At 65.0% G+C, this 56,554-nt stretch carries 59 protein-coding genes and 1 pseudogene (1 of these 60 running past the window's edge); 28 read left to right on the top strand and 32 right to left on the bottom strand.

What is annotated here, in order from left to right:
- The first annotated feature begins 52 nt into the window (after window positions 1-52).
- The gene (locus A5784_RS32345; RefSeq protein ID WP_232006334.1) at window positions 53-523 is read left to right on the top strand and encodes a hypothetical protein; all 471 of its coding nucleotides are present in this window, start codon (window positions 53-55) and stop codon (window positions 521-523) included.
- Between the two features lie 2 nt (window positions 524-525).
- Window positions 526-942: an Rv2576c family protein gene (locus A5784_RS32340; RefSeq protein ID WP_064948947.1), complete on the top strand. Its 417-nt coding sequence runs from the start codon at window positions 526-528 to the stop codon at window positions 940-942.
- A gap of 10 nt (window positions 943-952) precedes the next feature.
- Here A5784_RS32340 and A5784_RS32335 read toward each other — a convergent pair whose 3' ends face one another.
- Window positions 953-1,339, bottom strand: a complete 387-nt coding sequence (locus A5784_RS32335) for a hypothetical protein (RefSeq protein ID WP_502687557.1) — start codon at window positions 1,337-1,339, stop codon at window positions 953-955.
- Between the two features lie 149 nt (window positions 1,340-1,488).
- Here A5784_RS32335 and A5784_RS32330 point away from each other — a divergent pair, with 149 nt between their 5' ends.
- Window positions 1,489-1,998, top strand: coding sequence for an Rv2253/PknI dimerization domain-containing protein (locus tag A5784_RS32330; protein ID WP_064948946.1), 510 nt, complete (start codon window positions 1,489-1,491; stop codon window positions 1,996-1,998).
- Between the two features lie 24 nt (window positions 1,999-2,022).
- Here the strand turns inward: A5784_RS32330 and A5784_RS32325 are convergent, their stop codons facing one another.
- Genes A5784_RS32325 through A5784_RS32280 form a run of 10 tightly spaced genes read right to left on the bottom strand, consistent with a single transcriptional unit; the run spans window position 2,023 to window position 14,334 of the window.
- The gene (locus A5784_RS32325) at window positions 2,023-3,750 is read right to left on the bottom strand and encodes an MCE family protein (RefSeq protein WP_064948945.1); all 1,728 of its coding nucleotides are present in this window, start codon (window positions 3,748-3,750) and stop codon (window positions 2,023-2,025) included.
- Entirely contained in the window at window positions 3,750-5,075 is a 1,326-nt protein-coding gene (locus A5784_RS32320; protein ID WP_064948944.1) for an MCE family protein, read from the bottom strand. Before A5784_RS32320 ends, A5784_RS32325 begins: the two co-directional genes overlap by 1 nt.
- On the bottom strand, window positions 5,072-6,547 hold the full coding sequence (locus tag A5784_RS32315; RefSeq protein WP_064948943.1) for an MCE family protein: 1,476 nt from the start codon (window positions 6,545-6,547) through the stop codon (window positions 5,072-5,074). The genes A5784_RS32320 and A5784_RS32315 overlap by 4 nt, the downstream gene beginning before the upstream one ends.
- Window positions 6,547-7,629 carry an MCE family protein gene (locus tag A5784_RS32310; RefSeq protein WP_064948942.1) on the bottom strand — a complete coding sequence of 361 codons (1,083 nt, stop codon included), beginning with the start codon at window positions 7,627-7,629 and terminating at the stop codon, window positions 6,547-6,549. Before A5784_RS32310 ends, A5784_RS32315 begins: the two co-directional genes overlap by 1 nt.
- On the bottom strand, window positions 7,629-8,654 hold the full coding sequence (locus A5784_RS32305) for an MCE family protein (RefSeq protein WP_064948941.1): 1,026 nt from the start codon (window positions 8,652-8,654) through the stop codon (window positions 7,629-7,631). The genes A5784_RS32310 and A5784_RS32305 overlap by 1 nt, the downstream gene beginning before the upstream one ends.
- The gene (locus A5784_RS32300) at window positions 8,651-9,928 is read right to left on the bottom strand and encodes an MCE family protein (protein WP_064948940.1); all 1,278 of its coding nucleotides are present in this window, start codon (window positions 9,926-9,928) and stop codon (window positions 8,651-8,653) included. Before A5784_RS32300 ends, A5784_RS32305 begins: the two co-directional genes overlap by 4 nt.
- Before the next feature lie 9 nt (window positions 9,929-9,937).
- The gene (locus A5784_RS32295; RefSeq protein ID WP_064948939.1) at window positions 9,938-10,795 is read right to left on the bottom strand and encodes an MlaE family ABC transporter permease; all 858 of its coding nucleotides are present in this window, start codon (window positions 10,793-10,795) and stop codon (window positions 9,938-9,940) included.
- Between the two features lie 16 nt (window positions 10,796-10,811).
- A complete protein-coding gene (locus A5784_RS32290; protein WP_064948938.1) occupies window positions 10,812-11,609 on the bottom strand; it encodes an MlaE family ABC transporter permease in 798 nt (265 codons plus the stop codon).
- A gap of 35 nt (window positions 11,610-11,644) precedes the next feature.
- A complete protein-coding gene (locus A5784_RS32285; protein WP_082945222.1) occupies window positions 11,645-12,862 on the bottom strand; it encodes a CaiB/BaiF CoA transferase family protein in 1,218 nt (405 codons plus the stop codon).
- Complete coding sequence (locus A5784_RS32280; RefSeq protein WP_064949001.1) at window positions 12,862-14,334, bottom strand: aldehyde dehydrogenase family protein; 1,473 nt, start codon at window positions 14,332-14,334, stop codon at window positions 12,862-12,864. The genes A5784_RS32285 and A5784_RS32280 overlap by 1 nt, the downstream gene beginning before the upstream one ends.
- 267 nt (window positions 14,335-14,601) lie before the next feature.
- On the opposite strand from A5784_RS32280, the gene A5784_RS32275 reads away from it, so the two are divergent.
- The 5 genes from A5784_RS32275 (at window position 14,602) to A5784_RS32255 (ending at window position 18,303) form a co-directional block, all read left to right on the top strand.
- Window positions 14,602-15,303: an SDR family NAD(P)-dependent oxidoreductase gene (locus A5784_RS32275; RefSeq protein ID WP_064948937.1), complete on the top strand. Its 702-nt coding sequence runs from the start codon at window positions 14,602-14,604 to the stop codon at window positions 15,301-15,303.
- A 17-nt stretch (window positions 15,304-15,320) separates the two neighbouring features.
- Complete coding sequence (locus A5784_RS32270; protein WP_064948936.1) at window positions 15,321-16,193, top strand: mycofactocin-coupled SDR family oxidoreductase; 873 nt, start codon at window positions 15,321-15,323, stop codon at window positions 16,191-16,193.
- Between the two features lie 28 nt (window positions 16,194-16,221).
- A complete protein-coding gene (locus A5784_RS32265) occupies window positions 16,222-16,416 on the top strand; it encodes a ferredoxin (RefSeq protein WP_064948935.1) in 195 nt (64 codons plus the stop codon).
- Between the two features lie 24 nt (window positions 16,417-16,440).
- Entirely contained in the window at window positions 16,441-17,835 is a 1,395-nt protein-coding gene (locus A5784_RS32260; RefSeq protein WP_064948934.1) for a cytochrome P450, read from the top strand.
- 132 nt (window positions 17,836-17,967) lie between these two features.
- On the top strand, window positions 17,968-18,303 hold the full coding sequence (locus tag A5784_RS32255; protein ID WP_064948933.1) for a hemophore-related protein: 336 nt from the start codon (window positions 17,968-17,970) through the stop codon (window positions 18,301-18,303).
- A gap of 152 nt (window positions 18,304-18,455) precedes the next feature.
- Here the strand turns inward: A5784_RS32255 and A5784_RS32250 are convergent, their stop codons facing one another.
- Together A5784_RS32250 and A5784_RS32245 are read right to left on the bottom strand one after the other, a co-directional pair.
- Window positions 18,456-19,631: an acyl-CoA dehydrogenase family protein gene (locus A5784_RS32250; protein WP_064948932.1), complete on the bottom strand. Its 1,176-nt coding sequence runs from the start codon at window positions 19,629-19,631 to the stop codon at window positions 18,456-18,458.
- The gene (locus tag A5784_RS32245) at window positions 19,632-20,636 is read right to left on the bottom strand and encodes an acyl-CoA dehydrogenase family protein (protein WP_064948931.1); all 1,005 of its coding nucleotides are present in this window, start codon (window positions 20,634-20,636) and stop codon (window positions 19,632-19,634) included. It abuts the gene before it with no gap.
- Window positions 20,637-20,900: 264 nt separating this feature from the next.
- Here A5784_RS32245 and A5784_RS32240 point away from each other — a divergent pair, with 264 nt between their 5' ends.
- The 4 genes from A5784_RS32240 to A5784_RS32225 are packed head-to-tail and all read left to right on the top strand — an operon-like array spanning window position 20,901 to window position 24,446.
- Window positions 20,901-22,004 carry an amidohydrolase family protein gene (locus tag A5784_RS32240; RefSeq protein WP_064948930.1) on the top strand — a complete coding sequence of 368 codons (1,104 nt, stop codon included), beginning with the start codon at window positions 20,901-20,903 and terminating at the stop codon, window positions 22,002-22,004.
- A 20-nt stretch (window positions 22,005-22,024) separates the two neighbouring features.
- The gene (locus A5784_RS32235; protein ID WP_064948929.1) at window positions 22,025-23,167 is read left to right on the top strand and encodes an amidohydrolase family protein; all 1,143 of its coding nucleotides are present in this window, start codon (window positions 22,025-22,027) and stop codon (window positions 23,165-23,167) included.
- Window positions 23,167-23,559: a Rieske (2Fe-2S) protein gene (locus A5784_RS32230; RefSeq protein WP_064948928.1), complete on the top strand. Its 393-nt coding sequence runs from the start codon at window positions 23,167-23,169 to the stop codon at window positions 23,557-23,559. Before A5784_RS32235 ends, A5784_RS32230 begins: the two co-directional genes overlap by 1 nt.
- Entirely contained in the window at window positions 23,556-24,446 is an 891-nt protein-coding gene (locus A5784_RS32225) for an alpha/beta fold hydrolase (RefSeq protein WP_064948927.1), read from the top strand. Before A5784_RS32230 ends, A5784_RS32225 begins: the two co-directional genes overlap by 4 nt.
- 5 nt (window positions 24,447-24,451) lie before the next feature.
- Here the strand turns inward: A5784_RS32225 and A5784_RS32220 are convergent, their stop codons facing one another.
- Window positions 24,452-24,925: a hypothetical protein gene (locus A5784_RS32220; protein ID WP_064948926.1), complete on the bottom strand. Its 474-nt coding sequence runs from the start codon at window positions 24,923-24,925 to the stop codon at window positions 24,452-24,454.
- A gap of 32 nt (window positions 24,926-24,957) precedes the next feature.
- Between A5784_RS32220 and A5784_RS32215 the strand changes: the two genes are divergently transcribed.
- The 8 genes and pseudogenes from A5784_RS32215 to A5784_RS32180 all read left to right on the top strand — a co-directional run bounded on the left by A5784_RS32215 (window position 24,958) and on the right by A5784_RS32180 (window position 32,114).
- Complete coding sequence (locus tag A5784_RS32215) at window positions 24,958-26,241, top strand: NADH-ubiquinone oxidoreductase-F iron-sulfur binding region domain-containing protein (RefSeq protein WP_064948925.1); 1,284 nt, start codon at window positions 24,958-24,960, stop codon at window positions 26,239-26,241.
- A pseudogene (locus A5784_RS32210) lies at window positions 26,238-26,432 on the top strand (ferredoxin); the annotation flags it as partial. The gene A5784_RS32215 and the pseudogene A5784_RS32210, both read left to right, overlap by 4 nt.
- 36 nt (window positions 26,433-26,468) lie before the next feature.
- Entirely contained in the window at window positions 26,469-28,124 is a 1,656-nt protein-coding gene (locus tag A5784_RS32205; RefSeq protein ID WP_064948923.1) for a thiolase C-terminal domain-containing protein, read from the top strand.
- A gap of 5 nt (window positions 28,125-28,129) precedes the next feature.
- Window positions 28,130-28,996, top strand: coding sequence for an alpha/beta fold hydrolase (locus A5784_RS32200; protein WP_064949000.1), 867 nt, complete (start codon window positions 28,130-28,132; stop codon window positions 28,994-28,996).
- Window positions 28,996-29,814, top strand: a complete 819-nt coding sequence (locus A5784_RS32195; RefSeq protein ID WP_064948922.1) for an NAD(P)-dependent oxidoreductase — start codon at window positions 28,996-28,998, stop codon at window positions 29,812-29,814. The genes A5784_RS32200 and A5784_RS32195 overlap by 1 nt, the downstream gene beginning before the upstream one ends.
- Window positions 29,814-30,608: an NAD(P)-dependent oxidoreductase gene (locus A5784_RS32190; RefSeq protein WP_064948921.1), complete on the top strand. Its 795-nt coding sequence runs from the start codon at window positions 29,814-29,816 to the stop codon at window positions 30,606-30,608. The genes A5784_RS32195 and A5784_RS32190 overlap by 1 nt, the downstream gene beginning before the upstream one ends.
- A gap of 115 nt (window positions 30,609-30,723) precedes the next feature.
- Window positions 30,724-31,926, top strand: coding sequence for a cytochrome P450 (locus A5784_RS32185; RefSeq protein WP_064948920.1), 1,203 nt, complete (start codon window positions 30,724-30,726; stop codon window positions 31,924-31,926).
- Window positions 31,923-32,114, top strand: a complete 192-nt coding sequence (locus A5784_RS32180; RefSeq protein WP_064948919.1) for a ferredoxin — start codon at window positions 31,923-31,925, stop codon at window positions 32,112-32,114. The genes A5784_RS32185 and A5784_RS32180 overlap by 4 nt, the downstream gene beginning before the upstream one ends.
- 67 nt (window positions 32,115-32,181) lie before the next feature.
- Here A5784_RS32180 and A5784_RS32175 read toward each other — a convergent pair whose 3' ends face one another.
- The 3 genes from A5784_RS32175 to A5784_RS32165 are packed head-to-tail and all read right to left on the bottom strand — an operon-like array spanning window position 32,182 to window position 33,972.
- On the bottom strand, window positions 32,182-32,481 hold the full coding sequence (locus A5784_RS32175; RefSeq protein ID WP_064948918.1) for a DUF1330 domain-containing protein: 300 nt from the start codon (window positions 32,479-32,481) through the stop codon (window positions 32,182-32,184).
- Between the two features lie 16 nt (window positions 32,482-32,497).
- A complete protein-coding gene (locus A5784_RS32170) occupies window positions 32,498-32,692 on the bottom strand; it encodes a ferredoxin (RefSeq protein WP_064948917.1) in 195 nt (64 codons plus the stop codon).
- Complete coding sequence (locus A5784_RS32165; protein ID WP_064948999.1) at window positions 32,689-33,972, bottom strand: cytochrome P450; 1,284 nt, start codon at window positions 33,970-33,972, stop codon at window positions 32,689-32,691. Before A5784_RS32165 ends, A5784_RS32170 begins: the two co-directional genes overlap by 4 nt.
- A 188-nt stretch (window positions 33,973-34,160) precedes the next feature.
- Here A5784_RS32165 and A5784_RS32160 point away from each other — a divergent pair, with 188 nt between their 5' ends.
- The 5 genes from A5784_RS32160 to A5784_RS32140 all read left to right on the top strand — a co-directional run bounded on the left by A5784_RS32160 (window position 34,161) and on the right by A5784_RS32140 (window position 39,413).
- Window positions 34,161-34,811 carry a TetR/AcrR family transcriptional regulator gene (locus A5784_RS32160; RefSeq protein ID WP_082945221.1) on the top strand — a complete coding sequence of 217 codons (651 nt, stop codon included), beginning with the start codon at window positions 34,161-34,163 and terminating at the stop codon, window positions 34,809-34,811.
- Window positions 34,812-34,827: 16 nt separating this feature from the next.
- The gene (locus A5784_RS32155) at window positions 34,828-36,129 is read left to right on the top strand and encodes an acyl-CoA dehydrogenase family protein (protein WP_064948915.1); all 1,302 of its coding nucleotides are present in this window, start codon (window positions 34,828-34,830) and stop codon (window positions 36,127-36,129) included.
- 32 nt (window positions 36,130-36,161) lie between these two features.
- Window positions 36,162-37,145, top strand: a complete 984-nt coding sequence (locus tag A5784_RS32150; RefSeq protein ID WP_064948914.1) for a phosphotransferase family protein — start codon at window positions 36,162-36,164, stop codon at window positions 37,143-37,145.
- Entirely contained in the window at window positions 37,142-38,134 is a 993-nt protein-coding gene (locus A5784_RS32145; RefSeq protein WP_064948913.1) for an NADPH:quinone oxidoreductase family protein, read from the top strand. Before A5784_RS32150 ends, A5784_RS32145 begins: the two co-directional genes overlap by 4 nt.
- Before the next feature lie 154 nt (window positions 38,135-38,288).
- Window positions 38,289-39,413: a cytochrome P450 gene (locus tag A5784_RS32140; RefSeq protein ID WP_082945229.1), complete on the top strand. Its 1,125-nt coding sequence runs from the start codon at window positions 38,289-38,291 to the stop codon at window positions 39,411-39,413.
- Between the two features lie 79 nt (window positions 39,414-39,492).
- On the opposite strand, the gene A5784_RS38925 is transcribed toward A5784_RS32140, so the two are convergent.
- The 6 genes from A5784_RS38925 to A5784_RS32110 all read right to left on the bottom strand — a co-directional run bounded on the left by A5784_RS38925 (window position 39,493) and on the right by A5784_RS32110 (window position 45,028).
- Window positions 39,493-39,663, bottom strand: a complete 171-nt coding sequence (locus A5784_RS38925; protein WP_197514954.1) for a hypothetical protein — start codon at window positions 39,661-39,663, stop codon at window positions 39,493-39,495.
- A gap of 374 nt (window positions 39,664-40,037) precedes the next feature.
- The gene (locus A5784_RS32130; RefSeq protein ID WP_064948910.1) at window positions 40,038-40,922 is read right to left on the bottom strand and encodes a polysaccharide deacetylase family protein; all 885 of its coding nucleotides are present in this window, start codon (window positions 40,920-40,922) and stop codon (window positions 40,038-40,040) included.
- A gap of 16 nt (window positions 40,923-40,938) precedes the next feature.
- Window positions 40,939-41,583: a fumarylacetoacetate hydrolase family protein gene (locus A5784_RS32125; RefSeq protein WP_197514953.1), complete on the bottom strand. Its 645-nt coding sequence runs from the start codon at window positions 41,581-41,583 to the stop codon at window positions 40,939-40,941.
- Between the two features lie 38 nt (window positions 41,584-41,621).
- Window positions 41,622-42,854, bottom strand: a complete 1,233-nt coding sequence (locus tag A5784_RS32120) for an MFS transporter (RefSeq protein ID WP_197514952.1) — start codon at window positions 42,852-42,854, stop codon at window positions 41,622-41,624.
- 51 nt (window positions 42,855-42,905) lie between these two features.
- Window positions 42,906-44,246, bottom strand: coding sequence for an amidohydrolase family protein (locus A5784_RS32115; RefSeq protein ID WP_156750903.1), 1,341 nt, complete (start codon window positions 44,244-44,246; stop codon window positions 42,906-42,908).
- Between the two features lie 5 nt (window positions 44,247-44,251).
- Window positions 44,252-45,028 (bottom strand): sulfite exporter TauE/SafE family protein, encoded by a 777-nt coding sequence (locus A5784_RS32110; RefSeq protein WP_064948997.1) that lies wholly within the window; start codon window positions 45,026-45,028, stop codon window positions 44,252-44,254.
- An 86-nt stretch (window positions 45,029-45,114) separates the two neighbouring features.
- On the opposite strand from A5784_RS32110, the gene A5784_RS32105 reads away from it, so the two are divergent.
- Window positions 45,115-45,777 (top strand): GntR family transcriptional regulator, encoded by a 663-nt coding sequence (locus A5784_RS32105; protein WP_064948907.1) that lies wholly within the window; start codon window positions 45,115-45,117, stop codon window positions 45,775-45,777.
- 186 nt (window positions 45,778-45,963) lie between these two features.
- Here A5784_RS32105 and A5784_RS37975 read toward each other — a convergent pair whose 3' ends face one another.
- The 9 genes from A5784_RS37975 to A5784_RS32065 form a co-directional block, all read right to left on the bottom strand.
- Window positions 45,964-46,338, bottom strand: coding sequence for an Mtp family mycobacterial-type pilin (locus tag A5784_RS37975; RefSeq protein ID WP_156750902.1), 375 nt, complete (start codon window positions 46,336-46,338; stop codon window positions 45,964-45,966).
- 132 nt (window positions 46,339-46,470) lie between these two features.
- Complete coding sequence (locus tag A5784_RS32100) at window positions 46,471-46,971, bottom strand: hypothetical protein (protein WP_064948996.1); 501 nt, start codon at window positions 46,969-46,971, stop codon at window positions 46,471-46,473.
- 14 nt (window positions 46,972-46,985) lie between these two features.
- A complete protein-coding gene (locus A5784_RS32095) occupies window positions 46,986-47,618 on the bottom strand; it encodes a TetR/AcrR family transcriptional regulator (protein WP_064948906.1) in 633 nt (210 codons plus the stop codon).
- Window positions 47,619-47,756: 138 nt separating this feature from the next.
- Window positions 47,757-48,905, bottom strand: coding sequence for an acyl-CoA dehydrogenase family protein (locus A5784_RS32090; RefSeq protein ID WP_064948905.1), 1,149 nt, complete (start codon window positions 48,903-48,905; stop codon window positions 47,757-47,759).
- A gap of 9 nt (window positions 48,906-48,914) precedes the next feature.
- Complete coding sequence (locus A5784_RS32085; RefSeq protein WP_064948904.1) at window positions 48,915-50,063, bottom strand: thiolase family protein; 1,149 nt, start codon at window positions 50,061-50,063, stop codon at window positions 48,915-48,917.
- Window position 50,064: 1 nt separating this feature from the next.
- A complete protein-coding gene (locus tag A5784_RS32080; protein WP_064948903.1) occupies window positions 50,065-51,303 on the bottom strand; it encodes a CaiB/BaiF CoA transferase family protein in 1,239 nt (412 codons plus the stop codon).
- Between the two features lie 34 nt (window positions 51,304-51,337).
- Window positions 51,338-52,099, bottom strand: coding sequence for an SDR family oxidoreductase (locus A5784_RS32075; RefSeq protein WP_064948902.1), 762 nt, complete (start codon window positions 52,097-52,099; stop codon window positions 51,338-51,340).
- Complete coding sequence (locus A5784_RS32070; RefSeq protein ID WP_064948901.1) at window positions 52,099-53,265, bottom strand: acyl-CoA dehydrogenase family protein; 1,167 nt, start codon at window positions 53,263-53,265, stop codon at window positions 52,099-52,101. The genes A5784_RS32075 and A5784_RS32070 overlap by 1 nt, the downstream gene beginning before the upstream one ends.
- Window positions 53,266-53,292: 27 nt before the next feature.
- Window positions 53,293-54,588: an amidohydrolase family protein gene (locus A5784_RS32065; protein WP_064948900.1), complete on the bottom strand. Its 1,296-nt coding sequence runs from the start codon at window positions 54,586-54,588 to the stop codon at window positions 53,293-53,295.
- 220 nt (window positions 54,589-54,808) lie between these two features.
- Here A5784_RS32065 and A5784_RS32060 point away from each other — a divergent pair, with 220 nt between their 5' ends.
- Entirely contained in the window at window positions 54,809-55,357 is a 549-nt protein-coding gene (locus A5784_RS32060; protein ID WP_064948899.1) for a carboxymuconolactone decarboxylase family protein, read from the top strand.
- Between the two features lie 4 nt (window positions 55,358-55,361).
- On the top strand, window positions 55,362-56,554 hold the 5' portion of the coding sequence (locus A5784_RS32055) for an SRPBCC family protein (RefSeq protein ID WP_064948898.1). 121 nt of this gene lie beyond the right edge of the window; 1,193 of the gene's 1,314 nt are visible here — the first part of the coding sequence; the start codon lies at window positions 55,362-55,364; the stop codon falls past the right edge of the window.

Below are 56,554 nucleotides of genomic sequence, written 5' to 3'. Positions count from 1 at the left end.
CCGGGTCTCGTTTTATAGTCACCCGAGCAGTGCCGGACGCGTGGAGGAGCCTGTGAAGTCCCGTTCGTTGACCACCGCGACGACGGCCGCGCTGGGCGTGGCGGTGGCCATCACCCTGGCTCCCCCGGCCTCGGCCATGTACTACGGCAACTACATGCTCAACATTCCGGACCGGCGAGACTTCCACACCTGGATCTGGTCGGCGTTGGCGCCGTGCGAGACAACGGGCGGCCCGGAGAGACTCAACTGCCTCAGCGTCCTCTCCATCCCTCAGCCGGTCGCCAAGGCCGCGAATTCACACTCAAGAGCGAACCTGGCGGACGGCCGATACACGATGGTCATCGACGATCCGTTCGGACTGCGTTGCGGCGACATCTATTACGGGCCGACCATCCCAACTCATGACGTATACACCTGGGATGCCAACACCCTCGCCGGCGAGATGGTGTCGACCTTCGATGCCGGTTGCGACGGCGCGCCGGGTGGCACGCTCACCTACCCGTTCACCCTGACCAGGATGTGACGATGCGCGCGATATGGGCAGTGACAACAGCACTCGCGTTCGCCGTGGGAGCCACCGCAGCGCCGGCATCGGCCGACGACAATCCGGTGCTGCACCATGTCCGCTACACCGTGACGGCGAATGCTCCGTTCTATGCCCACATCTACTATCGCGACACCGATCCGCCGACGTGGTCGGACTACAGCCATGATCCCTACGAATTCAGCCCAAGGGCCGAGGCCGATCTCGCGCCGAGCAAGCCCTGGGTGTTCGACGCGATGCTTGCCGATCCGGATCTGTGGGCGATGGTGCTTGTGCAAAGTGGCGAGTCGCCGAACACTCCCACGCCCGGCTTCACCTGCGAACTGGCCGTGGACGGTACCGTCGTCAAGACCAACAGCGGCCCCAAAGGCGTGCTCTGCTCGATTCGCAACTGGTGACCGGGCGCGACTACGCGTCCCCGCGCCGCCAACGCGAATCACCGTTCATCGGAACACAAGTCAGGAACAGACCGTCAGGGGCCTGCGCCACCTGATCCATCTCGGTCGTGCAGAGGCTGCCCTCGTCACGAATACCGGCCATCGGCGGCGAGCGGAACCACCGCGGGTCGTACCGCCGCGGCGAGCCGCAGAACAGCAACCTTCCCCACCCGTTGCGACCGTCGACGCCGAAAACGTAGTACGACGTGTTTCCGCACGGCGCGCCGAGCTCGGCAGTGCCGTCGATACCCGGCACGCAGTAGGCGTCATTACACGTCTGCGGCCCCGCATTCGCCTGCGGCGCAAGCATTGTCGCGGCGACTATTGCCGGAGCGGCCGCGATCACGGTCACACGCACGTCACTACCCTCACACAGGTGAAAATTGGACTCTCGATTTCCGAGAATATTACTACGGATCGCCTCAAGAAATCGTCGAATGCCACAGCATTGGTAGTGTTATTCTCGCTGATTGAGAACGTGACTTCCACTGCCTAAGGAGTGGCTCCATGTCGGCGTCGAAGGTAAGCGCGTCCGCGGCGGTGGTCGCCGTGACAGTATGGGTCGGCCTGAGCGGGGCCGCACCGGCGGGCGCATCGGACGGATGGGGCATCAACGGCACATTCGCCACGTCGGCCAACGGTGACTGGGCCAAGATCAACGAGCGTTACGAGAACCAGCCTTCGGTACGGAGCACCTGGACCGTGAGCACGTCATGCACGTCGCCCACCGACTGCGCGGGCACCGTCACCAGCGACGAAGGCTGGACCGCACCGATCTACACCACCAACGGCCTGTGGTATGTCAAACACGTTGTGCCCCAATGGCGATTCTGCGCTGACGGCACACCTATCGAGGGTCTGCAGACTCACAAGCTCTATCCCGTCGGGGCCGACGCCCACGTGGACCTGGCATCCACCGAGTACACCGGCGAGAGCATCACCGTGGGCGCCAGCGGCTCGTGCGGCCGCAACCAGTGGCCGACGATCCGGATGCCGTTCTACATGAAGAAAATCTGACGCCGAAAGCACATGGGCCACTGCTCAATTGGGCATGAGGTCCTGCCACGTCTTCGGCGTCGTCGCGAGGTTCGCCTGCTGGTAGAGCTTGCCGTCGCTGCCCATGTACTGTCCGGTGCGCGGGTCGTACTTGGCGATCGCCACCGAAGGCCCTGACGAGCCGTCGCTGTGGAATGCGCTCGGCGCGGCGGCCGGTGCGCCGGCGTCGGGTTCCGGGGGCAGCGCGGGACCATGCGGCACCGGAACCTCGGAGGCCTCGGGCCGCTGTGCGGGAGGAAGCGGAACCGCGTTCGGGTCAGGCGCAGGCGGTGCCGGCTGCCCGGACACGGGGGGCTCGGTATAGATCGGCTGCCCGGGCAACAACGGACCCGGAGGCATGCCCGGGAAGCTGGCAGGCGGCTGCGGCTCGGGCGCCGCGCCGGGTGGCGGAGCGGACACTCCCGGCGGCAGTGGAGTGCCTCCGAGTGGCCCGAAGATGTTGTTGTCGGGCAGCACTCGCTGATCGGTCGGGACACCCTGCGAAATCAGGTTCGGGTCGAGCGGATACGGGCCGAGCGCGTGCTGTCGCTGCGCCAGAGGCTGGAATCCCCTGGGGTCATCACACAATTCGACGGTGGGCGCCCGTTTGCCCGGGTGCCCCATGCACGGGTAGTTACGCGCACCGCGGACCCCGATCGGCGAATCCTGCGGCAACTTGCAGTAGATGTTGTCTGGCGTGTCGATGACCGACGTGTCCGATGGTGACCGCCACGCCGAGGGCGGGAGGAAGCCGACGGTGCAGGCCGGCGGGTCACCGAGGCCCAGCGAGAAGTCGCCATTGGGCAGACCGGTCGGACTGGTGGTCGGCGCGTAGGTCTGTATCTGAGCGACGTACGGCGGCAGCAGCACCAGGATCTGCTCGAGCGACGGGTTGTAGGTCACCGCGATCTGACCGAAGGTGGACAGGTTCGCCAACAGCACCGGCAACGTCGGCTTGATCTGCTGCAGCAATTGCGATGTCTCATTGGCGAATCCGGGGCCGTTGCGCAGTATCGACCGGAACTGAGGGTCGTTCGTGGCCACCTGGTCGGTGACGCCCGCCAGGCTCGCCGCCCACGTCCGGATCGAATCGGTAGTCTGCGCCTGCGCATCGAGGAACGGACCCGAGTCGTCGATCAGCGTGCGCGTGTGATCCGACACCGCGTTGGAGTCCCGGGTGATGGTCGCCGCCGAGTCCAGGAGCGAGCCGAAATCGTAGCCCGTTCCGTTGAAGGCGTTGAAGGACTCGTCGAGCAACTGGCTGAGCTTGTCCTTGGGAATGGTGCCCACCAGCGCACTGAGCTGATCCAGCATCGGGCCGACCTGTTGCGGAATGGTGGTGTCGGACATCGCGACAACCGATCCGTCCTGAAGGTAGGGCGGCGAGTCGGTGCGCGGCAGCAGATCGATGTACTGCTCCCCCACCGCCGACATGCTGCGGACCTGCGCCTGCAGATCGGCGGGCACCTTCGGTGACCGGTCGAGCGACAACGTGGCCAACGCGCCCTTGTCGGTCAGATCGACCGACGTGACCTTGCCGATCTGGGAACCGCGGTAGGTGACATTGCTGAACTGGTAGAGCCCCCCGGTGGCAGGCAGTTCCACCTTGACGGTGATCCGGCCCAGCCCCACCAGCGTGGGCACCTGCATGTAGGCGAACAGCATCACCGCGACGCCAACGATCGAGGCGACCGCGAAGAGAACCAGTTGGGTGCGGACGAAACGTGTGAGCATCAGTGCCCCCCATACGGTCCGGCGAATATGGGCGGCGGTGCACCCGGTGCACCCGGGGCGGGCGCCGCGTCCGGAGCCGGGCCTCCCGGAATCGCCAGCGGAGCAGGCGGGGACACCGGCAGGATCGGTCCCGTCGCGGCAGGCGGTGGCGGCGGCGACGACGCTTCACCGGGCGGCGGTGCGTCGGGTGCCGGCGGGAAGGCCCCCGGTGGTGGCGGATTCACGCCGGTCTTGAGCGGATCGTAGGTGTAGTTCAGATACGGCGGATCACCGGGCGCCGGAACAATAGTCGTGTCCTCCTGCGCCCAGCGGGTACCGAGCATCAAACTGTGCTTCAACCGCGGGATGGTGAGATCGATGGTGGCGAACAGGTTGTAGTAGTCGCCGCGGATGGCGCGATCCATGAAGCTCTGGGTGAACGGGAAGTGCACCGCGTATTCGAGCACCGCCGCGAGGTCGGGGCCGACATCGGCGAGCGCTTTGAACGCCGGTTCCATGTTCTTCAGATTCGCCACCAGGTCGGCCTGTGAATCGTTGACGAACCGGTTTGCGGTGTCGCTGAACGTCCCCAATTTCTGCAACGCCGTCGTCAGCCGGGGCCGTTCCCTGATCAGCACATCGAGGGCCGGTGGAATCTTGTCCAACGCACGGGTGATGACGTCGCGCTGACCGGCGAATGTCACGGCCAGTCGGTTGAGCCCCTGGATGCTCGCGACGATGTTGTCCCGCTGCGCGTCCAGGGTGCCGACAAACGTATCCAACCGCGTGATCAGAGAACGGATGTCGCCTTCGCGGCCGCGCAGGGCGGCGCTGAAATTGTGGATGACGTCGCCGACCTGTCCGAGTCCGCCGCCGTTGACCACCGCGGCGAGTGACCCCAGGGTCTGCTCGGTCGTCGGGTAGGTCGACGAGTCGTTCAACGGAATCCTCGCTCCCGCTGGGAGTTTGCCTTCCGGCGGTTGGCCTACGGGTGGGTTGATGGCCAAGTGCATCGAGCCGAGCAGGCTGGTCTGCCCGATGCTGGCGATGACGTTGGCGGGTACCACCGTGCCCGGCTGCACCGAGAACTCGACGTCGGCGTGCCAGTTGCTGACCCCAAGCGAGCGCACGCTGCCCACCACGACGTCGTTCATCATGACTGGCGAGTTCGGTTCCAGCGTCGCCACATTCGCGATCTGGACGTGATAGACGGTGGCTTCGGAGCCCCGCCCGACAGCACCCGGCAGCGGAAGCGAGTTCACTCCCTGGAAAGCGCAGCCGCTCGCCGTCAGCGCGACGCACGACCCGACGGCGATCGCAAGCCGCACCGGTTTTGCCCTGCTCATGCTGGTGGCGTCCCTTCTGCCGGTTGCGGGGCTTCGGCAGGCAACGGCGCACCGGTCGACGGGTTTTCGGGGCCGGGCGCCGGCCCCGTCGTCGCACCGTCCGCCGGGCCCGCCGGGGTCAGCATGTCCCGAACGGAGGAAGGCACACTGGGCTGTTCGACGGGACGCCCTTCAGGCAGCATCTGCTGCGCGCCGGGTGGCGGCGTTCCCGGTGGCCGGCCGGTGAACGGTGCCGGCGGAGGCGGACCCGGGTTGTACGCCGAGAGGGCCGGCGGAACCTCCGGTGCAGTGGGCGTCCCCCCGTCGCCACCGGGGGCCAGCCCGGGCTCGGAGTAGACGATGTTCGCGGGGTTGGCCGACGGCATCAGATAGGGCGAGATCGGGAACGGCAGGTAGTTGAAGTTCAGCAGCCGCAGGGCCGGTCCCATGTACTGCGAGCAGAGTTTCGCGGTCTCCGGAGCGGTGGTGTTCTCGATGGCTCCGATTGCGCCACAGATGAACTGGACCGGGTTGGAGAAGTTGTTCAGCACGAACTGCCCCACCGCGCTGCCGGTGTCCGGGTTGTAGATGTTGTATCCGTTGATGAATGCGTTCGGCGCGATGTGCAGGATGTTCTCCACCTCCATCTTGTGGTCGACGAGGTTCTGCGTCACGTTGGCCAACCGCTGGACCTGCTCGGAGGTCTGGTTGCGGGTGCCCGCGACGAACCGCTGCACCTCCACGACCGCGACCGACAGGTTCTTCAGCGCTGCGTCGAGGTCGGACCGGCTGCCGTCGATGACGCTGGTGAGCGTCGCCAACCGGTTCTGGAACGACACCACCTGCTCGCTGCTGTCCCGCAATGCGGTGACGAACGTCTGCAGGTTCTTGATGATGTCGACGATGTTGCCGCTGCCTTCGGCCAGGATGCGGGCGACGCCTGAGAGCTGGGTTATGGTCTGGCGCAGCTTGTCTCCGTTGCCGTCCATCGCGTTGGCTGCGCTGTCGGTGAACCGGGACACCGAGGTGCCGTCGACACCGCTCTTGGGACCCAGGTCGGTGGCCAGCCGCATGAGTTGCTCTTTGACCTGGTCCCACTCCACGGGCACCGCGGTGTGGTCAAGACCGATCACTGCGTTGTCGGGCAGAGTCGGGCCGCTCGACCGGTAGGCCGGTGCGAGTTGCACGTACCGTGCGGCGACCAGGTTCTGCGCGACGATCACGGCCTTGGCGTCGGCAGGCACCGGGACGTCGCGATCCACCTTGAGCGTCAGCCTGGTCTGCGTGCCCTCGGGTGCGATGGACGCGATCGTGCCCACCTTGACGCCCGATACCCGCACGTCGTCGCCCGGGTAGATGCCCGTTGCCGATGTGAACAACGCCGATATCGTCTTCGGGGCGAAATATGCCTGGCGGACCAGGAATCCGGCGCCGACAGCGAGCACCGCCACCAGCGCCACCGCCAGCAACTTCGCGATGCGGTTGCGATTCATCAGCGTGTCCCCCCGGGAATCCCGTTGTACGGCAAGGGAAGTTCAGCGCGTGGCCCGGCATTGTCGGGCGGCTGGCCGGCATTGACGCCGCGCCGGAAGCCGAACGCGTAGTCCAGGAACGGCTGCAGGATCTGCGCGGGGTTCAGGTTGGGCACGTAGGCGTTGTAATACGGTCCGTTGGCCAGGGTTTCGCCCTGCGACAGCATGAACTTCTTGATGTTGGGCAGCGCCTTGGCGATGTTGTCCCGATTGTTCTCCAGCACCGCGGTCACCCGGTTGAGCCGCTCCAGTGTCGGCGCCAGTTGCGCCTCGTTGTCGGCCACCAACCCGGTGAGCTGTTGCGACACCGCAGCGGTATTGGCCAGCAGGTCCACGATCGCCTCGCGACGTTCGTTGAGGACGCCGACCAGATCGTTGGCGTTGAGGATCAACGTGTTGAGCTGATCGCTGCGCTGCGCAAGCACCGTCGTGACGTCGCCGGCGCTCTTGAGCAGCGCCGACAGGCTCTCGTTGCGGCTGTTGATCGAACGCGACAAGCGGCTCAGCCCGTCAAAGGTCGGACCGAGCCGCGGAGCCAGTTGATCGATGGTCGCCGACAGAGTGTCCAGCGACTGGTTCAGCGATGCCGTGTCGGTGCCTGCCGAGTTGGTCGTCAGATCGCTGACGGCGTCGGTCAGCGAGTATGGCGAGGACGTGCGTGACGTCGGGATCACGTCGGTGGTGCGCAGCGTTCCGCTGCCGTCGGACTCCAGGGTCAGCACCCGCTCGCCCAGCAGCGAGCCGGTGCGGATGTGTGCTGTGGTGAGCGAGCCCAACGGGTACTTGCCGTCGGTGGTGAAGGTCACCAGGGCATCGCCGTTGCGCAGCGACACATCGGTGATCTTGCCAACCTTGATGCCCGACAGGGTGACGTCGTTGCCGACCGCGATGCCGCCTGCCTCGGTGAACAACGCCTGATGACGCAACGACGTGGCCCACTGCATCAGTCGCTCCGGCTGAAGTCCCACCGCGATGACGAGAATGATCAGCACTGTGCCGATGAAGCCGGCCTTGACGAGCGTGGATTCGCGGTACTTCAGCATCAGGGCTCCCCGCACCTTCCGCCTTCTTGTTTGATCATGGGGAACACTGCGGTGCGGCCCTGCAGATCGGTGACCCGGAGCGAGATTCCGCAGATGTAGTACATGATCCAGCTGCCGTACGATCCCAGCCTCGCGAGCTTGCGGTAGTTGTCCGGAGCCTTCTGCAACCCGCTGTCCAGCGTCGCCTTCTGGTCGTCGAGCACGGTGGCCACCCGGTTGAGCTGCTCGACGCTGCCCTTCAGCGGGGGGCGGGCCTGGGTGAGCAGGCTGGCGATGGACGCGGTCCCGTTGTCCAGGGACGTGATGGCGGTGCCGATCGGATCACGGTCCTGTGACAGCCCACTGACCAACTGCTCGAGCCGGTCGATCGTGGTGGAGAACTTGCCGCCGTCCTTGCCCAGTGTCCCGACCACGGTGTTGAGGCTGTCGATCAGCTGCTGGATCACCTGATCGTTGTCCGCCAACGTGTTCGAGAACGACGAGGTCCGGTTCATCAGCGAGTCCAGCGAATCGCCCTGGCCCTGCAGGATCTGGATCAACGACGACGTCAGCGCGTTGACGTCCTGCGGGTTGAGGCCCTGGATCACCGGGCGCAGACCGCCCAGCAGCAGATCGAGGTCGAGCGCGCTGGCGGTGCGGTCCTTCGGTATCTGCGATCCGGCCGGCAGCAGCTTGGTGGACCCGGGGCTGTCCATCAGCTCCAGGTAGCGGTCGCCGACCAGGTTCAGATACCGCACCGCGGCCTTGGTTCCCGTGGTCAACGCAATGTTGCGGTCGGCTTCGAATTCGACGCGGACGGACCGGTCCTGCTGCAGCGAAACATCTTTCACCGTTCCCACTCGGACACCCGCAACCCGCACGGTGTCACCGGCCTTGAGCCGCGACGCGTCGCTGAAAACCGCCGAATAGCCGTTGTACGAACCGCCGCGGTACTGCGAGAACGTCATGAACAGGAACGCCGTGAGCACTACCATCACCACGGCGAAGACCGCGAACTTGATGAAAGTGGTTATGCCGCGCCTCATCCCGGCTGTCCGATCTGCGCGGTGTTACGCGGCGGCCCGTCCAGCGGGCCGAACAGGATCTGTTTGAGTCCGTCGGAGTTGAGCAGGATCCCCTGGTTTCCGTACTGCCAGGGATTGGCGTTGGTGTCGGTGACGAGGTATTTCGCCCTGTTGCCGAATCCGATGTAGGGCAACCCCATGCAGTTCGGGCCGCCCTTGGCCGCGACCTTGGGCAGATTCTGCGGGTACCGGTACCGCTCGATACCGAGCGTGAACGCCACGTTGACCAGCACACCGGGATCCATCTGGGGCGGCTGCAACCGCATGAAGTTCATGCCGTCGAGCGCGCAGTTGAGGCCCGGTGCGTACTTGTTCAGCAGGTCGGTCGTGGGCACCAGGAGGTGCAGCACGTCGGTCACCGCGGGACGGTTGGCGCCGACGACGTCGTTGCCGACGTCGGCCAGCCCGATCGAGCTGACCAGGAACGCATCGAGATTCGTCTGCTCATCGACGATGCTGTCGCTGATGCGGTTCGTGTTGTCCACGGTGCGCACAAGGTTCGGCGCGGCATCGCCGTACGCGTTGGCCACGGGGGCCATCGCCTCGATGTCGTGCGAGAGGTTGGGCAGGCTGGGCTCCAGCTTGGCCAGCAGAGCCTCGAAGTCCGTCAGCGTCTGCCCCATCTGCTTGCCCCGGCCGCCGAAGGCCGCCGACATGGCGCCGAGGGTTTCGTTGAGCTTGGCCGGGTCGATCTTGTCCAGCACCCGCGTGAGTTGTTGGAACACCGTGTTGATCTCGACGGTCACGTGCTGGCCCTGCAGCACCTGCCCCGGACGCAGGGTATCGGTGGACGGGTTGGGCGGCGGGACCAATTGCACGTACTTGGCGCCGAACACGGTGGTAGAGGCGATGTCCGCCTGGACATCCTGCGGGATGAGGCGCAGCTGCGTTGGATCCATCGCCAGGTGCAGCACAGCTTTGCCGTCGGACCGGTAATCGATCGAAGCGACCTTTCCGACCTGCACGCCGCGCATCTTGACCTTGGCGTCAGGGTTCATCACCAGTCCAGCCCGGTCCGAGATCAGGGTGATCGGCTCGGTCGTGGTGAAGCTGCCCCGGAACATGCCGATGGCCACGAGCACCACGAGGCCCAGTGCGACCACGGTGGCCAGACCGGCCAGCGGACGGACGTGGCCGCCCACGCCGAAGCTGCGTCCGGGACGCGCCGCCACCGGCGTTGCCGCACTGGTGGTTTCGGACCGGTGAGCCGGGCCCGGGCCGATGTTCTGTGTCAACTCTTCTCCCTATCCGGACAGGTTGAAGTTGCCGTTGGAGCCATAGATGGCCAGTGAGATCAGCAGCGTCACCGACACCACGACGATCAGCGAGGTACGCACCGCATTGCCCACGGCGACACCGACACCCGATGGGCCACCACTGGCGAAGTATCCGAAATAGGTGTGGATCAGCAGGATCGTGATGGCCATCAGGATCGCCTGAAGAAACGACCACAGCAGGTCGATCGGATTCAGGAAGGTGTAGAAGTAGTGGTCGTACAGGCCGCCCGACTGGCCGAGCAACACCACCGTGGTGAACTGAGATGCCAAGAACGACAGGATCACCGCGATCGAGTACAGCGGGGTGATGGCGACCATGCCTGCCACGATGCGCGTCGAGACCAGGTATTCCACGGGCCGGATGGCCATCGACTCCAGCGCGTCGATCTCCTCGTTGATCCGCATCGCCCCCAGCTGCGCGGTGACCCCGGCACCGAAGGTGGCCGCCAACCCGATGCCGGCAACCACGGGAGCGGCGATGCGCACGTTGATGAAGGCCGCCAGGAAGCCGGTGAGTGCTTCGATGCCGATGTTGCCCAACGACGAGTAGCCCTGGATCGCCAGCGTCCCGCCGGTGGCAAGGGTGAGGAACCCGACGATCACCACGGTCCCGCCGATCATCGCCAATGTTCCTGCGCCCATGGAGATCTCAGCGATCAGCCGGATCACCTCGTGGCGGTAGTGCAGGGCGGCATGCGGGGTTCCTGCGACGGCTTTGAGGTAGAACAACGTGTGGTCGCCGATGCGCCCCAACAGGGATACCGGCTTGTTCATCTGGCGGGTCAACCGCGGATACGTACTCCGCAGGATCGTCAAGGTTCCCATGTGTCCCCTACCCGCCTCAGTGCGCCGTCATGCGGATACCGATGGCGGTGACCACCACGTTGATGACGAACAAGGCCATGAAGGCGTACACCACGGTTTCGTTGACGGCGTTACCCACCGCCTTGGCGCCACCGCCGGTGATCGTCAATCCGCGGTAGCAGGCGACCAGTCCGGCGATCAACCCGAACAGTGCAGCCTTGACACACGAGATGATCACCTCGGGCACACCCGTCAGCAGGGTGATCCCGGCCGCGAACGCGCCCGGGTTGACGTCCTGAATGAACACCGAAAACGTGTAACCGCCCAGGATTCCGATGATGACCACCAGGCTGTTGAGCAGCAGAGCCACCAGGCCGGAAGCCAGGATCCGCGGGGTCACCAACCGTTGCACCGGATTGATCCCGAGCACCTCCATGGCGTCGATCTCTTCCCGGATGGTCCGCGATCCCAGGTCGGCGCACATCGCCGTGGCGCCGGCGCCGGCGACGATCAACACTGTGACCATCGGTCCGATCTGGGTCACCGCGCCGAATGCCGCACCGGCGCCGGACAAGTCGGCGGCCCCGAGCTCACGCAACAGAATGTTCAGGGTGAAACTCACCAGGACCGTGAACGGGATCGCCACCAGGAGCGTGGGAGCCATCGACACCCGGGTGATGAACCAGCACTGCTCCAGGAACTCACGACCCTGAAACGGCCGCCTGAAAGCGAACCGGATCGCGTCCAGCGACATCGAGAACAAAGCTCCGACCGCCCGCATCGGACCCGCCAGGCTGCGGCCGAGCGATATGCCCGACGACCATCTATCTGCCATCTGCCCTCCGGTACCGGATCGCCACTGTCCGCCGCTCAGGTGACGGCGCCGGCCGTCTTGAGCTCGATGATGCGGTCCCAGTCCAGCCCCAGTTCGACGAGGATGTCGTCGGTCTGCTCGGCGAATCCGGGTGCCGGCCCCGTGTTGGGCGCGGCGACATCGAACTGCACCGGGTTCGCGACGAGCTCGAGTTCACCGGCCTGCACCAGGTACTCGTTGGCCCGGATCTGGGCGTCCTGCGCGGCCTGCAGCGTGTCCTGCACTGGGGCCCACGGCCCGGCCAGGGTCGCGAAGCGCTCACTCCATTCCGGAAGGGTCCGCTTCTTCATCGCCTCGCTGAGGATCTCGACGGCAGCCGGGGTGTTCTCGGCGAACGATTCGGGCGTCGCGAATCGCGGATCGTCGAGGTAGCGCTCGAGGTCCATGTGCCGGCACACGTCGGCCCAGAACTTCGTCGGCTGCATCATCACGAACGAGATGTAGCGGTCGTCCGCGGTCGCGTAGAGACCCACCAGCGGGTTGATCGGCGAGCCGTGCACGCCTGGAGGTGGTTGCACCATCAGCTGATTGAGGTGGCCGGTGAGCGCGAACGTGTGGCCCATGGACCACAGTCCACTGCCGAGCAGCGATACATCCACGACCGACGGCTCGCCGGTGCGTTCCCGTTTGAACAGCGCCGCCGCGATACCGCCTGCCAGGTTGGTGCCCGAGATGGTGTCGCCGTACGCGGGTCCGGGCGGGCCGATCATGCCTTCGATCCCGGGCGGGGTGACGGTCGCCGCGGTGCCGGCCCGGCACCAGAAGGCGGTCATGTCGTAACCGCCTTTGACCGACTCCTCACCGCGGGGCCCCAGCGCGCTGCCGCGCGCGTAGATGATGTTCGGGTTCACCGCGCGGATGTCGTCGACGTCGATACCGAACTTCTGGCGGTGTCCGGGCAGAAAGCTGGTGAGAAACACGTCGGCCCGGCGCGCCAGCTCCAGCAGAACCTCACGCCCTTCCGGTACCGACATGTCCAGCCCGATACTGCGTTTGCCGCGGTTGGCGTGCTCGATGTTGGGGTTCGGGTCGCCGTCCACCCGCAGCGGCCCGGTCTGGCGCAGCCCGCGCTGTGGGTCCCCGGTGACGGCGTGTTCGACCTTGATGACGTCGGCACCCCACTCACCCAGCACGGCGCCGGCCGACGGCACGAAACCGTACATGGCCACCTCGAGGACCCGGATGCCGTCAAGCGGGCCCGGTGCTGCGGCCATCAGGACACCACCGTCGCAAACGTCTTGGATTCCAAGAACTCCTCGAGTCCGGCCCGGCCCATCTCACGGCCGATTCCGGATTGTTTGAATCCTCCGAACGGACTGTCGGGGCTGAAGTAGTTGCCGCCGTTGATCGAGAATGTTCCGGTGCGAATACGACGCGCGACAGCGAGGGCGCGCTCGGCACTGCCGAACACCGCGCCGGACAGACCATAGATGGAATTGTTGGCGATGCGCACCGCGTCATCGTCGTCTTCATAGGCGATGACGGCCAGGACCGGGCCGAAGACTTCTTCCTGCGCGATCTCGCTGTCGGGATCGACATCGGCGAGCAGAGTCGGGGTGTAGAAGAAGCCGGGGCCCACTTTCTGGCCACCGGTCACCAACGTCGCGCCGGCCGCGACGGCGCGCTGGACCATGGCGTCGACCTTGTCGCGCTGCTTCTCACTGATCAACGGTCCCATGTAGGTCTTCGGGTCGGTCGGATCTCCGAAGCGCACCAGGCCGAAGTTGTTCTTGATCAGCTCGACGATCTCGTCGTGGTGCCGGGCGGGCACCAGCAGGCGCGACGTCAGCGCACAGCCCTGGCCAGCGTGCGTCATCATGCTGAACGCCGAAAACAATGCGGCGGTGGCGAAGTCGGCGTCGTCGAGGACGATCGCGGCCGACTTGCCGCCGAGCTCGAGGAACACCTTCTTGAGCGTGGTACTCGCTGCGGCCATGATGGCGCGCCCGGTGGGTGTCGACCCCGTGAAGGTCACCATGTCGACGGCCGGATCGGTGGTGAGCACCGCGCCCACCGCGGGATCGGCGCCGCTGATGACGTTGACGACACCGGCAGGGATATCGGTGTGAGCGGCGATCAGCTCGCCGAGCGCCAGCGTGATCAGTGGGGTGTCAGGGGCGGCCTTGAGCACCACTGTGCAGCCCGCGGCCAGGGCCGGGGCCAGCTTGGCCAGTGCCAGCTGGTTGGGATAGTTGTAGGCGATGATGGCCGCCACCACGCCGGCGGCTTCCTTTTCCACCCACCGGTGGTGCTGCATGCCGCGGCTTTCGCTGGTGCCGAGGTCTTCGGTCAGTGGGTAGGTCGCCAAAAGTTCCGCGTAGTACCGGACGATGTCGATCGGCTGGTCGAGTTGCGCGCCTGCGCACAGCGCGGCCGTCGCGCCCACCTCTGCGATCGTGAGGGCGGCCAAGTCGTCACGGTGGTCGAGCAGGGCCTGATGGAACTGTTGGAGGCAGCGCACGCGTAACGCGGTGTCGGTCGCCCACTGCGTGGTGTCAAAGGCCTCCCGTGCGGCGGCGACGGCGGCTTCGGCATCCGCGACGGTGGCGTCGGGCGCGTATCCCAGCACCTCGCCGGTCGCGGGATTGACGGAAGGAAACGTCCGCGGCGTCTCGCGCAGTTCACCGCCGATCAACATCTTCCGGTCGGCCCGCTTGGTATCCGTGATCGTGGGCGTTTCCTGCATCATCCTCCTCGACTGATTTGCAGACTGTGATGGAAACTTCATTCTCATCACCGGCGAATCATACATTCGCTTCATGAGAACTCAAGCAAAAGATAGATTGGCTAGTCATGGCACGTTGCGGCCCGGGCAGCACCATCGGCGCCCATCGTCTGCCGGCAACTCGGATCTTGCGACGTGCACAATGGCGAGAGTACGGTTCTCATAATCGGAAGGAAGATTCTTGAACGGTGACAAACGCGCGGCCGACCTGGCGCGAGGGGTACTGCTGTGAAGAATGCTGTGGTCACCGGCGGGGGCTCCGGTATCGGTGCGGCGATCGTCGCGCGGCTACGCGCCGACGGGCTCAACGTCGCCATCCTCGACCTGCAACCGTCCGACGACGAGTTCGCCCATGTCGCCGACGTGACAGACCGCGCCGCGGTCGATGCTGCACTCAACGCCGTGCGCGCACAGCTCGGCCCGATCTCGGTACTGGTCAACGCGGCCGGCCTGGACTGCTTCAAGCGGTTCACCGAGGTGTCGTTCGACCGGTGGCAGCGGGTGATCGACGTCAACCTCAACGGCGTCTTCCACTGCATCCAGGCGGTGTTACCGGAGATGATCGACGCAGGCTGGGGCCGCATCGTCAACATCTCGTCGTCGAGCACCCACTCCGGCGCCCCCTACATGGCGCCGTATGTCGCCGCGAAGTCGGCGGTCAACGGACTCACCAAGACCTTGGCCCTCGAATACGGGCCGGCAGGCATCACGGTCAACGCGGTGCCGCCGGGCTTCATCGACACCCCGATGCTGCGCGCCGCGGCGGACAAGGGCTACCTCGGCGATATCGATAAGACCATCGAAGCGACGCCGGTGCGGCGGATCGGCAGACCCGAGGACATCGCCGCGGCCTGCGCCTTCTTGGTCTCCGAGGAGGCCGGCTACATCACCGGCCAGATCCTCGGCGTCAACGGCGGCCGTAATACCTAAAGAAAGGACTGCGGGCAGTGGGTAATTCAGAAGGTCGGGTGGCCGGCAAGGTTGCCTTCGTCACCGGCGCCGCGCGCGGGCAGGGACGCAGCCATGCGGTCCGACTGGCCGAAGAGGGCGCCGACATCATCGCGGTCGATCTCTGCCGCGACATCGACTCGATCGGGTACCCGCTGGCGACGCCCGAGGACCTCGAGGAGACCGCGCGCTTCGTCGAGAAGGCCGGCGGCCGCATCGTGACCGCGCAGGCCGACGTGCGGGTGGCCGACCAACTCAAGGACGCATTGGAGGCGGGCCTCGCCGAATTCGGCAAGCTCGACATCGTGGTCGCCCAGGCCGGCGTCGCCGGGATGAAGGGCAATCCACCGCTGCAGGCCTGGACCGACGTCATCAACACCAACCTGGTCGGCACCATCAACGCGATCCAGGTGGCGCTGCCGCACCTGACCGAGGGCGCGGCGATCGTCGCGACCGCGTCGGCCGCCGCGCTGATGGACGCACACAACAAGCCGAACCCTGGCGCAGACCCGGGCGGCATGGCTTACATGACCTCCAAACGCCTGCTGTCGCAGTACGTTCACGACATCGCCACCGAACTCGCGCCGCGCGGGATCCGGGCCAACGTCATCCACCCGACCAACTGCAACACCAACATGCTGCAGAGCGAACCGATGTACCGCTCGTTCCGGCCCGACCTCGAGCACCCGACGCAGTCCGATGCCGAACCGGTGTTCTACGTCCAGCAGGCCATGAAGGTGCCGTGGATCGAGCCGGTCGACATCAGCAACGCCGTGCTGTGGCTCGCCTCGGACGAAGCCCGGTACGTCACCGGTATGCAGCTGCGCGTCGACGCGGGCGGGTACCTCAAGTGGTACGACTACCACGTGTGAGCCTATTGACTCGAAAGGGGTTGGCGTAGTGAAGGTTTGGGTCGATGCCAGTCGATGCCAGGGCCACACGCTGTGCTCGATGATCGCGCCCGATTCGTTCGTACTCGACGATGTGGACGGACACGCGTCACCGGTGTCGGAAGTGGTGCCGGCCGACCGGCAGGACGCGGTCCGCGAGGCCGCACACTCCTGCCCCGAGCAGGCCATCGTCATCGAGGACTGACCCAAACAGCTAGGGAGACAACGCATGAACGTCGCCGATGAGCCGCGGGCGCGAAGAGCGACAGGCAACCAAGTCGCGACCGACGACGAACGCAAGAAGAACACCTACCACTTCGACCGGCACACACCGGAATACCGCGGGCAGTTCGAGAAGATCACCGAGGAAATGCAAGCCCGCTGCCCCATGGCGTGGACCGATACCTATAACGGCCACTGGGTGGCCGCCGACAGCAAGCATGTGTTCGAGCTGGCCCGCTGTCCCGCGGTGTCCAACCACCACGACATCAGCGGGAACACCCCCTACCAGGGAATCACCATCCCGAAGGCCAGCCGCGCCACCGTCGTTCGCGGCGGCATCCTGGAGATGGACGAGCCCGAGCACAGCGCTTACCGTGGGGCGCTCAACCCATACCTGTCCCCTGCCGCCATCAAGCGGTGGGTGCCGTTCGTCGACGAGATCACGCGCGCAGCGCTCGACGAGCACATCGAGTCGGGCCGGATCGATTTCGTCGAGCATCTGGCCAACGTGGTACCCGCGGTGTTCACCCTCGCCATGATGGGTATCGAGCTCAAGAAGTGGAACGTCTACAGCGAGCCCACGCACGCGTCGGTGTACACCCCGGAGCATTCGCCCGACCGCGAGAAGATCAACGAGCAGCACCGCGAGATGGGTATCGACATCATCAACAACATGATGGAGATCCGGCAGAACCCGCGGCCTGGTCTGGTCAATGCGATGCTGCAGCTGCGCATCGACGGTGAACCTGCGCCCGACATCGAGATCCTGGGCAACCTGGGTCTGGTCATCGGCGGCGGATTCGACACCACCACCGCGTTGACTGCGCATGCTCTGGAATGGCTCGGCCAACATCCCGCTGAGCGCGACCGGCTCAGCACCGAGCGGGCGACGCTTCTCGACCCGGCCACCGAGGAGTTTCTGCGCTTCTTCACCCCGGCTCCCGGGGACGGCCGGACGTTCTCCGAGGACGTCGTTGTCGAAGGCCAGCACTTCAAGCAATACGAGCGCCTGTGGCTGTCCTGGGCGATGGCCAACCGGGATCCGTCGGTGTTCGACGAGCCCAACGAGGTCGTCCTCGATCGCAAGGGCAACCGGCACTTCAGCTTCGGCATCGGGGTGCACCGCTGCGTCGGTTCGAACGTGGCGCGCACGGTGTTCAAGTCGATGCTCACCGCGGTGCTCGACCGCATGCCCGACTACGTGTGCGACCCCGAGGGCACGGTGCACTACGACACCATCGGCGTGATCCAGGGCATGCGGAACTTGCCCGCCACATTCACTCCGGGCAAACGGCTCGGACCCGGCCTGGACGAGACGTTGGAGAAGTTGCAGCGCATCTGCAATGAGCAGGAGCTTGCCCGGCCGATCACCGAGCGCAAGGAAACTGCCGTCATCGACTGATTCGGGTAGTCACACCAGTAACAGGACAGCCCCCTACCCCGATAGTCCTGTTAACCTCGATTGAGGTCACTTCAACAGACGTGTGAGCAAACTCGCCGCCGTGCCGGCGGAACCAGATGGGGGTACGAAGCCATGATCAAGATGTCGTGCGCGAAACTCGCGTTGGCCCTCGGCGGCCTCGCAGTCGCAATCCCCGCCTCGCTCGGCGTCGCAGCTGCTGCGCCGTACGACGCGGTAGTCAACACCACGTGCACCTACGACCAGGTCCTCGCGGCGCTCAACGCACAGCGGCCGGACCTGGCCCAGGAGTTCAACGCGTCGCCGTTCGCGCAGGGCGCGCTGCGCAGCTTCCTGTCGTCGCCGCCGGCCCAGCGTCAGCAGACGGTGACACAGCTGCAGGCCAGCCCGGCGGCCGCGCAGTATTTCGGTGCGATCACCTCGATCGCGAGCAGCTGCAACAACTACTGAGCCTCACACAAACGGCGGTAGGTCCATGCCTGCCGCCGTTTGTCATGTCTTCCCCGACCTCCTAGCGCGAGCAGCCCTCCTAGCGCGAGCAGACGCTCAGGTACGCGACACGCCGAGTTTCGGGTACCGCGATGACTGTTCGCCGGAGAAACTCAGCGCCGCGGCAATCCGAGCACCTGGGTCGCGATGATGTTGCGCTGGATTTCCGACGTCCCACCGGCGATCGTTCCGCCGAAGCTGCGCGCGTAACGCTCGAACCAGCTGGCGAAGTAGTGGTCGAGGTTCATGTGTGCATAGGGGCCGGTCGTCGACGGGTGCACCAGCCCGTCCGGTCCCGCTGCGGTCAACGCGTTCTCGAAAGCGTTGCGCTCGGCCTCGGAGCCGAAGAGCTTCAACACCGATACCGACGCGGTGTCCATCTCGCCACGTGCCGCCCGGGCCAATGCCGCAGAGCCCATGGCGCGCAACGCCTGATAGTCCATGACCGTGGTGGCGTACTGGTCCCGTTCGAGCGCCGTGCGGGGATGGAAATCGGCGAGCATGTTGTCGATGCGATCCGCGAAACCCAGCCACATCATGGTCCGTTCGTGGCCGAGCGAACCGTTGGCAACACCCCAGCCACCGTTCAGGGGGCCGACGAGATTCTCGGCGGGCACCTTGGCATCGGTGAAGAAGACCTCGTTGAAGTCGAGGTTCTCCTCACCGGTCATGTCCGCGAACGGCCGGCACACCACGCCAGGGGTGTCGGTCGGGATGATCAGCACGCTGATGCCCTTGTGTTTGGGCGCGTCCGGATCGGTACGGACGAAAGTCAGCAGGAAGTCGGCGTCGTGTGCGCCCGACGTCCACACCTTCTGCCCGTTGACGACGAAGTGCTCACCCACCAGGGCTGCCCGGGTGCGCAGGGACGCAAGATCCGAACCGGCGCTCGGCTCACTCATTCCCAGCGACGCCGTGCACTCACCGCGCAGCACGGGAACTGCCCAGCGGTGTTTCTGCTCCTCGGATCCGAACGAAAGCAACGATGCGGCAATGATATTGACGCCCTGAGGGTTGAAGCTGTGGTAGATCCGCCTGCGGCACAACTCATCGAGGTGGACGAACTGCTGCACGACGGTGGCGTTGCGGCCACCGAACTCCGGCGGCTGGGCGGGCAACAACCAGCCGTTGTCGAACAGCAGCCGCTGCCAGTCGCGGGCCCACTGCGGCATGTGCGACACCGAGCGGGGCCGCTCCAGCGTCTGCGCCTCGGATGGCAGATGCTCGTCGAGGAATGCGGCGAACTCGGCACGGAACGCCTCGACGTCGGAATCGAAGGTGAGTTGCATCTACAGCCCCCTGTACGTCGTGCGGTACTCGGCGGCGATCACCGCGCGGTGCTCGGCCGCCCCACCCAATAACAGTTCGCCGGCCTTCGCGCGCTTGAGCGCGAACTGGACGTCGTTCTCCCAGGTGAATCCCATCGCTCCGAACAACTGCAGTCCGTGGCGGAAGGCCACCGCCTGGCACTCGCCCGCCGAAGCTTTGGCCATCGCCGCGGCCAGTCGTCGGCGTGGGTCATCGGCAGCGATGGTCAGCGCGGCGAAGTACGACAGTGCCCGGGCCCGTTCGATGGCGATGTGCATATCGACGGCCTTGTGCTGCACCGCCTGGAACGATCCGATCGGCACCCCGAACTGATGGCGTTGCTTGACGTGTTCGAGCGCGAGCTCCAAAACCCGTTGGCAGGCACCGACAGTCGTCACCGCCATGCCTGTCAACGCCAGATGCCGCGCCTTCTCGGAATCGACCCGCATGCGATCCGTGTCGGGAACATGCACCCCGTCGAAGGCCACCTCGGCAATGTGCAGCACCGGATCGAAAACCGGTGTGCGACGGGCGCGCACCGCCGCGGCCGGCACCAGGAACACACCGGCGCCGGTGACCACGGCCAGCGCCTGTACACGGTCACCGTCGAGCACATGGGGTGCGGTGCCGTTGAGCACCCACCCCGTGTCATCGCGGCGCGCGGTGATCCCGCTGTATACCGCGGTACCCGGCGCGGCGGGATCGAACCGGTCCCCGGCCAGCGGCGCGTACTGCGTCATGGTCGCCAGATACGGGGTCACGTCGGTAGCGCGCCCGAGCTCTTCGAGCACGACGGCGAGCTCGACCGCATTCTGCGGATCGGTCAGTTCGGTCCAGCCCTGATCCGTGTAGCTCTGCCACAGCGGCGCTGGGTCGACGCCCTGCTCGGCCACCTCCCGGACCAGGGTCGCCGGACATTGCTTGCCGACCGCGTCGCGTACGGTGTCCTGCCATAGCCGCTGATCGGCATCGAATTCGAGTAGCACCCGCCGCCTCCTGTGGGCCGTCACATCCCAGCGAGAATAACATTCTCGTACAGTGATCTGACATTCTCCGAGTCGACGGATCCGTGTTCCACGAGCCATCGCTAGGCGACTGACCAGCATCACCGTCCACCAGCGCGGGAGCCACCAGCCAGATGGAGAACAATATTCTTGCTATTGAAGAATAGGGATCTAAACTGACAGCAGGTCCGGTGTCGCGGTCACACCGTCGACAACGTGCGCACCGGACGAAATCGGAGGTCAGCCTTGGCAGTGCAGCACCCCGACGGGACCAGCAGCCCGGTCATCGATGCCAGCGTGCACGTCTTCTTCGGCTCGAACAAAGACCTGCGGCAGAACTTTCTGCGCGAGCCGTTCGCCAGCCGCGGCTTCCCCGACTACGAAATGAATTGGTATGGCGCGCCGGGCGGCGAGTATGCGGATTACGCCAAGGGGCCCGAACGGCAGTACCCCGGCTCTGATCCCGATCTGACCGCGCAGCATCTGTTTGCCGACCGTGGTGTCGACATCGCGATTCTGCATCCCATGACCCGCGGCATCATGCCGGATCGCCACCTGGGAACCGCACTTGCCAACGCGCACAACAAGATGATGGTGACGCGCTGGCTCGACCACGATACTCACGGCCCCCGGTTCCGCGGCACCATCCGGGTGAATCCCGACGACATCGCCGGCGCCCTGCGCGAGATCGACCGCTACAAGGACCATCCGCGCGTCGTGCAGATCGGAGTGCCGCTGCAGTCCCGCGAGCTGTACGGCAAGCCGCAGTACTGGCCACTGTGGGATGCCGCCGCCGATGCCGGCCTGCCGGTGGCCGTACACATCGAAGGCGGTGCGGGCGTGCAGTTTCCGCCGACACCGTCGGGGAAGACCCGAACCTACGAGCAGTATCTCGGCTTCATGGCGCTGAATTACCTGTACCACCTGATGAACATGATCGCCGAGGGTGTCTTCGAACGCACGCCCGCACTCAAGTTCGTGTGGGCCGACGGCGCGGCCGACATGCTGACGCCGTTCATGTGGCGCATGGACTGCTTCGGGCGGCCGCATCTGGAGCAGACACCGTGGGCTCCCAAGATGCCCAGCGACTATCTGCCCGGCCACGTCTACTTCGTGCAGGGCGCACTCGACGGACCTGGCGACGTCGAATTCGCCGGCGAATGGTTCGGATTCACAGGCAAGGAAGACATGGTGATCTTCGGGTCGAGTTACCCACACTGGCAACTGAACGAACCGACGGTGCCGGCCACGTTCACCACCGAGCAGCGCGACAAGCTGTTGTGGCGCAACGCCGCAGAGCTCTACGGGCTCCACAACGTCGTCATGCCGTCCGCCGTTGCGGCACAGTAGAAGTACCCGAGGGAGGATTCATGTCCGTCACAGCGAACCCACGAGTACCCGCGGCAGAACGCATCGCGGTCCGGTGCGTCGACTCCGACGTGCATCCCATGCCAAAACGCGGTGAGCTCACCGAATACATCCCCGAGCCGTGGCGCAGCAAGTACTTCCTCAATCACCCGGTCGGCGAGCAGATCTACTATGACGCACCCGATTACGCGCACTCTTACGCGATGCGCGTCGACGCATTCCCACCCGACGGTGAATTCGCCTGCAGCGACCCGGATATGGCGCTGCGCCAGCTGATCATGGAGGCCGGCTCCGACATCGCCATCCTGGAGCCGACGCGCGCCGAGAGCCGGTTGGCCGAGGCCACCGCGGCCTACTGCACCGCGACCAACGAATGGCTGGCCCATCACTGGCTCGACAGCCACAACAACTGGCATCAACGTTGGCGCGGCTCGGTGTGTGTGGCCATCGAGGAGCCGCAGCTGGCCGTCGCCGAGATCGAAAAGTGGGCCGATCACCCCTACATGGCTCAAGTCCTGATCAAAGCTGAGCCGCGGCCGTCGTGGGGGGACCCGAAGTACGACCCGGTCTGGGCGGCGGCCACCAAGCACGACATCACCGTCAGCTGCCACCTCTCGCGTGGCGAGTTCGACACGCTACCGCTCCCCCCGGTCGGATTGCCCAGCTACAACCACGATTTCATGGTCACGTACTCGCTGTTGGCCGCCAACCAGGTGATGAGCCTGATCTTCGACGGGGTCTTCGACCGCTTCCCCACTCTGCGCATCGTGTTCGTCGAGCACGCGTTCACATGGATCCTGCCGCTCATGTGGCGCATGGACGCGATCTATGCGGCTCGCAAATCCTGGATGGGCATCAAGCGCAAACCGAGCGAATACGTCAAGGACCACATCAAATTCACCACCCAACCGCTCGACTACCCCGAAGACAAGACCGAACTGTCCCGCGCGTTCGAGTGGATGGAATGCGAGAAGATCCTGCTCTACAGCAGCGACTATCCACACTGGACCTTCGACGACCCACGCTGGCTGGTCAAGCATCTGCCCGAACACACCCGCGAGGCCATCATGTTCCGCAACGGTATCGAGACCTACAAGCTGCCCGAGACCGTCCCGGTTCTCGAGGGTCAGGTGCGGGTGTTCTGATGAGCGAGCCGGCCAAGCGCCCCAGGCTTGCGCAGGGGCGCGAGCACGTCGTCGCCACTGTCGACGAGATTCCGCCTGGCACCCACAAACTGGTGCCGATCGGTCGTCACGGGGTCGGTGTCTACAACGTCAACGGCAGCTTCTACGCGATCGCGAACTACTGCCCACACGAGGGCGGCCCGCTGTGTTCGGGACGGGCCCGCGGGCGCACCGTCGTCGACGAAACCGTCCCTGGCGGCGCGGCGATGGTGCGCGATCAGGAGTTCATCTACTGCCCGTGGCACCAGTGGGGTTTCGAACTGGCGACCGGCACGACCACGGTCAAGCCGGAGTGGAGTATCCGCACCTACCCGGTGCGGATCGTTGACGACGAAGTGTTGGTGATGGCGTGACGGTGGTGCTCGAGCAGGACGAGAAGGTCATCGAGATCAACGGCGGCAACGTCGTGTATGAAATCCTCGGTACTGATGGTGATTTCATCGCGCTGACGCCGGGAGGCCGGTTCAGCAAGGACATTCCCGGGTTGCGGCCGCTGGCCGAGGAACTCGTCAGGGGTGGCTACCGGGTACTGCTGTGGGACCGCCCCAACTGCGGCAAGTCCGACGTGCAGTTCTACGGATACAGCGAATCGCATATGCGGGCCGAAACGTTGCACCACTTGATCACCCAGCTGGGCATCGGCCCCTGCATCCTGGCCGGCGGATCGGGCGGTGCCCGGGATTCTATGTTGACGACCATGCTCTACCCCGACATCGTCACCAAACTCGCGGTCTGGAACATCGTCGGCGGCGTGTACGGCTCGTTCGTGCTGGGCTCCTACTACATCGTCCCGAGCATCCTCGCGGTACGCGGTGCGGGGATGAAAGCCGTTGCTCGCATTGACGAGTGGAAGGACCGAATCGGGGAAAACCCGGTGAACGAGGCCCGCATCCTGGCGCAGGACGCGGACGAGTTCCTCAAGTTGATGCTGCGCTGGCTCAACGCGTTCGTCCCCAAGCCCGGACAGACCATCCCCGGCGTCGAGGACGAGATGTTCGACAACATCACAGTTCCGACGTTGATCATCCGGGGCGGGGAGAACGATCTCGACCACCCCAAGCGCACCTCTCTGGAGGTGAGTTGCCTGATCAAGGGTTCGACGCTGATCGATCCGCCATGGCCCGAGGACGCCTGGGAACGCGCCGGGGAGGATCGTGCGTCTGGAAAAGTCAAGCGGTTCAACATGTTCGACACCTGGGTGCAGGCCGCACCGGCGATCCTGGACTTTCTCGGCAGATGACGGGCTCACACCGCGCGGATGTGCACCTCGCAGTTGAGCGACGCCTCGAGTGCGGTATGGATCCGGCTTTCGGGGATGCGCTCCAGGTCGGCTTTGCGCAGGGTAATCGACACCACGTCCCAGCCGTCTCCGTCGACCGTGCGCTCGATCTCGCCGGACAACCCGAAACCTGCCAGCACGCCGCGGGCGTCGTCGTCGGTGCCACGGCTGACGAAGGTCACCACGCCTGCCGCGGGATCCGTACCGAAAGCCTTGGCACACAGTTCGATCACGAGCTGTTGAAGCTGCTGGGCGTCGTCGCCCGGGATGAGAACCTCCACTTCACGCCGGTGCGGGGCCATACCGGTGAGCTGGTTGTCCAGCACCTGCGCGCCACGGTCGACCACCATGTCGCGGAGCATCGCCATGCCGTCGGCGAGCTGCTGCGGTCCGAGCTCGCCGGCCGGATCGACTCCGACGCGCACGACAGCAGTTCTCATGCCGGTTAGCGTAGCCGGGGACGGGATGTGATATGACAAGCGATCTCACCGTCGCGGTGTGGCCGGGCATGACGCCTCGCCTGTTGCGCACGGAGACACTCACCGAATACACCCTGGCCGGTGGCTATGCGTCCCTTGACGATCCAGGCCGGCTGCTCGATGAGGTGCAGGCCAGCGGACTGCTCGGCCGTGGTGGCGCGGCTTTCCCGCTGGCGGTCAAGCTGCGCACGGTACGTGACAACGGTCGCGAGGCCGGCGGCGCCGTGGCGATCGGCAACGGCGAAGAAGGTGAACCAGCGTCGATCAAGGACCGGTGGTTGCTGCGCAACCGGCCCCATATGGTTCTCGACGGCCTCCGGCTCGCGGCCGCGATGATCGGCGCGCCGCATGTCTACCTGTACGTGTCCGACCGCCGGGCCGCCGAGCAGGTACAGGCCGCGCTCGGCGAACTCAGCGGTGAACTCGGCTCGCTGCGCATCGAATTGGTCGTCGTCGCACCGGGTTACGTGGCCGGTGAGGAGACGGCAGCGGTCCACGTCGTCAACGGCGGTCCGGCCAAACCCACCGACAAGCCGCCACGGCCATTCGAACAGGGCGTCGGCGGTTTGCCGACCCTGGTGAGCAATGTCGAGACCCTCGCCCAACTGGCGTACCTGAACATCCACGGAGCGACGCAGTTCCGGACCGTCGGCACCCACGCTTCGCCAGGCACTTTCTTGGCGACCATCACGGGCGCGGGGCGTCCGGCCGCCCTCTACGAGCTGCCGCACGGCGTCGCGGTGGCGGATCTGCTCACGCTGCACGGCATTCCCGCGCAGCACGTCACGGGGGCGCTCATGGGTGGGTACTTCGCCGGGCTGCTCAATCGCGACATCCTCGGGGCCACCCTGGATCACGAGACGATTCGGGAGCTCGGCAGCGGGCTGGGATGCGGCGCGATCACGATCCTCACCGACGACTGCCCGGTGGCAGTCGCCGCGTCGGTGCTCTCCTACTTCGACCGCGAGAATGCGGGGCAGTGCGGGTCCTGCTTCAACGGCACGGCGGCCATGGCGGCGGTGGCGACGGCGTTGCGCGACGGCGTGGCCTGCGAGGACGATGTCGCCCGGCTACGACGCTGGTCGGTGGTTCTGCGGGGCCGGGGCGCCTGCGCCACACTCGACGGTGCGGCGAATGTGGCGGCCGGCCTGCTGACCCAGTTCCCCGATCTCGTCCAGCGTCATCTCGAAAATCGGTGTTCCGCTTGCCGTTCCGGTGCGTACATGGCGATGCGGCCCTACGAGGTGGAGCGACTCGATGAGGTGGTGGGGGTATGAGGATCAAGCTGGACCGCACGCTCTGCGACGGATTCGGGCTGTGCGCCAAGCACGCGCCCGGGTACTTCCCACTCGACGACTGGGGATACGCCTCGCTGGAAGGCGACGGCACCATCCCGGAGGCCGATCATGACGCGGTCAAACGTGCGCTGCTGGATTGTCCGGTACACGCGATCATCGAGTTGGCCGAACCACGATCCGTCATCGAAGCCGGCTAGGGAGACGAGTTGTCAGGGATACCGGGCCGGCCGCTACCCACGGTCACCGCGCTGAACGAATACTTCTGGACCGCGGGCGCCGACGGGGTGCTGCGCATCCAGGAATGCCTGGACTGCAACGCGCTCATCCACCCACCGCAGCCGGTGTGCCGATACTGCCGCAGCCACAAACTCGGACCCCGCGAAGTCTCCGGGCGCGGTTCGCTGGCGGGCTTCACCGTCAACCACCGGTTCGGGTTCCCCGACCTGCCGCCGCCCTATGTGGTTGCCGAGGTGGCCATCGCCGAGGATCCCCGGGTTCGGCTGACCACCAACATCGTCGACGCCGATCCCGACGACCTCGAGCTGGGACAGCCGGTGGAGGTCACCTTTCAACAGCTCGACGATGTCTGGCTGCCCGTCTTCCGCCCGGCGGCAGACCGCAGACCCGCTCCCGAGCCGGTCGACCTCATCGCGCCCGAGGACTTCGCCGAACATGTCCGGCCGATGCTGGGCACCCGGAAGTTCGAGGACCACTCGGCCATCACCGGGATCGGCGCCTCCCGGCTGGGCCGCCGGTTGATGGTGCCACCGCTGGCGCTGACCATCGAGGCCTGCGAGGCCGCGGTCGCTGACGCCGGGCTCACCCTCGACGATATCGACGGCCTGTCCACCTATCCGGGACTCGATGTCGCCGGGATGGGTGAGGGTGGCGTCACCGCGCTGGAAGGTGCCGTCGGCTTGCGGCCCACATGGATCAACGGGGGCATGGACACATTCGGGCCGGGTGGTTCGGTGATCGCGGCGATGATGGCCGTCGCCACCGGCATGGCCCGGCACGTGCTGTGCTTCCGCACCCTGTGGGAGGCGACGTTCGGCCAGCTGGTCAAGGAGGGCAAGCTCGCGCCACCGATGGGCGGCCGCACTACCAGCTGGCAACACCCCTACGGCGCCACCTCGGCCGCACATACCTTGGCGCAGAACGCCGGACGCCATTTCCACCGCTACGGCACCACCCGTGAAACCCTGGGCTGGATCGCGCTGAACCAACGAGCGAACGCCGCACTGAACCCAACAGCCATCTACCGGGACCCGCTCACGATGGAGGACTACCTCTCGGCGCGCACCATCACCACGCCGTTCGGACTCTACGACTGCGATGTGCCCTGCGACGGTGCGGTGGCCGTGGTCGTCTCGGCCGTCGACGCTGCGCGCGACCTCGCCAAACCGCCGATCCGGTTCGAGGCGGTGGGCACCCAGATCATCGAACGCACCGACTGGGATCAGACCACCATGACCCACGAACCGCAGGTGCTGGGCCAATCAGCACACCTGTGGTCGCGAACCTCGTTGCGGCCCAGCGATGTCGACGTGGCCGAACTGTACGACGGCTTCACCTTCAACTGCCTGTCCTGGATCGAAGCCCTCGGCTTCTGCGGCATCGGCGAGGCCAAAGACTTCCTCGACAGCGGCCACAACATCGCCCGCGACGGTGTACTGCCCCTGAACACCCACGGCGGGCAGCTGTCGCACGGCCGTACCCATGGCATGGGCCTGATCCACGAAGCGGTCAGTCAGCTGCGCGGCGAGGCCGGCGACCGCCAGGTCGCCAATGCCAAGGTGGCCGTGGCCAGTTCAGGTGGCCTGACCCCCAGTGGTGTCCTGCTGTTGCGGACGGACGAGTGATCGTCATGGACAACGCGATTCCGCATCCTCGTGTCGTGATGGTCGACGGCGTCCCGATGTCCGCACTCGTCGCGGAGGCCTCTGCCCCGCGGGCCGTCATCGTGGCGTTGCACGGCGGGGCCACCACATCGGCGTACTTCGACTGCCCCGGGCACCCGGAGCTTTCGCTCCTGCGCGCGGGAGCGGCCAACGGCTACACGGTGATCGCGCTGGACCGGCCGGGATACGGCGCGTCAGCGGCCTACCCGGACGCCATGGCGCATCCTGACCAACGCGTGGCACTCGTGTTCGGCGCGGTACACCGGATAGCCGGGCCGGGTGCGCCGTTCGTCCTGGGCCATTCGCTGGGATGCGAGCTGACACTCCGCATGGCCGCCTGTGCCGACGTATTGGGCATCTCACTGGCCGGCACAGGCCGCCGATATCAGGCCGCCGCCCAGGAGATCCTCAAGAACGCGGCGACCGACCATCGGCCCGCGGGGCTGCGTGATCTACTGTGGGAGCCGGCCCGGCTGTATCCGGCTGACGTCATCGGCACCGGGCTCTCGTCAGCCGGCGCCTCCTACGAGGCCGAGGTCATCAAAACCTGGTCCGCACAGGACTTTCCGGAGCTCGCAGCCAAGATCACCAGCCCGGTGCAATTCCTCGCCGGGGATCACGAGAGGGTATGGGAGTCGGATGCCACGGCGCTGGCGGATATCAGCGCGATGTTCGGCTCCGCACCGCGCGTCGATGTCAGCGAACTCGCCGAGTCGGGGCACAACCTCAGTGTCGGGCTGACCGCAGGGCGTTATCACCGCCGCGTGCTGTCGTTCGTGGAGGACTGCGTGGCCACCCGTGGCCGCACCGATATGGAAGTGGAGGCAAGTTGATGCGTGTCGGATTCATCGGGTTGGGCAGCCAGGGCGCTCCCATCGCACGCCGGATCGTGGACGGCGGCTACGAGACCACGCTGTGGGCACGCCGTTCTGCGTCACTCGAACCGTTCGCCGACACTGCGGCCAAGGTCGCCGGCTCCCCCGCCGAGCTTGCCGCGGTAAGCGATCTGGTGTGCCTGTGCGTGGTGGGTGATGACGACGTGAAGGAGGTGCTCGGCGGCGATACCGGGGTGCTGGCCGGTCTCGCGCCCGGCGGCATCATCGCCATCCACTCCACCGTGCATCCCGATACCTGCCGCGAGATCGCGGCTCTCGCTGCACAGCAAGATATTTCGGTGCTCGACGCGCCCGTGAGCGGCGGCGAGCCCGCAGCCAAAGCAGGCACCCTGCTGGTCATGGTGGGCGGCGAGGACGACGTTGTCGAGCGGGTCCGGCCGGTGTTCGCCACCTACGCCGACCCCGTCGTGCACCTCGGCGCGGTCGGCAGCGGCCAAGTCGCGAAGATCTTGAACAACCTCTTGTTCAGCGCAAACCTCGGTGCCGCGATGAGCACGCTGGAACTCGGTGAGGCGCTGGGAGTTCCGCGCGGCCGGCTCTGTGAGGTGATCACCCGCGGGTCGGCCACCAGCAAGGCGCTCAACAGTATCGCGATGTTTGGCGGCACCCTGGACAACCTCGCTCCGATCGCGGGGGCGCTGCTGCAGAAGGATTGCCGCCACGCCGCGAGTCTGGCCGGTGCCGCGGCAGCGCGCGAGGGCGCGGTCTTTGACGCTGCGGACGCCGCACTGCTGCTGATGAATCACCCCCGCTGATGCGCATCGGCGTCATCGGTGCCGGCCGCATGGGCGCACCCATGGTCGGCCGGCTCGTCGCCGCCGGGCACCATGTCACCGCGCTGGGTCGGACTCCCGAAAAACGCGACGCTGTCACAGAACTTGGCGCGTCGGCGGCAGTGGATCAAGTCGCGGTAGCCGACGGAGCAGACGTGGTGATCGTCTGCGTGTTCACCGACGAACAGGTCCGCGCGATCTGCGTCGAGGCTGACCTCACGGCCGCAATGCGGGCCGAAGCGGTACTGGTCCTGCACACCACCGGAAGTCCTTACACCGCAGAGCAGGTCGCGGCACTGGCGGCGCCCCGTCACGTCGGCGTCGTCGATGCGCCGGTCAGCGGTGGCCCGCACGATATCGCCGCCGCCCAGTTGACGGTGTTCGCCGGGGGCGACGACCAAGCGGTGGCATATGCCCGGCCGGCGTTGGAGAGCTACGCCGACCCGGTGCTACACGTCGGCCCGCTCGGCGCAGGGCAGCGCGTCAAGCTCATCAACAACGCGTTGTTCGCCGCCCAGATCGGCCTTGTAGCCGAAGGGGTGCGGCTCGGCGGGCGGCTCGGTATCGACGAACCGACCCTGCTCAAGGCACTGGTCAACGGCAGTGCGGGCAGTCGCGCCCTCAGTGGCATCGCCGCAACGGGTTCAGCGGGCGCGTTCATCACCCGGGTCGGCGAGTTCATCGGCAAGGACGTGGCCCTCGTCCGCAGCACCGCGGCCGACCTGAACACCGACCTTGGGCTGCTGGACACCGTGGTCGACGCCGGACTGCGCTGATTTTCCTTTTCAACGACACCGAAGACCGTTACTGTTACCGTTACAGTTCATCAGTTTCCCGTAACGTTCGTTACGGCGCTTCCGGCAGCAGCCCAGCCGTGAAGGAGGAGTGTGAATGACCAAGCCTCAGGTGATTTTCGACCCGTTCTCCGAAGAGTTCTTCAACGATCCGTTCGACATCTACCGGCGGATGCGCGAGGACGCACCGCTGTACTACAACGCTGAGCTCGACTTCTATGCACTGACCCGGCACGACGACGTCGCGGCCGCCCTGAAGAATCACGACGCGTTCTCCTCATCGCGCGGCTGCGATCTGGCCATGGTGCAGAGCGACGAGCCACCCCAGAAGTCGATCATCTTCATGGATCCACCCGACCACCGGCACATGCGCAGCCTGCTCAACAAGGCCTTCACTCCGCGGGCGATCCAGGCTCAGAAGGACACCGTGATCGAGCAGATCGAACACTTCCTCGGGCTGATCGACTCTGACGAATTCGATGTCGTCCAGGACTTCTCGGGCCCGTTCCCGGTGGAGGTCATCACCCGGATGGCCGGGGTCGACCCGGAATACCGCCAGCAGGTTCGGCACTGGATCGACACCAGCCTGTCACGCGAACCCGGCCAGATCGGCTTCACCGAAGCAGGTATGCAAGCCACCATCGACACCGGCATCTACTACTACTCGCTGGTGCAGAAGCGTCGCGAAGATCCCAAAGACGACATGATCAGCCGGCTGATCGCCGCCGAGATCCCCGGCGAGGACGGCCAGCTCCGGCGGCTCGACGACATCGAGATCACCGGCTTCGCAACGCTTCTCGGCGGGGCCGGGGCCGAGACCGTCACCAAGCTCGTCGGAACCGCGATGGTTTTGTTCGCCCGCCATCCCGAGCAGTGGCAGAAGCTGCTCGATGATCGCGACAAGATCCCGGCCGCCGTCGAAGAGCTGCTGCGCTACGAGGGCCCCGTCCAGTACAACGTGCGCTACACGCTCAAGGAGGCCGACGTACCCAGCGGCACCATCCCGGCAGGCAAGGCGGTGTTCCTGATCAGCGCCGCGGCCAACCGTGATCCCGACGCGTTCACCGAGGCCGACGCTTTCGACATCGACCGCGACCGCACGGAGGCACAGAACCTTGGCCTCGGGTACGGGATCCACAGTTGTCTCGGTGCGGCGCTGGCGCGGATGGAAAGCTGCATCGCCCTGGAGAAACTTCTCGACTTCATGCCACGCTATGAAGTCAACTGGGATGGCCTACAACGGGTTCAGATGCAGAACGTGGCAGGCTACTCCCATGTACCGGTGAGGAGGCTGTCGTGAGCAAGGTGCACGTGGACTTCGGCCTGTGCGAAAGCAACGCGGTGTGCATGGGCATCATCCCCGAGGTGTTCGACCTCGACGACCAGGACTATCTACACGTACTGCACGAGGACGTGACGCCGGAGAACGAGGCGCAGATCCGCGAGGCGGTGCGCCAATGCCCGCGGCAGGCCATCTCTCTCCGTTGAGCCTGCGTCCAGGGCGCATATGTGCGAGTGGCGGGCACCCTGCGCGCAGAGTCAGCGCATGGAAATTTCAGGTCGGGAAGCCCGAGAAGATCACGCCGTTGCACTCGGCGGCGCGTGCTCGCACCTTCGCGGCCGCCTGGTACGCGTCGGAGTAGTACCACTCGCGCGCCGCATCCACCGAGTCGAATTCCAGCACCACCGTTTGGGTTCCGTGCCACGAACCCTCGATCACTTCGGGCTTCTGAGCGACGGCGACGATGGTCGCACCGGCCATCGCCTGCATCGCGAGCTTGCCGTATTCGGCCATACCGGCCGGGTCCTTGACATCCTCAGTGATGATCACATACCCCTTGGGCCCACCGGACATGGACGAATCTCCTTGACTAGTCATTCGTTTCGATGATTGCTTGTTCGGGGCAGTTCGCGACGGCCTCACGAGCGGAATCCTGCAACTCCGCCGGAACATCCTCGGGGTCGGCCACTGCGTAGCCGTCGTCGGACAGGCTGAAGATCTCGGGGCACATCGTCAGACACATGCCGTGTCCACGACAGCGGTCCTCGTCGACGGTCACCTTCATCGGACGTCAAACTCCAGGTGCAATTCGGTGAGGCCGCGCAGGATGAAGGTCGGGATGTAGCCGTAGCGCCGCTCACCGCGCGGTCCGTGCTGGTCCGCGGAGATACGGATGTCGTTGGTGCGATCGAGGAGTCGCTCGATGCCGACGCGAGTCTCCGCGCGCGCCAACGGCGCACCTGGACAGCTGTGGATGCCGCGACCGAAGGCCAGGTGCTGGCGGGCGTTCTTGCGGGCGGGGTCGAACGTGTCGGGGTCCTGGAACCGGCGCGGATCGCGGTTCGCAGCGCCGTTGAGCACCATTACCGTTGTGCCTGCGCTCAATTCGGTCTCACCGACGGTGACCGGGCAACGCGACAGCCGGAAGTCACCTTTGACGGGGCTCTCGATGCGCAATGTCTCCTCGATGAAATTCGGGATGAGGCTGCGGTCGTCGCGCAGTCGCCGCTGAATGTCGGGCTGCTCCGCGAGCACCTTGAGCGCGGTGCTCAACAGCCGCACCGTGGTTTCCTGTCCGGCGGAGAACACGTTGGTGGCCACGCGGGCCACGTCGCCGACATCGGGAACCGAGCCGTCGGGGAAGGTGGCTTCGGCAAGCCCGGTCAACACGTCGTCGCGCGGGTGGGCGCGGCGGTCGGCGACGTAGTCGGAGAACTGCCCGTAGAGGAATTCCAGCGGGCTGTGCGCCAGCGATGCCTTGTTGGTGCTGCCGACCCCGCCGCCGGAATGCTGTTTGATGCCGTCCACGAACCCCTGTCGATCCTCGTCAGGGATGCCGAGCAGATCGGCGATGACCAGCAGGGTGAACGGGCTCGCGAACCCTTTGATGAAGTCGCCTTCGTCAGGCGCCAGATACGTATCGAGCACCTCGTCGGCAAGCTGCCACATTGCGTCCTCGTTCTCCTTGAGGCGCTTGGGCGTGATGAGTCGCATCAGAAGTGAACGGTGATCGGTATGGGTCGGTGGGTCCAGGGTCGGCAGCTGATCACTGAACGGCAGTTCGTTGCGGTGCTTTTCGATCAGCGCGGTCACTTCGTCGGCACTGCGGCCTTCCAACGGCACCGGAAATCCAGGGAAGGGTCCCGTGACCGAGATGCACGACGAGAAGGTCTCTTCGTCGTTGTAGACCGCGACCGCTTCATCCCAGCCGGTCACCATGGTCACGCCGTAGTGGCCCTCTCGACTGACCGGACACTGGTCACGAAGCGCCTCGAAGAACGGATACGGGTCATCGACCAATCGTTCATCGCGGAAGAAATCGATACCCGTTGGGTCGATCGCCATGCGTAGCTCCCGTTCCAGCCGCACGATCATGAGAATGCGGCTCTCATCTTTGAACATTACATTTCCACAGCGTCGGGTGCGCGTCAATGTAGGGCGCGGGCCGACGACGTTCCGCTGTCACGATTCAACAGTTAGTTAGACGCGCGTCGACTATTTCCACGAGTTCAATACCCTGTTACAGTCCTGATATGCCCCGCTCAGACACGCCTTCCATAGCTGACGGTAGTCAGCGTCGAGCATCATTTCAGCGGGCCCGATCGCACCGGACCAAGCGCGAGTTGGTGCAGGCCGCGATGGCGTTGTGGCGGACCAACGGCTACGCCAAGACCACGGTCGCCGACATCTGCCGCGCTGCGGGGGTATCCCGCGCGCTGTTCTACTTCTACTTCCCTGCCAAAGAGGATGTGCTGTTCGAGGTCGGGCTGTTGTCCACCCGTTCAGCGCAGCGGCGCATGGAGTCGTTGGTCGGCGCCGACTACGACTTGGTGGAGGTGATCGCTCAAGGGCTGCGCAGTTTGGAACGGTCCATGGCCCGCAACCCTCCGGAACTCATCATCGAAACCATCCTTGAGGGCTACCGGCACGAGCACCGCATCCTGGCCGGCGTCTCGGCACCCGATGCGGCAGCTGCCGACATGTTCGGCGCCCTGTTCGCCCGGGCCCAGTCCGACGGCCAACTGGCCGACCACGTCGATGTCGCCCACCTCTCGCACCTGGCGCAGATCCTCGTCAGCGAGGGCGTACGGCACTGGGCGGGCGGCAGCTACGGAAAGCGCTCGTTCGCCGACGTCGTCACGCGCGACATCGCCGCACTCATCGCCGGATTCAACCACCAGTAGATCGGAGGGCCCAACCGTGGCTTGGGATTTCGAGACCGACCCCGAGTACCAGAAGCTGCTCGACTGGGCCGACGAATTCGTCCGTGACAAGGTCGAGCCGCTCGACCTGGTATGGCCGCACCAGCAGTTCACCCCGCTGGCAGGCAGCCGGCGCGATGCCGTGGATCCCCTGAAAGCCGAGGTCCGCCGTCAGGGCCTGTGGGCCACCCACCTCGGGCCCGAACTCGGTGGGCAGGGCTACGGCCAACTCAAACTCGCGCTGCTCAACGAGATCCTCGGCCGCTCGCAGTGGGCGCCCATCGTTTTCGGATGCCAGGCACCCGATACCGGCAACGCGGAGATCATCGCGCACTACGGCACGGACGCACAGAAGGAACGCTATCTGCGTCCACTGCTCGAAGGCGAGCTGTTCTCGTGCTACTCGATGACCGAGCCCCATGCCGGAGCCGACCCGACGCTGTTCACCACCAGGGCCGTACGCGATGGCGACGACTGGATTATCAATGGGTGGAAGTTCTTCTCTTCCAACGCCGCAACCGCGTCGTTCCTCATCGTCATGGTGGTGACAGATCCCGATGTCAGTGCCTACCAGGGCATGTCGATGTTCCTGGTGCCCACCGACACTCCCGGGGTGAAGATCGTCCGCAATGTCGGCCTGTACGGCGAGCGGGACAACGAGGGTTCGCATGCGTTGATCCACTACGACAACGTCCGGGTGCCCGGCGACGCCCTGCTCGGCGGTGAAGGGAAGGCCTTCGTCATCGCGCAAACCCGTTTGGGGGGCGGGCGGATTCACCATGCCATGCGCACCATCGGGTTGGCCCGTAAAGCGTTGGACATGATGTGTGAGCGGGCCCTGAGCCGCCAGACGCAGGGCAGCCGATTGTCGGACAAGCAGTTCGTGCAGGGCTACATCGCAGACTCCTACGCGCAGCTGCTGCAGTTCCGGCTGATGGTGCTCTACACCGCGTGGGAGATCGACAAGTACAACGACTACAAGAAAGTCCGAAAAGACATCGCCGCGGTCAAGGTGGTGATGCCCACCGTGCTGCACGATATCGCCTGGCGGGCAATGCAGGTCCACGGTGCCCTGGGCGTCACCAATGAGATGCCGTTCCTGGGTATGGTCACCGGTGCGGCCGTGATGGGGCTGGCCGACGGCCCCACCGAGGTGCACAAGACCACCGTGGCCCGCCAGGTGCTGCGCGACTACCAACCCACCGAGGGCACCTGGCCGACCGAGTGGATCCCCGGCAAGCGGGAGGCCGCGCGGGCCAAGTTGGCGGAGTACCTCGACGCTGAGGTAGGAAACCTGTGAGCGAGATAGACGTTGCGCGCCTTGCCGATTGGATGGATGCCGCAGGTATGCCCGGCAAGGGCGAACCGGTTGAGGCGCGGTTTCTGTCCGGCGGCACTCAGAACGTGATCTACGAGATCCGCCGTGGCGAGCAGAGCTGTGTGCTGCGCATGCCGCCGACGGGTGCCCCGCCCGACCGCGACAAGGGCATCCTGCGGGAGTGGAGGATCATCGAGGCGCTCGACGGCACCGACGTTCCGCACACCGCGGCAGTTGGGGTCTGCGCTGATCCCGAGATCCTCGGACGGCCGTTCAATCTCATGGGTTTCGTCGACGGCTGGTCGCCGATGGACCACCACGGCCGCTGGCCCGAACCGTTCGACAGCGATCTGGCCACCCGGCCCGGCCTGAGCTATCAACTGGCCGAGGGGATCGCGCTGCTGGCAGGCGTGGATTGGCAGGAACGCGGTCTCGGCGATCTGGGCCGGCCCGACGGTTTTCACGAACGCCAGGTGGACCGCTGGATCGGCTTCCTCGACCGCATCAAGAACCGCGACCTGCCGGGGCTCGAGGTCGCCACCGCATGGCTGCGTGCGCACCGTCCGCTCGACTTCGTACCGGGCCTCATGCACGGGGATTACCAGTTCGCCAATGTCATGTACCGGCACGGCGCACCCGCGCAGCTGGCCGCGATCGTCGACTGGGAAATGGGCACCGTCGGTGATCCGAAACTGGACCTCGCGTGGATGGTGCACAGCTGGCCCGCAGGCGAATCGAGCGAGTCCGACATGACTTACGTGGACATGCGCGGAATGCCGTCACGCGATCAGGTGGTCGCACACTATGCCGAGGTGTCAGGCCGTCAGGTCGACGATCTCGACTATTACCTGGTGCTGGCCAAGTGGAAGTTGGCAATCGTGCTGGAGCAGGGCTTTCAGCGTGCCGGCGACGACGCGAAACTGCTCGCGTTCGGCCCGGTGGTCACCGAGCTGATGCGTTCGGCGGCAGACCTCGCCGAGTCCAGCGACTACCGGTGAAGGCCGCGGTCTGCCCGCGGTACGGCCCCCCGGAGGCGGTACGCGTCGAGGAGTCGCCCTCCCCCGCACTGCAACCCGGGCAGGTACGCGTTCGGGTCGCCGCCGCAGCGGTGAACTATCCCGACGTGCTTTTGGTGGCCGACCGCTACCAGGTGCATGTGCCGCCACCGTTCATCCCCGGTAGCGAGTTCTCCGGCACGATCACCGAGATATCCAGTCCGGAAGCCGGTTTCGAGATCGGCGCCAGGGTGACCGGCTCCGCGATGTTCGGCGCGTTCGCCGAGGAGGTGTGCGTGCCCGCGGGCTCACTGGCACGGATCCCCGGCGGCGTCGACGACCGTAGTGCCGCGGCGTCCGGCGTGGCACACCGAACCGCCTATCACGCCCTGCGCTCGATGGCTCGCGTGCAGTCCGGCGATGACGTCGTGATCCTCGGCGCGGGCGGCGGTGTCGGATTGGCCGCGGTCCAGCTCGCCGCGGTCTTGGGCGTCCGGGTCACTGCCGTCGCGTCGTCGAACGAAAAGCTCGACGCGGCAAGGCGTTACGGCGCCGAGACCGTCGTCAACCATCGCAGCGGTGACCTTCGCGCTGCGCTGCGGGAGGCCGCGCCCGACGGTGCACATGCCGTCATCGACCCGGTCGGCGGGGAATTGTCCGAGCCGGCGTTGCGATCGCTGCAGCGCGGAGGGCGGTTCGTCACCGTCGGGTACGCCTCGGGCGTCATCCCCCGAATTCCGCTGAATCTGGTGCTGGTCAAGGGTGTTCACGTCCTCGGCTTCCAGTTCCAGGACGTGCCGGGCGAGGAATTCGCCCGCAACGAGGCTGAGCTGCGTGGCCTGTTGGCGAGCGGGACCATCGCGCCGCACATCGGCGCGGTATATCCCCTGTCCGAGGTCGCCGCCGCACTGCGGCATGTCGCCGACGGGCGCGCCGTGGGCAAGGTGCTCATCGTGCTTTCGGCTGATAGCAGTACTCCCAACATGCCGTGATCTTGTCGTCGCGTACCTCGCGGTCGCCCTTGACCGGACAATCCCCGGCCTGCTAAGCAGATGCACAGCACCTTCAAATCCGGTCAGGAGATCAGCTGTGCCCACGTCAACCGAAGCCGATCTGTACTACGACCCCTACAACATCGACCTCAACATGAATCCCTCCCCGGTGTTCGCCCGGCTCAGGGAAGAAGCCCCGCTCTACTACAACGAACAGCATGACTTCTACGCGCTGAGCCGCTACGAGGACGTCAACAAGGGCGTGATCGACCACGACACGTTCATCTCGGGACGCGGTGCCCTACTGGAGCTCATCAAGTCCGGCATGGAAATCCCGCCGGGCACATTGATCTTCGAAGATCCACCGATCCACAACATCCACCGCAACCTCCTGTCACGGGTGTTCACGCCGCGTAAGGTGCTCGCGCTGGAACCGCAGATCCGCGAGTTCACCACGCGCTGCCTGGATCCGCTGGTCGGGACGGGCAAGTTCGACTTCGTCAACGATCTCGGGGAGCAGATGCCGATGCGGGTCATCGGCATGTTGCTCGGAATCCCCGAAGATCGTCAGCAGCAGATCACCGCCCACGGCGAGGAGACGCTGCAGGGCAAGACGGTCGAATCGCTGGCCACCGGTGAAGTGTTCGCAGAGTTCATCGACTGGCGGGCCGAACATCCGTCGGACGACATCATGACCGACCTACTCAATGCCGAATTCACCGACGAGACCGGCACGATGCGCAGGCTTCGCCGCGACGAGTTGCTGCTGTATCTGACTGTCATCGCCACTGCCGGCTCCGAAACCACCACCCGGCTACTGGGCTGGGCCGGTAAGACGTTGGCCGAAGTGCCGGATCAACGGCGCGACCTAGCCCTGAACCCTGGACTGATACCCCAGGCGATTGAGGAGATTCTGCGCTGGGAACCACCGGCGCTACAGCTCGCCCGCTACGTCACCCGCGACGTCGAGTACTACGGCCACACCGTGCCGGAAGGTTCGGCGATGCTGCTGTTGGTCGGCGCAGCCAACCGCGACCACCGCAGGTTTGCGCCCGACGGGGACGTCTTCGACATCTACCGGGAACATCACTCGCATCTGACGTTCGGCGCGGGCACGCATTTCTGTATGGGCAATGCGCTGGCTCGATTGGAGCTGCGCATCGCCATGGAAGAGATCCTCAGGCGATTCCCGGAGTGGGAGGTTGACTGGTCGAACGCGGTAGCGTCGGAAACCGCCGCGGTCCGCGGGTGGGCCGCGATGCCCACATTCGTCTCCTGATCGGCACAACAAAATCCGCCCTGGCCGGCGCACTGTGGTGCCGTCCAGGGCGGACGTCGAGCGGGCTTGCGGCCGCGCATCAGAAAGGCAGGTCGACGAAACCGCCTGTGGTGTTGGTCTCGTCGTGATTGTCGACGGTGTAGTGCGGTCCAACCGGCGACGCGGGCTGTGCCTGAGCCGGGGCTGCGAAGCCGAACACCGCTGCGGCCATACCACTGGCGATCAGAGTGGCAAATCCGATCTTCTTCATTTTGGTGCCTTCTTCCATATTCGTCGGGCGGTGTTCGAGTCGTGCGGCCCGGACGCCTTCGGTCGGCGGTTAGGTGGTGCATCTTGCCGATCTGACACATCAAACATGGAGGTCAGCGGGATAATTCCGGTGGCAGAAATTGATCTGCGGCTGGCAGAAATGGTGCGCTGCCCCGCCGCGAAAAGCGGCGGCGTGCGCACCTCTGAGCGGGCTCCGCGGCAAACTCCTGGTACGCCAAGCGGGCGGAAATGTCGGCGAGAACATCGGGGTTGGCGATTGCGACTGGTCGCTTTGGCGCTCAAATATTCCACAACGCATACGGCGAATTACTCACAACTGCAATTCTTTTCATATTTGTGATCGCACCGATGCCCTCAGTCGGATCTACCATCGCCGACGCTGGACAAGTGCCAGTCCAAAATTTGAGAGCCGGTCATGAACGCGACGTCGTCGTGGCTGCGGATATGGGCCAGTGCTTCATCGAGGTATCTCAGTCGGTGCGGTACGGCCATGATGTAGGGATGGACCACCAATGCCATGACTCGCGCTGAATCCGCGGAATCCGCGTAGAGCTGGTCGAACTGGTCGATGGCGCGTTGCCGGTATTCAGAGGCAGGGTGGTGCTGGATCAGCATCATCGCCACGTCATTGCATTCCTGCGTATAGGGGATGCTGGTGATCGGCTTGGTTCGTGTTCTCAGCACGGTCGGCTGGTCGTCGAGCACCCAGTCACAGACGTATTCGTAGCCCTCTTCGACGAGGAGATCCGGTGTTTCCCATGTTTCGGTGAGTCCCGGGCCCAGCCAGCCACGCGGTGCGCGGCCGGTTGCGCCGAGAATGGCCTTTGTGGTGGCCTGGATGTCTGCACGTTCGTCGGCTACCTTCTGCATGTTCTTCTGGGTGAAGCCATGCCCGATGAACTCCCACTGCCGATGCAGTGCGGCATCCGTGATCGACGGGTAGGCCTCGATGGCGCTACCGTTGATCGCCAGAACTGCGGGGATTTCGTGTTTGTCGATCACGTTGAGTAGTCGCCAAAATCCGACGCGGTTACCGTATTCGTGCCAGCACCAGTTGGGTATGTCAGGGGTCGGGACACCACCCGCCGGAGGGGACAACACTGTGCGCGGCATCGGTTCGGTGGGCGACCATTCCTCAACATTGACGATGAGCCACACCGCCATGCGCTTGCCATCAGGGAGGCGACGGGCGGGGCGATCGGTGATGGCGCTGTAGCTGATACGTTCGTAGGGCAGCATGATTCTCCTGGGGTTGTCAGTCAACGGAAAAGGTGAGCGTCTGCAGGCCGTCGATGCGGACGGTGACGATGTCGCCCGGTGTCAACGTCCCGACGCCTGCGGGTGTCCCTGTGTAGATGAGGTCGCCGGGCTTGAGTACGTATTGACGTGACAGTTGGACGATGATCTCGGGGACGTTCCAGATCATCAGCCCGAGTGTGGTCCGTTGTCGTTCAACGCCGTTGACGGACAAAGTCAGTGTCGAGTCCGCGTTGCCGTTCCACCCGCCGGCCGGGGTGATCACGCCGCACGGTGCGGAGTGATCGAAGGATTTGCCCGCTTCCCAAGGGCGCATTTGCGCGCGACATTCGCGTTGCCGGTCACGCCGCGTCAGGTCAACGCCCGCGGCGTAGCCGTAGACCAGATCCAGTGCGGTCTCAGCCGACACGGCCGACCCCTCGGCGCCGATCGCGACGACAAGCTCGCCTTCGAACTCGAATTCCTCGGTTTCCGGCGGGTAGTTCACGGTGTCACCGGAGCTGACGAGGGCGTCGGTCGGTTTCTGGAAGAAGAAGGGATCGTCACGTTCATCGCCTTCTTTCATTTCTAGAATGTGATCGACGTAGTTTCTTCCAACACAATAGATTCGACGCACGGGAAACTGTATGTCGTTGCCCAGCACCGGGATTGTCGAGGAAATGGCGGGCCATAGTGTTGCGGTCATGGGTGTTGCAGACTCCTTGAAGTTGCGGTGCGGTGGTGATTGACGGTGCAGTTGTTCAGCAGAAGCGTGAGCCCGGCGCAGATCAGCGATAGACCGCTGATTTGGACAAGCCCGGCCGCGATCCAGGAGGTTGCGGCCACCAGGTCGCTGTAGAGCAGGCCTGCGAATGCCGCCGCGATATAGATGCACGTGATGAACAGGCCCGATGCTTGACTGGTACGCGAAGGGTCGACGCTTCTCACCAACGATGTAGCGAGAGCGACGTACAGCCCGCTGCTGGCGATCAGTCCAAAGATGAGGGACCAGGCGCACTGCCACCACACTTCAGCGGGTCCGGCGAACAGCGCTGCACCGGCCACGGCCTGCATCAAACAGAGGGCGGTGATGAAGACTTTCGGATTCAAGCGGTCGGTCAACCATCCTCCTAGGGGCGATGCGAAGGCAGCCAGACCGGACAGACTCACTGCCAGGCCGGCATCGCCTGCGCTGAATCCGTGGTGCTCGCGCAGAAAAGTCGCGTACATGCCGATGTAGCCAAAGTCGATGAGACCGAACAGCGCGGTCACGCAGGCGAGGATGAGCGGGTTCCGGCTTCGAAGTGATGGACCGTCTGCGCCGCGTGGTTGTGCGTCGTTGGTCGGCTCAGTGTTGAGCTCGGTGAGCCGCGGGGACACTACAAACGCGACCATCAGGACCAACGCCAGGCCAAGCATCGCAAAACAGATCATCGGAGCACGCCACGAGTGGTAGCGCTCCAGCAGTGCGACGCCCAGAAGTGGTCCCACGACAGAACCGAGGGCAAAGGCCGTATTGACCGCTCCGATCGCTACCCCGCGTCGATGAGGAAAGGCGGTGGAGGCAACGGTGAGAATGGCGCCCAGCTGCATCGCTTCGCCGACACCGGAAGCCACACGCCACAGGAGCATGTCGGCAAATCCCAAGCTGACGACCGTCAGCAGAGTTGCCAGCGAGAACAACGCCGTACCCGTGATGATGGTGTTTTTTCGGCCGTAGCGCTGCAGCGCGTATCCGAGGGGGACGCCGGTGAGCCCCATTCCCAGCGCGAACATGGTGGACTGCAAGCCGGCCAGGGACAGGTCGAATTGGTATTCGGTGCGGATGTCTGTGAGTAGTACTGGAAAGATCATCCGGTCCATGGCATTGACCGAGTAAGCCAGCAGAACTGCGGCGAACATGGTCCAAGCTGTTGTGCTGGACAGCGGTGTCATGTCCGCGGCGTTGCGGGTGATATTTCGCATGGTCACTTCCGTGTGGTCGGTTCAGCTCTGCCAGTGACCGGCTGCGGCGGCCCGTGCGACGATGGCGTCGCGGCGTGATTGTGCAATCGAGCCGATGTCACGCACCGACGGTTGGGTCAATGCACCGTCATGTTTGAGAATCCGTCCGTCGGCGATGACGGTTTTCACGTTGTCTGTCCTGCCGTTGTAGACAAGCGTTTCGAAGGGGTCACCGACGGGCAGCAGGTTCGGATCTTGACGAATCAGGATGATGTCGGCGCGTTTTCCGATCGCGATGGAGCCAGTAGAGTCAGCCAGGCCCATCCCGTCGGCGGCTTCAATCGTAAACATGCGCAGTAGTTTTCGGGCAGTGATGTCGGTGGTTCCGGTACGGGCGCGTTCGACCGACAACACGGTGCGCAGGGCGGTGAACACGTCTGCGGTGGTGGGCATGGCCAGCGTGTCAATCGAGAAGCTCGTCTGGATACCCGCGGCGATGAGCTCGGAGACTTGGGGAAAACCCATAGTTTGCAGTTCAGTGACGGGGCTCAGGGAGACGGTGGTTCCGGTGCGTGCCAACGCGGCGAGGTCTTCGGTCGAGGCATGTACCGCATGGACGATCTGGACGTCGGGACCGAGGAGCCCTTCGCTGTCGAGCAGCGTCAATCCGCAGCTTTTGCAGCCTCTTTCACGTAGGCATCGGTCACAGTGCATGGTGATGGGTAGCTTGGCTGCACGCGCGTAACGCCATTCTTCGCGATAGACCTCGGGAGTAGTCCGGTAGGGGCCGCGCAAGGCGACTCCGAAGGTGATCCGGCCGTCGAGGAGATCCGGGGTCCAGCGCCTGAGCATGGATTGCACGCCATGCAGGTCCATCGGTTCTTCGCTGCCACTGTTGTCCCGCGGACCATAGGAGAATCGACCGCGCAGACCGGCGTCGAGATGTGCGCTGATATTGGCGTCCACGTCGTCAGCGTTGCGGACGTTGTGGTCCCAGTTGTGCACCGTGGTAAACCCAGCGTCGACCGCTTCGGCTAGCCCGAACCGTGCTGCCCAATAGAAGTCTGACACGTCGTGATGTGGCGCCAACGATCGTTTGACCGTGAAGTAGTCACGGTCTGGCGCATCGCCGACCGTGCCCCGCAGCAGCGAGTTCCACAAGTGCCAATGTGTGTCGATGAACCCCGGCAGCACGAAGTGACTGCTTGCATCGATGACGGTTGCGTTGTTGCTGTGCACGTTTGGCCCGATCTCGACGATGGCGCCGTCGTCGATCAGAATGTCGACCGGTTGCGGGTCGTGATCATCCATCGCCACAACGAGGCCATCGCGTATCAGCAGCGTCTGACGGTCTGGGAGGTCCTGCGTGCGGTCGAGGGTCATCGCGATCACTTCCTTACGAGTAGCAGTAGGCCGGCGGCGAACCCGACGGCAATTACGGTTCTTCGCAATCCTTCTGGGGGAATGATGCGCGCGAAGCGCGCCCCGAGGAGCCCACCAGCCAGCCCCGACGCGGCCAGGATGAGCGCCGGAATCCATGCGATCTGGGCGCTGACGGCGAAGAAGGCAGCCGAAACTGCGCCGACGACCAGCGACAGCCCCGATTTCAAGGCATTCAACCGGCGCAGGGAGTCGCGCCGGAAGACACCCAGCACAGCGAGCATCATGATGCCCAGGCCGGCGGCGAAGTATCCCCCGTACAACGCGACACCGAACTGGGCAGCGCACAAAGGGAGCACACGGGTGGCTGTGGCCACGCGCGAGGTCGACTCGACACGGCGTTCAACGAGTTTCCGGATTCTGGGCTGGATGAGCATAAGGACTGCCGAGCCCAGGACGAGCCAACCCACGATGTCCTGGAAACTGCGGGCCGGCAACGCCATCAGCAGCGCTGAGCCCGCCAGCGCACCAAGAACGGTCACGGCTCCCAACCGAGCCAACACGGGTTTCTGGTCGGCCAGGTCGGCGCGAAATCCTATGCAACCTCCGACGTACCCGGGGACGGTGGCGACGGCATTGGTGACGTTGGCGATGAGGGGGCTGTAGCCGAGGGCGATCAGCGCAGGAAAGGAAATCAATGACCCGCCGCCCGCGATCGTGTTGACCGCTCCAGCGAGCAGCCCGGCCGCCAGCAGTATTGCCCATTGGAGGGGTGTGGCACTCATCACCGTCACGGCATGCACTGTATGCAATGCATGCAGAAGACGTCAATAGCGCGTCCGGCCCTTCGGGGGCTGTGTACAGTCGGCCCATGCCTCCGACCGCTGCATCAGACAGCGCCCAGACCGTCTACGTCGCACTGCGGCATCGACTGTCAGCCGGCCGGTACGCGCCTGGTGATCGACTGACCGAGGTCGAACTAGCCGAGGAACTCGGCGTCTCCCGAACACCGGTTCGAGAAGCGCTGCAACGGCTTCACGCCGACGGCCTGGTCTCACGCGCGGGACGTGGGGCCGTGGTGGCCGGCCTATCGACAAAGGAACGACGCGATCTCTACCAGGTCCGCGAAGTACTTGAGCAGTTGGCCGCGAGGTCAGCAGCCCAACGACAGTCCGACGGTGAACTCGCTCCCGTGGTGCTGAAAAACCTGCGACTCAAAGCAGAGGCGATCAACGAAGCCGTCGCCGCCGGCGAACCGCGCGAAGTCGCCCAGCGCAACTTCGAGTTGCATCGCCAAATCGCCGAGGCGGCCGACAATCCGATGCTGCACGACTTCCTAGGGCGGGCGTGGGACCGAATTGCCGTGTCAGCGGTGTCCAATCTGACTGACCCCGAATGGGCCGCGACAGTGTCCGAACAGCACGATGCCATCATCGATGCCATCGCCGCCGGAGATCCCGACGCCGCCGCCGCCGCGATGGCCCACCACATACACGCTGCAGCCAACCGTGACCCGGCCGTGGAGAACGCATGACGTGGACCATCCAGGCCATGGCAGCCTGCCACTGTCACCGGCGCCAAGCAGCCGCTAGTGCGATGGCACGGACGTCCTGACTCGACGCTGACTGCGCGGCGCCCTTCAGCTGAGCCTTCTTTCGCGGTTTCCACGCAGGCATCACTCGCTGAGGCCTTGGGGTGCAACGCTTTACAAGCTCAAGCTCTACAGCGGAATCCAGATTCCCGGCCCGTTCCAGAATCCCCACGCATTCACATTGGGATTCCAGACCACCTGCGCCCACGGCGCCCAGAACGGCGGCGGAGGTTGTGGCGGTGCCCAGTCCGGTACGCCGTATCCGTATGGCGCGCCGGCAAAGTTGTCGTCCCAATCATGGCAGTTGTTCCAGTCCGAGTTGTTACCCCAGCCCTGGTCCCAACGATCACCGGGGCACCAGTGATGGTGGTCTGTCGGAGCCGGAGCAGGGACGGCCTGAGCAATGCCGGTGGTCAGCCCGAGGCCGGACAACCCCAGAGCCCCGGCGGCCGCCGCGGTGGCACAGGCCCGGACCCACGGTCTTCTCATCTTGACGGTATTCATTCTCTGAGGATTGCCCTCAGAGAGGATCCCAAACACCTTTCGCGCCCCTTGCTGCCGCCAAAGTGGTTGTCAGCAGCAACCTTTCAGCAATTTCTTCAACAGCACTCAGCGCTCACCCAGCGGGCGCCCATGTCAGCCCACCGCGATCAGGTCGGCCGGCACCGACCGGATCGCCATGACGCCGCACCGGAAGGCCTCGGTGCTGCCTACGACCGCATCGCAGGCAGCGACCGCAGCCAACGCCTGCGCCTTGAAAGCCCTTGCAGCCGCGGATAATTCGTGACACACGGGATTGACGCTCAACTCTTCGGGACAACCGTCACCCCACAGGGTCACCTCGGTACGGCCCTGCTCCAGGGCGTTGAGCACCCCTTGACGCACCCGGTCGTCGGTATTGAACAACTCGGCGGCGACCGCGACGGTGTGCGGATGCGGCCGGTCGTCCCACGATTCCAGCACGCTTTCCAGATCCATGGTTTCGACCCCGAGGATCTGCAGCGGACGGACATCCTCGTCGGCGCCGATGAGGACTGTGACGTCCCACCCGGCCATCACCCGGTCGACCAGCCAGCCTCCGGCGAACGTCACCGCATCGATGACACGGGGAGCCACCACATCGAGCCGATACCGCATGTCGTCCTCCACTCTCACTGGTCGGCCACTCCGCCGGGCCCCTCGATCTCCCGGGCCAACATCTGCGCGTAGCCCTTGAACACGTCCACCAGCGGCAGTGAGGGATCGAGTAACCACGAGGTCTCCATTCCGTTTACGAAGGCGAGTATCTCCACGGCCTTGTTGGCCGCGTCGAAATCTGGGCGGTAGCGGCCGCTGTCCTGGCCGCGGCGGAGGATGTCGGCGACGATGGCTCGTGCGTCCTGCTGGCGCTTGAGCAGTCGGTCGTGCAGGGGCGCATCAGGCTGGATGTTCTCCACGAGCAGCACGGTGAAGGTGCCTACCAACTCGGGCGCTCGCTCGAAACGTTCTGCGACCCTGGTGATCTCCTCCGCTAGGTCACCCGCCCGGTCGGCGTGAATATCGTCGTCGTAGTCGCGGGCGTCGAGCACCGCATTGAGCAGTTGCTCCTTGGATTCGAAGTGGTGCAACAGCCCTGCCGGTGTGACACCGGCCTCTTTGGCGATCTGGGCCAGGGAGGTGTTGCGCCACCCGTTGCGCGCCAGCAGCTTCTCCGCGACGGAAAGGATCCGCTGTTTGCGGTCCTCGCCTTTCGCGAGCAGCGACTCGTACGGCCGTGCCGCTGGACCCTCAGAAACCGATGCCACCGAACTCCCTGACACATCCGGCCAAACCAACCTAGTGAACACACAGTAGGTAGGTTTCCCGGCTGTGACAAGGGTCTCACCGAGAATACTTTCGTGACGCCTATCTCAACATCTGTAACGCGTGATTGCTGGCCGTAGCTACAGACCCAGCGATTTGGCGATGATCACCTTCATCACTTCGCTGGTCCCCGCGTAGATCCGGGCCACGCGCGCATCGGTGTACAGCCGGGCGATCGGGTACTCCATCATGTAGCCGTACCCGCCGAACAACTGCAGGCATCGATCGATCACCCGGGCCTGCATCTCCGTGCAGAAGAGCTTGACGCGTGCCGCGTCGGCGCCGGACAGTTCGCCGTCGACATGCAGAGCAACCGCACGGTCCAGCATCGCCTGCGCCGCCTCGACCTCCGTCGAGCAGGCCGCAAGTTCGAACTTGGTGTTCTGAAACGACGCGACGGGAGTGCCGAACGCCTTGCGATCCACGGTGTAGTCGATCGCCGCGGCGATGGCCGAGCGGGCCTGGGCCACAGAACCGACCGCCACAGTCAGCCGTTCCTGGGGCAGGTTGTGTCCCAGATAGCTGAACGCCTCCCCTTCCTCACCGAGCACGTTGGCGACCGGCACCCGCACATCGGTGAAGGACAACTCAGCGGTGTCCTGGACCTTGCAGCCCATCTTCTCCAGCTCACGACCCCGCGTGAAGCCGGGCATCCCGTCCTCGACGACCAGCAGGGTCAATCCCTTGCGCCGGTTCGCCGGGTCGGTCGAGGTGCGGGCGACGACGATGACGAGATCGGCCTGGATGCCTCCGGTGATGAACGTCTTGGCGCCGTTGAGCACATACTCGTCTCCGTCGCGCACGGCCGTGGTCCGCATGCCTGCGAGGTCCGACCCTGTGCCCGGCTCGGTCATCGCCACCGCGGTCAGCAGCGTCCCGTCGGCCAGCCCGGGAAACCAGCGCTGCCGCTGTTCGGCGTTCGCGTAGCGCAGGAAGTACGGCAAGATCACCTCGAGCTGAGTGCGCACCGTCGACAGCGTGACCAGCGCCCGGGCCGCCTCCTCCTGCAGCACGACGTTGTAGCGGTAGTCGGTGATCCCCGCGCCGCCGTACGCCTCCGGAATCGCCATGCCCAGGATGCCCAGTGCACCCATCTGTTTGAAGACGTCACGCGGCATGCGGCCGGCCTTCTCCCATGCCGGATAGGCCGGGACCACCTCCTTTTCGACGAAATCCCGTGCCAGCGCCCGAAACGCCTCGTGGTCGTCGGTGAACAGGTTGCGCTGCACTCGATCTCCTTAGCCGAGAAGTTCGACCAGCGTGGCGTTCGCGGTACCGCCGCCCTCGCACATGGTCTGCAAGCCGTATTGAATTCCCTTGTCGCGCATGTGGTTGATCATCCGGGTCATCAGAACCGCACCCGAGGCTCCGAGCGGATGCCCCAGCGCGATCGCTCCGCCGAGCGGATTGAGCTTGGCCTCATCGGCGCCGGTTTCGGCGAGCCACGCCAACGGCACGGGTGCGAACGCTTCGTTGACCTCGAACACCCCCACCTCGTCCAACCGCACTCCCGCTTTGTGCAACACCTTTTCCGTCGCCGGAATCGGGCCGGTCAGCATCAGCACCGGATCCGCACCGGTGACCGCGCCGGCCCGGTACCTGACGATCGGCGAAAGTCCCATCGCCACAGCGTTTTCCTCGGTCATCACCAGTAGCGCCGCGGCCCCGTCGGAGATCTGCGACGAGTTGCCGGCGTGGATCACACCGTCCTCGGCGAACGCGGGCTTGAGCCCGGCCAGCTTCTCGACGGTTGTCCCCCGCCGGACGCCCTCGTCGTCCACCACGGGGTCACCGTCATCGGGAAACACCGTGATCATCTGCGTCTCAAAGGCACCGCTGTCCTGCGCGGCGGCGGCCCGCTGATGTGACGCGACGGAATACTCATCGAGCTGGGTCCGGCTGAAACCCCATTTCTGCGAGATCATTTCCGCAGAGATGCCCTGGTTGAACGCGAAACCCTTGTACCGGTCGAGCACCTTCGGGCCGTACGGTTGCCCCGTGGCGCGTGCCGCGCCCAGCGGGACGCGGCTCATCACCTCGACCCCACCGGCGACCACGACGTCCTGTTGGCCCGACATCACCGCCTGCACCGCGAAATCCAGTGCCTGCTGGCTGGATCCGCAGGCCCGGTTGACCGTGGTCCCCGGGATGTGTTCAGGCCAGCCCGCAGCGAGCACCGCGTAGCGACCGATGTTGCTCGACTGATCGCCGACCTGCGAGACGCACCCCCAGACCACGTCGTCGATGATGTCGGGGCTGATACCCGCGCGCTCGACGAGTGCGTCGAGCACAAGTGCGGAGAGGTCAGCGGCGTGGAATCCGGACAGCCCGCCGTTGCGCTTGCCGACGGGGGTGCGCACGGCTTCGACGATGACGGTTTCGCGCATATCAGTTGCTCCGATCTCGGGTGCTCGGGTAGGCCGGGCCGATCGCACCCTGCTCCCGCAGGACACCGATCTGAGCGGCGGACAGACCCATATCGGTCAGGATGGCATCGGTGTGCTGGCCCAGGCCAGGAACTGCGCCCATCGGCTGTTCGAATCCGGCGATCACCGGAGGTGGCAGCAGCGCACTGATCTCCCCGTTGGGGGTCGTGACGGGACGCCACCGGTCCCGGTCCTTGAGGTGTTGGTGGCTGACGACCTCGCTGGGCCGGTTGTACCGCGAGTTACCGATTCCCGCCTCGTCGGCGATCTGCTGGATCTCGACGAGATCGTGTTGCGCACACCAGGATCCGATCGCCTCGTTGAGGACGTCGCGGCCCGCGCAGCGGTCGGAATTGGTGGCGAACCGGGCATCGTCGGCCAGGTCCGGCCGGTCGATGATCTCCCGGGCCAGCCGCTGCCACTCCCGGTCGTTGGTGGTGCCCAACACCACGGTCTGGTGATCGCGCGTGGAGAACGCCCCGTACGGAGCGACAGCCGGCGAACTCATGCCCAGCGGCTGCTGGTCGATACCGGAGTGCTGGGTGTAGGTCAGCGGGTAACCCATGATGTCGGTCATGGTGTCGAAGAGGCTGACCGCGACGGCGGGTGCCGAAGCCCCGGAGGGCCGCTGGGCCCGGCCGACGAGCAACGCCATGATCGACAGCGCGGCGTACAGGCCCGTGGAGATGTCGGCCACGGGCGGACCGGGTTTGGCAGGCATGTCCGGATGGCCGGTCACTGCACATGCACCGGACTCGGCCTGCACCAGCAGGTCGTAGGCCCGTTTGTGGGACAGCGGGCCGCCGGTGCCGTATCCGTCGATCTCGACGGGGATCAGCTGCGGATGACGCCGGGCCAGATCTGCCGGTGCCAGGCCCATGCGGGCGGTCGCGCCTGGCGCCAGATTCGAGACCAGCGCGTCGGCCCCGTCGAGTAGCTGGTGCAGCACGTCCATTCCGCCGGCGGTCTTGAGGTCCACAGTGATGGACTCCTTGCCGCGGTTGGCCCAAACGAAGTGCGCCGCAAGGCCGTTCACGACATCGTCATAATCACGAGCGAAGTCGCCACCGTTCGGGTTCTCCACTTTGATGACGCGGGCACCGAAATCGGCCAGCACTCGGGTGCACATCGGCGCGGACACCGCCTGTTCGAGCGCAACGATCGTGATCCCGGCCAGCGGCGCGGTCTGAGATTCGCTCACACCCGATGGTTCGCTCGTAAACTCGCTCACAGGCTCACATAACCATGCCGCCATCGACCGGGAGCACCTGCCCGGTGATGTACGACGCGGCATCGGAGGCCAGGAAGACGAACGCCCCGGCCACCTCGTCAGCTTCGGCCCACCGCTTGAGCGGGATCCGGTTCATCATGTTCGCCGCGAACTTCTCGTTGGTGCGGATCGTCTCGGTCATCGGCGTCGCCGCCAACGGCGCCAGCGCATTGACCATGACGTTCTTGGGGGCCAGTTCCCGCGCCAGCGATTTGGTGAACCCGATGATGCCTGCCTTGGCTGCCGAGTAATTGACCTGCCCCAGGGTTCCCGTGATGCCCGCCGAGGAGGTGACGTTGATGATGCGTCCCGTGCCGTCGGTCGGAAGATGCGGCAGCGCGGCCTGAGTGACGTGGAAGGTGCCCATGACGTGGATGTCGAACGTCAGCCGAAAGGTCTCGTCGGTGAGCTTCGGGAACATCGCCGGGGACGTCACGCCGGCGTTGTTGACCACGATGTGCAGGTGACCTCCGCCCAACCCGGCTGCCTGGGCCGCGGCGGCGACCGCGGCGTCGCGGTCGCTGACGTCGAGCGAGGCACTGTCGGCCTTGCCGCCCGACGTGTTGATCCGCTTGGCGACCGCAGCCGCCGCCTCACCACAGATGTCGGTGACGAGCACTGCCGCACCGGCCGCAGCCAGGGCCTCGGCCACGGCGGCTCCGATCCCGGCGCCTGCGCCGGTGACCAGTGCCGAACGTCCGGTCAGGTCGAAGTAGGTTCGCGCCATCAATAGCTCCTCGGCAGTCCGAGCACGTGCGAGCCGAGGAAGTTCAGGATCATCTCCTGGCTCACCGGGGCGATCTTCATCAACCGGGACTCGCGGAAGAACCGGGAGATGTGGTATTCCTCCGAATAGCCCATCCCGCCATGGGTTTGCAGCGCGCGGTCCGCAGCATCGAATCCGGCGTCGGCGCAGAGGTATTTGGCCATGTTGGCTTCTTTGCCGCACGGCTTGCCGTTGTCGTAGAGCCAGGTCGCCTTGCGCAGGATCAGCTCGGCGGCGTCAAGGCGGGCCAACGAGTCCGCGAGCGGGAACTGGATCCCCTGGTTCATGCCGATGGGCCGGTCGAACACGACACGCTCGTTGGCGTACTGCACGGCCCGGTCCAGCGCCACCCGGCCGATGCCAAGGGCTTCCGCGGCGATGAGCATCCGTTCCGGGTTGAGCCCGTGCAGGATGTACGAAAAGCCTTTGCCCTCTTCGCCGATGCGGTGCTCGACGGGTATGCGCAGATCGTCGATGAACAGTTCGTTGGAGCTGACGGCATTGCGCCCCATCTTGCGGATCGGCCGGATATCGACGTGATCGCGGTCAAGGTCGGTGAGGAACAGGGACAGGCCGTCTGTCTTCTTCTCGACCTCGCCGTACGGCGTGGTGCGGGTCAGCAGCAGGATCTTCTCCGACTCCAGCGCCTTGGAGATCCATACCTTTCGCCCGTTGACGACGTAGCTGTCCCCGTCCCGCTTGGCGAACGTCGTGATCCGCGAAGTATCCAGTCCCGCACCGGGTTCGGTGACGCCGAAGCAGACGTGCAGGTCCCCGTCGGCGATCCGCGGCAGGGTGGCCGCTTTCATGTCGTCGGAACCGGACACCACCACCGGCTGCATACCGAAGATCGACATGTGGATGGAACTGGCGGCGTTCATGCCGCCGCCGGAGCGCGCCACCTCCTCGGCGAGGATGGTCGCCTCGGTGATCCCGAGGCCGTGGCCGCCGTACTGCTCGGGGATGGTCATGCCCAGCCAACCGCCACCGGCGATGGCGTCGTAGAACTCCCGGGGAAACTCGTGGGCCTGGTCCTTCTCCATCCAATAGTGGTCGTCGAACTTGGCCGCCAGCTCCGCGACCGACGCCCGGATCAGCTGCTGGTCCTCGGTCAATGCGAAGTTCATCCCACCCGACACGTTGTGCTGGTCCCCTCAGTCTCGTGTGCCGGCAACGGCTTTGGCGTTCGCTTGGAAGTCGGCGAACGTGGTGCCGGTCTTTTCCCGGTGGCTCAGAGCGCGGATCGACACGTCGTGTCCCTCGGCGGCCTTGCGCAGTGCACCGACGGTGGCCTGGTGCTTGGGGACGTGGGCGAACGGATCGAAGTGATAGAGCCGCATGGCGTTCTCGTGGGTGATCTTGTTGATCTCGTCGTCCGGGACGTCATAGGTGTCGAACACCGCCGACAGTTCCTCGGGCGCACCGGGCCACATCGAGTCGGAATGGGGGTAGTCCATCTCCCAACAGATGTTGTCGATACCGATCTCGTGGCGGTTCTTCACGCCGATCGGATCGGAGATGAAGCACGTCATGAAATGCTCCCGGAACACCTCCGAGGGCAGCTTGCCGCCGAAGTTCTGATGCGTCCACGTCGAGTGCATGTCATAGGTCCGGTCCACGCGGTCCAGGAAGTACGGGATCCAGCCGGTGCCACCCTCCGACAGCGCGATCTTGAGGTCCGGGTAGGCCTTGATGGGCGCCGACCAGAGCAGGTCGGCGGCGGCCTGCACGATGTTCATCGGCTGTAGCGTGATCATCACGTCCATCGGCGCATCGGGCGCGGTGATCGCGAGCTTGCCTGACGACCCGATATGCACGTTCATCACGGTGTCGGTATCACACAGCGCTTCCCACAGCGGTTTCCAGTACTCCAGATCATGGAAGCTCGGATAGCCCAGCGTCGAAGGATTCTCGGTGAAGGTCAGTGAATGCACGCCCTTCTTCGACACGCGGCGCACCTCGTCGGCACACAGTTGGGGATCCCAGATCGCCGGCAGCGCCATCGGGATGAACCGTCCGGGGTTCGACCCGCACCACTCGTCGATGTGCCAGTCGTTGTAGGCCTGGACCAGCGCCAGTGAGAAGTCCGAATCGTCCGTGGCGAACAGCCGCGCGGCGAATCCCGGGAACGACGGGAAGTTCATCGTCGCCAACACTCCGCCGGCGTTCATATCCTTGACCCGCTCGTCGGGGTCGTAACAGCCCTTGCGGATCTCATCGAGCCCCTGCGGTTCCAGGCCGTACTCCTCCTTCGGCCGGCCCGCGACCGCGTTGAGCGCCACATTCGGGATCACGGTGTCGCGGAACTGCCAGGTGTCCGAGCCGTCGGGGTTGTGCACCAACCGCGGCGCCTCGTCCCGGTACTTGGCGGGCAGGTGATTGGCGAACATGTTCGGCGGTTCGATGATGTGGTCATCCACGCTGATCAGAATCATGTCGTCTTTGTTCATGGCAGCTCCCTTCCACTCCGACAACCGGTTCTCTACATCAGAAAACTATCTTCTCCTGTAGCGAGAATCAATCTCTGACAGTCTTGACGAGCTGAATCGTCCCCCTCGACGGTCGACTTGGAGTCTCCCCATTGACCGAGTCCACAAAAGATGGAAACCTGTTGATCAGAAATGAGAATATGATTCTCGTCAACGAGAGCCGGTGAGAGGAGACGAGGACGTGCGCCTGCCCCCATTGCCCGCCGATCAGTGGGACGACGAGGTACTCCGGGCGTTGTCGGTGATGCTGCCCGCGGAGCGGCTCAATCCCCAAGGCGCGGGCGTCGCACTGTCCACCCTGGCCCGGCACCCGCAGCTCACCAAGGCATTCCTGCGGTTCAGCAACCACCTGCTGTTCCGTTCGACGTTGCACCCCAGACTGCGAGAGCTCGCGATCCTGCGGATCGCCCATCGCAGGCACTGCGAATACGAGTGGGCCCACCACGCTTTCATCGGAAAAGCCGAAGGGCTGACCGATGCTGAGATCGCGGCCGTCCAGCGCGGAGCGGCCGCCGACCCGTTCGACCAGATCGTGCTCAACGCCGTCGACGAACTCGACGAGCATTCGCGCATCTCCGACGAGACCTGGGCGGCGCTCAGCGACCGACTCGATGAGCGCCAACGCATGGACCTGGTTTTCACCATCGGCGGCTACGGCCTGATGGCCATGGCTTACAACACCTTTGGCATCGAGCCGGAAGCCGGCACCGAACCTGAAGAAAGAGGGTAGACAATTGGCGCACTTCCCGAAGCCAGATGTCGGCAGCTGGACCGAGAACTGGCCCGAGCTCGGCACAGCGCCCGTCGATTACACCGATTCCATCGACCCCGAACAGTGGAAGCTGGAGCAGCAGGCCATCTTCCGCAAGCTCTGGCTGCACGTCGGCCGGGTCGAACGGTTACCCAAGACCGGCAGTTACTTCACCCGCGAGATGCCCTCGGTCGGTGCGGGCACGTCGATCATCGTCAACAAGGACAAAGACGGCACCATCCGGGCCTTCTACAACATGTGCCGGCACCGCGGCAACAAGCTCGTCTGGAACGACTATCCGGGCGAGGAAGTGTCGGGGAGCTGCCGGCAGTTCACCTGCAAGTACCACGCCTGGCGCTATGCACTCAACGGTGATCTGACATTCATTCAGCAGGAACAAGAGTTCTTCGACGTCGACAAGGCCGACTACCCGCTCAAGCCCGTGCGCTGCGAGGTGTGGGAAGGGTTCATCTTCGTCAACTTCGACGACGACGCCGAACCGCTGCGGGACTACCTCGGCGACTTCGCAAAAGGCCTGGAGGGCTACCCCTTCCACGAGATGACCGAGGTGTACAGCTACCGCTCCGAGATCAAGGCCAACTGGAAGCTGTTCATCGACGCGTTCGTCGAGTTCTACCACGCGCCGATCCTGCACATGAAGCAGGCGACGCAGGAAGAAGCCGCGAAACTGGCCAAGGTCGGTTTCGAGGCGCTGCACTATGACATCAAGGATCAGCATTCGATGATCTCGTCATGGGGCGGCATGAGCCCGCCGAAGGATCTGAACATGGTCAAGCCCATCGAGCGGATCCTGCACAGCGGATTGTTCGGCCCGTGGGATCGCCCTGACATCAAAGGCATCCTGCCCGACGAGCTGCCGCCCGCCGTCAACCCGGCACGCCAGAAGACCTGGGGCCAGGACTCGTTCGAGTTCTTCCCCAATTTCACCCTGCTGCTGTGGGTTCCGGGCTGGTACCTCACCTACAACTACTGGCCGACCGGCGTCGACACCCATATCTTCGAGGCCAACCTGTATTTCGTCCCTCCGAAGAACACCCGCCAGCGGCTCAGTCAGGAACTGGCTGCCGTCACGTTCAAGGAGTACGCGCTACAGGACGCCAACACCCTGGAGGCCACTCAGACCCAGATCGGCACCCGGGCGGTCACCGAATTCCC

The sequence above is a fragment of the Mycobacterium sp. 852013-50091_SCH5140682 genome, assembly GCF_001665685.1.
Classification (GTDB): domain Bacteria; phylum Actinomycetota; class Actinomycetes; order Mycobacteriales; family Mycobacteriaceae; genus Mycobacterium.
This window is presented reverse-complemented; position numbering and strand designations above follow the sequence as displayed.

Excerpts from the sequence above, each read along its gene's own strand:
- A5784_RS32340 (WP_064948947.1), top strand. The coding sequence starts at position 526 with ATGCGCGCGATATGGGCAGTGACAACAGCACTCGCGTTCGCCGTGGGA.
- A5784_RS32330 (WP_064948946.1), top strand. The coding sequence starts at position 1,489 with ATGTCGGCGTCGAAGGTAAGCGCGTCCGCGGCGGTGGTCGCCGTGACA.
- A5784_RS32325 (WP_064948945.1), bottom strand. The coding sequence starts at position 3,750 with ATGCTCACACGTTTCGTCCGCACCCAACTGGTTCTCTTCGCGGTCGCC.
- A5784_RS32320 (WP_064948944.1), bottom strand. The coding sequence starts at position 5,075 with ATGAGCAGGGCAAAACCGGTGCGGCTTGCGATCGCCGTCGGGTCGTGC.
- A5784_RS32315 (WP_064948943.1), bottom strand. The coding sequence starts at position 6,547 with ATGAATCGCAACCGCATCGCGAAGTTGCTGGCGGTGGCGCTGGTGGCG.
- A5784_RS32310 (WP_064948942.1), bottom strand. The coding sequence starts at position 7,629 with ATGCTGAAGTACCGCGAATCCACGCTCGTCAAGGCCGGCTTCATCGGC.
- A5784_RS32305 (WP_064948941.1), bottom strand. The coding sequence starts at position 8,654 with ATGAGGCGCGGCATAACCACTTTCATCAAGTTCGCGGTCTTCGCCGTG.
- A5784_RS32295 (WP_064948939.1), bottom strand. The coding sequence starts at position 10,795 with ATGGGAACCTTGACGATCCTGCGGAGTACGTATCCGCGGTTGACCCGC.
- A5784_RS32290 (WP_064948938.1), bottom strand. The coding sequence starts at position 11,609 with ATGGCAGATAGATGGTCGTCGGGCATATCGCTCGGCCGCAGCCTGGCG.
- A5784_RS32285 (WP_082945222.1), bottom strand. The coding sequence starts at position 12,862 with ATGGCCGCAGCACCGGGCCCGCTTGACGGCATCCGGGTCCTCGAGGTG.
- A5784_RS32280 (WP_064949001.1), bottom strand. The coding sequence starts at position 14,334 with ATGCAGGAAACGCCCACGATCACGGATACCAAGCGGGCCGACCGGAAG.
- A5784_RS32260 (WP_064948934.1), top strand. The coding sequence starts at position 16,441 with ATGAACGTCGCCGATGAGCCGCGGGCGCGAAGAGCGACAGGCAACCAA.
- A5784_RS32255 (WP_064948933.1), top strand. The coding sequence starts at position 17,968 with ATGATCAAGATGTCGTGCGCGAAACTCGCGTTGGCCCTCGGCGGCCTC.
- A5784_RS32250 (WP_064948932.1), bottom strand. The coding sequence starts at position 19,631 with ATGCAACTCACCTTCGATTCCGACGTCGAGGCGTTCCGTGCCGAGTTC.
- A5784_RS32235 (WP_064948929.1), top strand. The coding sequence starts at position 22,025 with ATGTCCGTCACAGCGAACCCACGAGTACCCGCGGCAGAACGCATCGCG.
- A5784_RS32230 (WP_064948928.1), top strand. The coding sequence starts at position 23,167 with ATGAGCGAGCCGGCCAAGCGCCCCAGGCTTGCGCAGGGGCGCGAGCAC.
- A5784_RS32220 (WP_064948926.1), bottom strand. The coding sequence starts at position 24,925 with ATGAGAACTGCTGTCGTGCGCGTCGGAGTCGATCCGGCCGGCGAGCTC.
- A5784_RS32215 (WP_064948925.1), top strand. The coding sequence starts at position 24,958 with ATGACAAGCGATCTCACCGTCGCGGTGTGGCCGGGCATGACGCCTCGC.
- A5784_RS32200 (WP_064949000.1), top strand. The coding sequence starts at position 28,130 with ATGGACAACGCGATTCCGCATCCTCGTGTCGTGATGGTCGACGGCGTC.
- A5784_RS32195 (WP_064948922.1), top strand. The coding sequence starts at position 28,996 with ATGCGTGTCGGATTCATCGGGTTGGGCAGCCAGGGCGCTCCCATCGCA.
- A5784_RS32190 (WP_064948921.1), top strand. The coding sequence starts at position 29,814 with ATGCGCATCGGCGTCATCGGTGCCGGCCGCATGGGCGCACCCATGGTC.
- A5784_RS32185 (WP_064948920.1), top strand. The coding sequence starts at position 30,724 with ATGACCAAGCCTCAGGTGATTTTCGACCCGTTCTCCGAAGAGTTCTTC.
- A5784_RS32175 (WP_064948918.1), bottom strand. The coding sequence starts at position 32,481 with ATGTCCGGTGGGCCCAAGGGGTATGTGATCATCACTGAGGATGTCAAG.
- A5784_RS32170 (WP_064948917.1), bottom strand. The coding sequence starts at position 32,692 with ATGAAGGTGACCGTCGACGAGGACCGCTGTCGTGGACACGGCATGTGT.
- A5784_RS32165 (WP_064948999.1), bottom strand. The coding sequence starts at position 33,972 with ATGGCGATCGACCCAACGGGTATCGATTTCTTCCGCGATGAACGATTG.
- A5784_RS32160 (WP_082945221.1), top strand. The coding sequence starts at position 34,161 with ATGCCCCGCTCAGACACGCCTTCCATAGCTGACGGTAGTCAGCGTCGA.
- A5784_RS32150 (WP_064948914.1), top strand. The coding sequence starts at position 36,162 with ATGGATGCCGCAGGTATGCCCGGCAAGGGCGAACCGGTTGAGGCGCGG.
- A5784_RS32140 (WP_082945229.1), top strand. The coding sequence starts at position 38,289 with ATGAATCCCTCCCCGGTGTTCGCCCGGCTCAGGGAAGAAGCCCCGCTC.
- A5784_RS38925 (WP_197514954.1), bottom strand. The coding sequence starts at position 39,663 with ATGAAGAAGATCGGATTTGCCACTCTGATCGCCAGTGGTATGGCCGCA.
- A5784_RS32130 (WP_064948910.1), bottom strand. The coding sequence starts at position 40,922 with ATGCTGCCCTACGAACGTATCAGCTACAGCGCCATCACCGATCGCCCC.
- A5784_RS32120 (WP_197514952.1), bottom strand. The coding sequence starts at position 42,854 with ATGACACCGCTGTCCAGCACAACAGCTTGGACCATGTTCGCCGCAGTT.
- A5784_RS32115 (WP_156750903.1), bottom strand. The coding sequence starts at position 44,246 with ATGACCCTCGACCGCACGCAGGACCTCCCAGACCGTCAGACGCTGCTG.
- A5784_RS32110 (WP_064948997.1), bottom strand. The coding sequence starts at position 45,028 with ATGAGTGCCACACCCCTCCAATGGGCAATACTGCTGGCGGCCGGGCTG.
- A5784_RS32105 (WP_064948907.1), top strand. The coding sequence starts at position 45,115 with ATGCCTCCGACCGCTGCATCAGACAGCGCCCAGACCGTCTACGTCGCA.
- A5784_RS37975 (WP_156750902.1), bottom strand. The coding sequence starts at position 46,338 with ATGAATACCGTCAAGATGAGAAGACCGTGGGTCCGGGCCTGTGCCACC.
- A5784_RS32100 (WP_064948996.1), bottom strand. The coding sequence starts at position 46,971 with ATGCGGTATCGGCTCGATGTGGTGGCTCCCCGTGTCATCGATGCGGTG.
- A5784_RS32085 (WP_064948904.1), bottom strand. The coding sequence starts at position 50,063 with ATGCGCGAAACCGTCATCGTCGAAGCCGTGCGCACCCCCGTCGGCAAG.
- A5784_RS32075 (WP_064948902.1), bottom strand. The coding sequence starts at position 52,099 with ATGGCGCGAACCTACTTCGACCTGACCGGACGTTCGGCACTGGTCACC.
- A5784_RS32070 (WP_064948901.1), bottom strand. The coding sequence starts at position 53,265 with ATGAACTTCGCATTGACCGAGGACCAGCAGCTGATCCGGGCGTCGGTC.
- A5784_RS32065 (WP_064948900.1), bottom strand. The coding sequence starts at position 54,588 with ATGAACAAAGACGACATGATTCTGATCAGCGTGGATGACCACATCATC.